Source organism: Campylobacter sp. RM9328, from assembly GCF_012978615.1.
In genome coordinates this window covers 1-57,671 of record NZ_LIWF01000013.1, presented here as the reverse complement: position 1 = coordinate 57,671, position 57,671 = coordinate 1, and the positions used below count along the sequence as shown (strand labels likewise).

General features: G+C 34.6%; 60 protein-coding genes and 1 tRNA gene. 19 read left to right on the top strand and 42 right to left on the bottom strand.

Annotated elements, in window-relative coordinates:
- Positions 1–38 precede the first annotated feature (38 nt).
- The 34 genes from CCAL9328_RS08890 to CCAL9328_RS08725 all read right to left on the bottom strand — a co-directional run bounded on the left by CCAL9328_RS08890 (position 39) and on the right by CCAL9328_RS08725 (position 31,220).
- Positions 39–129 (bottom strand) — tRNA-Ser (locus CCAL9328_RS08890).
- A gap of 43 nt (positions 130–172) precedes the next feature.
- A complete protein-coding gene (gene pyrF / locus CCAL9328_RS08885; protein ID WP_170000468.1) occupies positions 173–853 on the bottom strand; it encodes an orotidine-5'-phosphate decarboxylase in 681 nt (226 codons plus the stop codon).
- A complete protein-coding gene (nusB, locus tag CCAL9328_RS08880; protein ID WP_096019546.1) occupies positions 854–1,249 on the bottom strand; it encodes a transcription antitermination factor NusB in 396 nt (131 codons plus the stop codon). It abuts the gene before it with no gap.
- A gap of 1 nt (position 1,250) precedes the next feature.
- Positions 1,251–1,721, bottom strand: coding sequence for a 6,7-dimethyl-8-ribityllumazine synthase (gene ribH, locus CCAL9328_RS08875; protein ID WP_096015849.1), 471 nt, complete (start codon positions 1,719–1,721; stop codon positions 1,251–1,253).
- A gap of 9 nt (positions 1,722–1,730) precedes the next feature.
- A complete protein-coding gene (locus tag CCAL9328_RS08870; protein WP_096015850.1) occupies positions 1,731–2,054 on the bottom strand; it encodes a DMT family transporter in 324 nt (107 codons plus the stop codon).
- The gene (locus CCAL9328_RS08865) at positions 2,051–2,377 is read right to left on the bottom strand and encodes an SMR family transporter (RefSeq protein WP_096015123.1); all 327 of its coding nucleotides are present in this window, start codon (positions 2,375–2,377) and stop codon (positions 2,051–2,053) included. The genes CCAL9328_RS08870 and CCAL9328_RS08865 overlap by 4 nt, the downstream gene beginning before the upstream one ends.
- A complete protein-coding gene (gene kdsA, locus CCAL9328_RS08860) occupies positions 2,370–3,170 on the bottom strand; it encodes a 3-deoxy-8-phosphooctulonate synthase (protein ID WP_096023733.1) in 801 nt (266 codons plus the stop codon). The genes CCAL9328_RS08865 and kdsA overlap by 8 nt, the downstream gene beginning before the upstream one ends.
- A gap of 59 nt (positions 3,171–3,229) precedes the next feature.
- The gene (locus tag CCAL9328_RS08855; RefSeq protein ID WP_170000467.1) at positions 3,230–4,225 is read right to left on the bottom strand and encodes an asparaginase; all 996 of its coding nucleotides are present in this window, start codon (positions 4,223–4,225) and stop codon (positions 3,230–3,232) included.
- A gap of 60 nt (positions 4,226–4,285) precedes the next feature.
- On the bottom strand, positions 4,286–5,179 hold the full coding sequence (locus tag CCAL9328_RS08850) for a DMT family transporter (RefSeq protein WP_096021965.1): 894 nt from the start codon (positions 5,177–5,179) through the stop codon (positions 4,286–4,288).
- Between the two features lie 223 nt (positions 5,180–5,402).
- Positions 5,403–8,954, bottom strand: a complete 3,552-nt coding sequence (gene nifJ, locus CCAL9328_RS08845) for a pyruvate:ferredoxin (flavodoxin) oxidoreductase (protein ID WP_170000466.1) — start codon at positions 8,952–8,954, stop codon at positions 5,403–5,405.
- Between the two features lie 274 nt (positions 8,955–9,228).
- Positions 9,229–9,876: an HAD family hydrolase gene (locus CCAL9328_RS08840; protein ID WP_170000465.1), complete on the bottom strand. Its 648-nt coding sequence runs from the start codon at positions 9,874–9,876 to the stop codon at positions 9,229–9,231.
- Positions 9,866–10,705 (bottom strand): mechanosensitive ion channel family protein, encoded by an 840-nt coding sequence (locus tag CCAL9328_RS08835; RefSeq protein WP_170000464.1) that lies wholly within the window; start codon positions 10,703–10,705, stop codon positions 9,866–9,868. Before CCAL9328_RS08835 ends, CCAL9328_RS08840 begins: the two co-directional genes overlap by 11 nt.
- A gap of 2 nt (positions 10,706–10,707) precedes the next feature.
- Entirely contained in the window at positions 10,708–11,718 is a 1,011-nt protein-coding gene (locus CCAL9328_RS08830) for an OmpA family protein (RefSeq protein ID WP_086229853.1), read from the bottom strand.
- Between the two features lie 414 nt (positions 11,719–12,132).
- Entirely contained in the window at positions 12,133–12,522 is a 390-nt protein-coding gene (rpsI, locus tag CCAL9328_RS08825) for a 30S ribosomal protein S9 (protein ID WP_086225465.1), read from the bottom strand.
- 2 nt (positions 12,523–12,524) lie between these two features.
- Positions 12,525–12,950, bottom strand: a complete 426-nt coding sequence (gene rplM, locus CCAL9328_RS08820) for a 50S ribosomal protein L13 (RefSeq protein ID WP_063998780.1) — start codon at positions 12,948–12,950, stop codon at positions 12,525–12,527.
- Positions 12,951–13,035: 85 nt separating this feature from the next.
- Positions 13,036–15,795 carry a RecB-like helicase gene (locus CCAL9328_RS08815; RefSeq protein ID WP_170000463.1) on the bottom strand — a complete coding sequence of 920 codons (2,760 nt, stop codon included), beginning with the start codon at positions 15,793–15,795 and terminating at the stop codon, positions 13,036–13,038.
- Positions 15,792–18,146 (bottom strand): PD-(D/E)XK nuclease family protein, encoded by a 2,355-nt coding sequence (locus tag CCAL9328_RS08810; protein ID WP_170000462.1) that lies wholly within the window; start codon positions 18,144–18,146, stop codon positions 15,792–15,794. The genes CCAL9328_RS08815 and CCAL9328_RS08810 overlap by 4 nt, the downstream gene beginning before the upstream one ends.
- The gene (locus CCAL9328_RS08805) at positions 18,136–18,669 is read right to left on the bottom strand and encodes a hypothetical protein (protein ID WP_170000461.1); all 534 of its coding nucleotides are present in this window, start codon (positions 18,667–18,669) and stop codon (positions 18,136–18,138) included. Before CCAL9328_RS08805 ends, CCAL9328_RS08810 begins: the two co-directional genes overlap by 11 nt.
- 2 nt (positions 18,670–18,671) lie before the next feature.
- Entirely contained in the window at positions 18,672–19,229 is a 558-nt protein-coding gene (locus CCAL9328_RS08800; protein ID WP_170000460.1) for a TPM domain-containing protein, read from the bottom strand.
- 41 nt (positions 19,230–19,270) lie between these two features.
- The gene (locus CCAL9328_RS08795) at positions 19,271–19,372 is read right to left on the bottom strand and encodes a hypothetical protein (protein ID WP_096014163.1); all 102 of its coding nucleotides are present in this window, start codon (positions 19,370–19,372) and stop codon (positions 19,271–19,273) included.
- Between the two features lie 3 nt (positions 19,373–19,375).
- Positions 19,376–19,594: a DUF4006 family protein gene (locus tag CCAL9328_RS08790; RefSeq protein ID WP_096014164.1), complete on the bottom strand. Its 219-nt coding sequence runs from the start codon at positions 19,592–19,594 to the stop codon at positions 19,376–19,378.
- A 1-nt stretch (position 19,595) separates the two neighbouring features.
- The gene (locus CCAL9328_RS08785; RefSeq protein WP_096014165.1) at positions 19,596–20,468 is read right to left on the bottom strand and encodes a cbb3-type cytochrome c oxidase N-terminal domain-containing protein; all 873 of its coding nucleotides are present in this window, start codon (positions 20,466–20,468) and stop codon (positions 19,596–19,598) included.
- Positions 20,465–20,692 carry a cytochrome c oxidase, cbb3-type, CcoQ subunit gene (locus CCAL9328_RS08780; protein WP_096014166.1) on the bottom strand — a complete coding sequence of 76 codons (228 nt, stop codon included), beginning with the start codon at positions 20,690–20,692 and terminating at the stop codon, positions 20,465–20,467. Before CCAL9328_RS08780 ends, CCAL9328_RS08785 begins: the two co-directional genes overlap by 4 nt.
- 8 nt (positions 20,693–20,700) lie before the next feature.
- Complete coding sequence (gene ccoO / locus CCAL9328_RS08775; RefSeq protein WP_096017493.1) at positions 20,701–21,366, bottom strand: cytochrome-c oxidase, cbb3-type subunit II; 666 nt, start codon at positions 21,364–21,366, stop codon at positions 20,701–20,703.
- Between the two features lie 10 nt (positions 21,367–21,376).
- Positions 21,377–22,843, bottom strand: a complete 1,467-nt coding sequence (gene ccoN, locus CCAL9328_RS08770; RefSeq protein ID WP_096014168.1) for a cytochrome-c oxidase, cbb3-type subunit I — start codon at positions 22,841–22,843, stop codon at positions 21,377–21,379.
- A gap of 177 nt (positions 22,844–23,020) precedes the next feature.
- Positions 23,021–23,713, bottom strand: coding sequence for a response regulator transcription factor (locus CCAL9328_RS08765; protein ID WP_096015135.1), 693 nt, complete (start codon positions 23,711–23,713; stop codon positions 23,021–23,023).
- A gap of 233 nt (positions 23,714–23,946) precedes the next feature.
- On the bottom strand, positions 23,947–24,612 hold the full coding sequence (locus CCAL9328_RS08760; RefSeq protein ID WP_096015136.1) for a sulfite exporter TauE/SafE family protein: 666 nt from the start codon (positions 24,610–24,612) through the stop codon (positions 23,947–23,949).
- Positions 24,612–25,730 (bottom strand): glutamine-hydrolyzing carbamoyl-phosphate synthase small subunit, encoded by a 1,119-nt coding sequence (carA, locus tag CCAL9328_RS08755; RefSeq protein ID WP_096015137.1) that lies wholly within the window; start codon positions 25,728–25,730, stop codon positions 24,612–24,614. The genes CCAL9328_RS08760 and carA overlap by 1 nt, the downstream gene beginning before the upstream one ends.
- Positions 25,730–26,281 (bottom strand): DUF507 family protein, encoded by a 552-nt coding sequence (locus CCAL9328_RS08750; RefSeq protein ID WP_096014172.1) that lies wholly within the window; start codon positions 26,279–26,281, stop codon positions 25,730–25,732. The genes carA and CCAL9328_RS08750 overlap by 1 nt, the downstream gene beginning before the upstream one ends.
- Before the next feature lie 81 nt (positions 26,282–26,362).
- The gene (locus tag CCAL9328_RS08745) at positions 26,363–26,878 is read right to left on the bottom strand and encodes a MotE family protein (protein WP_096014173.1); all 516 of its coding nucleotides are present in this window, start codon (positions 26,876–26,878) and stop codon (positions 26,363–26,365) included.
- A gap of 10 nt (positions 26,879–26,888) precedes the next feature.
- Complete coding sequence (locus tag CCAL9328_RS08740) at positions 26,889–27,305, bottom strand: flagellar FliJ family protein (RefSeq protein WP_096014174.1); 417 nt, start codon at positions 27,303–27,305, stop codon at positions 26,889–26,891.
- Entirely contained in the window at positions 27,302–28,552 is a 1,251-nt protein-coding gene (locus tag CCAL9328_RS08735) for an adenylosuccinate synthase (RefSeq protein ID WP_096019536.1), read from the bottom strand. Before CCAL9328_RS08735 ends, CCAL9328_RS08740 begins: the two co-directional genes overlap by 4 nt.
- A gap of 10 nt (positions 28,553–28,562) precedes the next feature.
- Positions 28,563–29,417, bottom strand: coding sequence for an ATP phosphoribosyltransferase regulatory subunit (locus CCAL9328_RS08730; protein WP_170000459.1), 855 nt, complete (start codon positions 29,415–29,417; stop codon positions 28,563–28,565).
- Positions 29,418–29,426: 9 nt separating this feature from the next.
- Positions 29,427–31,220 carry a PAS domain S-box protein gene (locus CCAL9328_RS08725; protein ID WP_170000458.1) on the bottom strand — a complete coding sequence of 598 codons (1,794 nt, stop codon included), beginning with the start codon at positions 31,218–31,220 and terminating at the stop codon, positions 29,427–29,429.
- Between the two features lie 126 nt (positions 31,221–31,346).
- Here CCAL9328_RS08725 and CCAL9328_RS08720 point away from each other — a divergent pair, with 126 nt between their 5' ends.
- Together CCAL9328_RS08720 and CCAL9328_RS08715 are read left to right on the top strand one after the other, a co-directional pair.
- On the top strand, positions 31,347–31,922 hold the full coding sequence (locus CCAL9328_RS08720) for a BON domain-containing protein (protein ID WP_096014178.1): 576 nt from the start codon (positions 31,347–31,349) through the stop codon (positions 31,920–31,922).
- 68 nt (positions 31,923–31,990) lie between these two features.
- Entirely contained in the window at positions 31,991–32,464 is a 474-nt protein-coding gene (locus CCAL9328_RS08715) for a DUF4405 domain-containing protein (protein WP_096015141.1), read from the top strand.
- On the opposite strand, the gene CCAL9328_RS08710 is transcribed toward CCAL9328_RS08715, so the two are convergent.
- From CCAL9328_RS08710 to CCAL9328_RS08700, 3 genes are read right to left on the bottom strand one after another with little or no spacing between them, the layout of a single operon-like run.
- Entirely contained in the window at positions 32,461–34,905 is a 2,445-nt protein-coding gene (locus tag CCAL9328_RS08710) for an efflux RND transporter permease subunit (protein WP_170000457.1), read from the bottom strand. The genes CCAL9328_RS08715 and CCAL9328_RS08710 overlap by 4 nt on opposite strands.
- Positions 34,902–35,492 (bottom strand): Tgt2/MlaC family protein, encoded by a 591-nt coding sequence (locus CCAL9328_RS08705; protein ID WP_170000456.1) that lies wholly within the window; start codon positions 35,490–35,492, stop codon positions 34,902–34,904. Before CCAL9328_RS08705 ends, CCAL9328_RS08710 begins: the two co-directional genes overlap by 4 nt.
- 3 nt (positions 35,493–35,495) lie before the next feature.
- Positions 35,496–36,215 carry an MlaA family lipoprotein gene (locus tag CCAL9328_RS08700; protein ID WP_096015143.1) on the bottom strand — a complete coding sequence of 240 codons (720 nt, stop codon included), beginning with the start codon at positions 36,213–36,215 and terminating at the stop codon, positions 35,496–35,498.
- Between the two features lie 167 nt (positions 36,216–36,382).
- On the opposite strand from CCAL9328_RS08700, the gene CCAL9328_RS08695 reads away from it, so the two are divergent.
- From CCAL9328_RS08695 to CCAL9328_RS08675, 5 genes are all read left to right on the top strand, one after another.
- Positions 36,383–37,171, top strand: a complete 789-nt coding sequence (locus CCAL9328_RS08695) for a TOBE domain-containing protein (protein ID WP_096014183.1) — start codon at positions 36,383–36,385, stop codon at positions 37,169–37,171.
- Positions 37,172–37,338: 167 nt separating this feature from the next.
- Complete coding sequence (gene modA, locus CCAL9328_RS08690; RefSeq protein WP_086281058.1) at positions 37,339–38,070, top strand: molybdate ABC transporter substrate-binding protein; 732 nt, start codon at positions 37,339–37,341, stop codon at positions 38,068–38,070.
- A gap of 8 nt (positions 38,071–38,078) precedes the next feature.
- On the top strand, positions 38,079–38,903 hold the full coding sequence (locus tag CCAL9328_RS08685; RefSeq protein WP_170000455.1) for a sulfate/molybdate ABC transporter ATP-binding protein: 825 nt from the start codon (positions 38,079–38,081) through the stop codon (positions 38,901–38,903).
- Positions 38,900–39,565 carry a molybdate ABC transporter permease subunit gene (gene modB, locus CCAL9328_RS08680; RefSeq protein ID WP_096030365.1) on the top strand — a complete coding sequence of 222 codons (666 nt, stop codon included), beginning with the start codon at positions 38,900–38,902 and terminating at the stop codon, positions 39,563–39,565. The genes CCAL9328_RS08685 and modB overlap by 4 nt, the downstream gene beginning before the upstream one ends.
- A gap of 32 nt (positions 39,566–39,597) precedes the next feature.
- A complete protein-coding gene (locus CCAL9328_RS08675) occupies positions 39,598–40,140 on the top strand; it encodes a putative periplasmic lipoprotein (RefSeq protein WP_170000454.1) in 543 nt (180 codons plus the stop codon).
- A 24-nt stretch (positions 40,141–40,164) separates the two neighbouring features.
- On the opposite strand, the gene CCAL9328_RS08670 is transcribed toward CCAL9328_RS08675, so the two are convergent.
- Positions 40,165–40,947 carry a sulfite exporter TauE/SafE family protein gene (locus CCAL9328_RS08670; protein ID WP_236842729.1) on the bottom strand — a complete coding sequence of 261 codons (783 nt, stop codon included), beginning with the start codon at positions 40,945–40,947 and terminating at the stop codon, positions 40,165–40,167.
- Between the two features lie 132 nt (positions 40,948–41,079).
- Between CCAL9328_RS08670 and CCAL9328_RS10935 the strand changes: the two genes are divergently transcribed.
- The 12 genes from CCAL9328_RS10935 (at position 41,080) to thiS (ending at position 52,327) form a co-directional block, all read left to right on the top strand.
- Positions 41,080–42,336: an anthranilate synthase component I family protein gene (locus CCAL9328_RS10935; RefSeq protein WP_180381743.1), complete on the top strand. Its 1,257-nt coding sequence runs from the start codon at positions 41,080–41,082 to the stop codon at positions 42,334–42,336.
- Between the two features lie 3 nt (positions 42,337–42,339).
- Positions 42,340–43,938: an anthranilate phosphoribosyltransferase gene (trpD, locus tag CCAL9328_RS10930; RefSeq protein ID WP_211436842.1), complete on the top strand. Its 1,599-nt coding sequence runs from the start codon at positions 42,340–42,342 to the stop codon at positions 43,936–43,938.
- Positions 43,939–45,039: a DNA adenine methylase gene (locus CCAL9328_RS08660; protein WP_170000453.1), complete on the top strand. Its 1,101-nt coding sequence runs from the start codon at positions 43,939–43,941 to the stop codon at positions 45,037–45,039.
- On the top strand, positions 45,036–45,647 hold the full coding sequence (locus tag CCAL9328_RS08655) for a phosphoribosylanthranilate isomerase (protein ID WP_170000452.1): 612 nt from the start codon (positions 45,036–45,038) through the stop codon (positions 45,645–45,647). Before CCAL9328_RS08660 ends, CCAL9328_RS08655 begins: the two co-directional genes overlap by 4 nt.
- On the top strand, positions 45,644–46,825 hold the full coding sequence (gene trpB, locus CCAL9328_RS08650) for a tryptophan synthase subunit beta (protein WP_086270291.1): 1,182 nt from the start codon (positions 45,644–45,646) through the stop codon (positions 46,823–46,825). Before CCAL9328_RS08655 ends, trpB begins: the two co-directional genes overlap by 4 nt.
- On the top strand, positions 46,818–47,564 hold the full coding sequence (trpA, locus tag CCAL9328_RS08645; protein ID WP_170000451.1) for a tryptophan synthase subunit alpha: 747 nt from the start codon (positions 46,818–46,820) through the stop codon (positions 47,562–47,564). Before trpB ends, trpA begins: the two co-directional genes overlap by 8 nt.
- A 108-nt stretch (positions 47,565–47,672) precedes the next feature.
- A complete protein-coding gene (locus CCAL9328_RS08640) occupies positions 47,673–48,092 on the top strand; it encodes a chemotaxis protein CheX (protein WP_096014194.1) in 420 nt (139 codons plus the stop codon).
- Positions 48,089–48,394, top strand: coding sequence for a flagellar motor switch protein FliN (gene fliN / locus CCAL9328_RS08635; protein ID WP_096014195.1), 306 nt, complete (start codon positions 48,089–48,091; stop codon positions 48,392–48,394). The genes CCAL9328_RS08640 and fliN overlap by 4 nt, the downstream gene beginning before the upstream one ends.
- Positions 48,391–49,311, top strand: coding sequence for an ABC transporter permease (locus CCAL9328_RS08630; protein ID WP_170000450.1), 921 nt, complete (start codon positions 48,391–48,393; stop codon positions 49,309–49,311). The genes fliN and CCAL9328_RS08630 overlap by 4 nt, the downstream gene beginning before the upstream one ends.
- A gap of 26 nt (positions 49,312–49,337) precedes the next feature.
- Entirely contained in the window at positions 49,338–50,525 is a 1,188-nt protein-coding gene (locus tag CCAL9328_RS08625; protein ID WP_096015712.1) for a 2,3,4,5-tetrahydropyridine-2,6-carboxylate N-succinyltransferase, read from the top strand.
- A gap of 9 nt (positions 50,526–50,534) precedes the next feature.
- Positions 50,535–52,127 (top strand): ABC-F family ATP-binding cassette domain-containing protein, encoded by a 1,593-nt coding sequence (locus tag CCAL9328_RS08620; protein WP_170000449.1) that lies wholly within the window; start codon positions 50,535–50,537, stop codon positions 52,125–52,127.
- Positions 52,124–52,327, top strand: coding sequence for a sulfur carrier protein ThiS (gene thiS, locus CCAL9328_RS08615; RefSeq protein WP_096014199.1), 204 nt, complete (start codon positions 52,124–52,126; stop codon positions 52,325–52,327). Before CCAL9328_RS08620 ends, thiS begins: the two co-directional genes overlap by 4 nt.
- Before the next feature lie 41 nt (positions 52,328–52,368).
- On the opposite strand, the gene CCAL9328_RS08610 is transcribed toward thiS, so the two are convergent.
- The 4 genes from CCAL9328_RS08610 to CCAL9328_RS08595 all read right to left on the bottom strand — a co-directional run.
- The gene (locus tag CCAL9328_RS08610; protein WP_096030360.1) at positions 52,369–53,262 is read right to left on the bottom strand and encodes a hypothetical protein; all 894 of its coding nucleotides are present in this window, start codon (positions 53,260–53,262) and stop codon (positions 52,369–52,371) included.
- Positions 53,263–53,382: 120 nt separating this feature from the next.
- Complete coding sequence (gene purF / locus CCAL9328_RS08605) at positions 53,383–54,723, bottom strand: amidophosphoribosyltransferase (RefSeq protein WP_170000448.1); 1,341 nt, start codon at positions 54,721–54,723, stop codon at positions 53,383–53,385.
- Position 54,724: 1 nt separating this feature from the next.
- A complete protein-coding gene (gene dapB / locus CCAL9328_RS08600) occupies positions 54,725–55,486 on the bottom strand; it encodes a 4-hydroxy-tetrahydrodipicolinate reductase (protein ID WP_086243581.1) in 762 nt (253 codons plus the stop codon).
- Between the two features lie 762 nt (positions 55,487–56,248).
- Positions 56,249–57,671, bottom strand: a 1,423-nt coding sequence (locus tag CCAL9328_RS08595) for a flagellin B (protein ID WP_170000447.1), incomplete at its 5' end; no start/stop codon positions are given.

The window sequence follows — 57,671 nt, the reverse complement described above, 5'->3', positions numbered from 1 at the left end:
ATTTAAAGATGATTGATAAAAATATGATTGAAATTTAGTGGCGGACAGAGAGGGATTTGAACCCTCGAAGCCCGATTAAGACTTGCACCCTTAGCAGGGGTGTGGTTTCAGCCGCTCACCCATCTGTCCTAAAAAGAAGTGGAATTATACTAATTTTAGACTTAAAGGCTACTTAAATTTGGCTTAGTATCCTTTGGGTTATCTCTTTGGGGTTATTGGATGCGTATATAGGTCTGCCAACTACGATAAAATCGGATTTATTATCTAGGGCTGTGGTTAGGTCGGCTACTCTTTTTTGGTCGGCGTTTTCTTCGCCAAATGGGCGAATTCCTGGTGTTAGGGTGATGAAGTTATCATTAGTAACAGATTTGATAGCTAGGCTCTCATAAACAGAGCATACCATACCATCTAAGCCCGATTTGTAGGATATTTGAGCCATATTGATAACACTTTGATTGATACTAGAATTATAAATGGATTTAAACTCACTCTCATCAAAGCTAGTCAAAGCTGAAACAGCCAAAACCAATGGCCTTTTAGGGAGCGAATTTAGCCTATCCATAACCGCTTTCATAGCGATTTGGCCGGCACTTGCGTGGATATTTATCATATCTACGCCAAGTGATGAGATGACTTCACACGCATCGGCCATGGTGTTTGGGATATCATAAATTTTAAGGTCTAAAAATATCTTAAAATCGCTAATATTTTTTAGCTCTTCTATGAATTTAGCCCCATCTCTAAGGTAGGCTCTTAGCCCAACTTTAAGCCACAGATCTAGCCCTTTTAGCTCCCTAGCAAGGGCTAGGCAATCATCTTTTTTAGCCATATCTAATGCTACACAAAGCTTCATCTATTTATCCTTTGCGATTGCGTCTAAAACGCCATTTATAAGCTTGATAGAAGATTCTGATGCTAACTCATTAGCTAAGATTACGGCTTCGTTTATAGCGATGGCTAGGTCTATATCGCTATATTTCATCTCATAAGCCCCAAGGCGTAGAATCTGCCTTTCTACTATGCCGATTTGATCTAGCTTCCATTTGCCAAGGTAGTTATTAAGCAAGTTATCGATATTATCAATATTATCTAAAACGCCGTTATATAGGCTGATTGTGAAGTTTTTTTGGTCGTTTCGGATCTTTTTTTCTTCTAAGAACTCATCACTAAATTGCTCCATCTGACTACCCATCTCTTTGGCGTAGAGTAAGCTTACTACGCATTGCCTTACTTGATGTCTAGTAGCCATTTTAAGCCTTTAAATTTTCATATAAATTTATCATCTCTATTACATTTGACATAGCTTCAAAGCCTTTATTACCAGCTTTTGAGCCGGCTCTTTCGATGGCTTGGTCTAGATTATCCACGGTTAAGACGCCAAATGTTACAGGTTTAGCATATTTTAGCGTTATGTTGGCTATGCCTTTTGTGGTTTCAGCACTTACATAATCAAAATGCGGTGTAGCGCCACGAATCACGGCACCCACGCAAACTACAGCATCAAATTTGCCACTTTCTAAGGCTTTTTGAAGTGCCATCGGAATCTCAAAAGCCCCAGGAACTAAAATCAATGATAAATTCTCATCTCTACCGCCATGGCGTAAAAATGAGTCCCTAGCGCCCTCGCTTAATCTATCTGTGATTATATGATTAAATCTAGCTTGGATTATAGCTATTTTTTCATCTCCTTTTAGAGATAATCTACCTTCTAAAATATTCATAAAAACTCCTTAAATAAATTTCAACATTATTACACTAAAAATTATTAAAAATAGATAAACCGCCTTTGGAATAGTGAATTTCTCACCATTAAATACTACTCCCACAGCCACAGCACCAACAGCACCGATACCAGTCCATACAGCATACGCCACAGACATGGAAAATTCATTCATAGCAAAGCCAAGCAAGGATATAGAACCACCAAAAGCAATTATCAAAGATATAAAATAAAATATCTTAGCAATGCTCTTGCTTTTTGCCATTTGATTTAGAGCTGCCACGCCTAAAACTTCGCAAAATCCAGCAACCAAAAGAGCAAGACTATATATCACGCCTCACTCCTTTTAAGCCCTAATACACCGATAATTATAAGCAAGATAAATAGAATTCTAATAAAGCTTATACTCTCGTTATTAAAGTAGTTTGTCACAATCTCAGCCCCTACTATAAATATAGTCCCAAAGCCGATAAACATAGTATATGCCACACTCGCACTAAGGTATCTAAAACTAAGCATAAAAGATGAAAAACTACAACAGATCAAAAGAGCCGTAGCGATCCATTCAAGCGTGGTATTAGCGTGTTTAAGCCCATACGCCCATCCACACTCAAAAGTCGCCCCCAAAATCACCCAAAAAAAGCCCTTATTACTCACCTAAGGCGTCCTTGATCCTTTTGATCTCGTCTAAATTTGCTTTAAGGGCTTCAAGATTTAGCATATTTGGCCCATCGCACATAGCCTCACATGGATTAATATGCGTTTCATAGAAAAATCCATCCACACCCACAGCGGCTGCTGCCCTAGCTAGATATGGCACAAATCTGCTATCGCCACCGCTTGTAGTGCCATTTGCACTTGGCATTTGAACGCTATGAGTAGCATCGAAAACAACAGGCGCAAACTCTCTCATAATAGGCAAACTTCTCATATCCACTACTAAATTTCCATAACCAAATGTAGAGCCTCTCTCGCATAAAAATACCCCATTATCCCTAGCAACTTCATAGCCAAATTCACTCACGCCACGAGTCTCTAAGACCTTTTTAACGCTATGTTTCATCGCATCAGGGCTTAGGAATTGACCCTTTTTGATATTTACCATAGCTTTGGTTTTGGCTGCTGCTACTAGCAAATCCGTCTGGCGGCATAAAAATGCTGGTATCTGCAGGGCATCTGCTACTTGCGCTGCGGGCTGGGCTTGATAGCTTTCATGGATATCGGTTAGGATTTTAAAGCCAAATTCCCTTTTAACCTCATCTAAGATTTTTAGCCCATTTTCAAGCCCTGGGCCTCTAAAGCTACTAATGCTTGTGCGATTAGCCTTGTCAAAACTAGATTTAAAATAAAAATCTATCCAATCTAAATTCGCTATCTCTACTAAATTTTGTGCTACTTTAAAGACCAAATCCCTGCTCTCGATAACGCAAGGTCCAGCTATTAATATCATATTTATCCTTTGGAATTTAATTTTAATGGATAATTATAGCCAAATATTGCTAAAGCTATTTAATATTTCAAAAAATAGTCTTGAATTTGGCTAATATCATCTGTTTTAATCAAAGATAACATAAGCAAAACTCTAGCTTTTTGCGGATTTAGCTCTTCAGCACTGATAAAGCCAAGAGATTTTTTCTGGCTATTTAAAGCGACTCGCCCTTGCGAAATTCGTGAGCTTACAACGACTTTAAGCCCTTGGCTTATCAGCTCTTTTAGGGCTTTTTCGTGATCTTCGTGAATGCTTCCAGCGCCACTTCCAGCTATTATTAATCCCTTTGTCCCATTAGCAAAAAGCGCCCTAGCCGCTACGGCGTTGCCGTCATTTGAGTAGCTATAAAGGATATCTACCTTTGGTAAATTTGATATTTGGCTTATATCAAATGGGGTGTTTGTGGTGTGAGCTTTGGTAATGGCACTATAAAAATAGGCCTTGCCATCTACCATATAGCCCAAATCACCAAAATCAGGCGATGAAAAGGCGTCTAAATTTAGGGTATGAGTTTTTGTTACGCCTCTAGCGCTTAGGATTTTATCATTCATTGTTACCATAACGCCTTTAAATTTAGACTCTTTATTGGCTGCTAAGGCTACTGCGTTATATAGATTTTTAGCCCCATCAGAGCTTACGCTATTTGATGGCCTCATAGCACCTACTAAAATCACAGGCTTATGGCTTTTGATAGTTAAGTGTAGGAAATAGGCCGTCTCTTCCATAGTGTCAGTCCCGTGAGTTATCACAACTCCATCAAAATCACTATCTAAAAGGCTATTAATCTCTTTAGCAAGTTTAAGCCAAATTTCATCACGCATATTAGCGCTATCGATATTTGAAATTTGCTTGGTAGTTATGGTGGCTAGATCTTCAATCCCCTTAACTCCACTAATCAAATTCTCAACACTCAAACCTCCAACACTATATCCAGTAGTAGCAACGCAATCTTCAATACTACTAACAATTGTCCCGCCAGTGGCTAAAATAGCGATTTTTGGCTTTGCTTGCGCCATATCAGCTCCTATAAAATAGATATAAAAATAAACAATAGCCCTTTAAATTTCACCCATTAATCACCTTTGATAAGCGACCAAAATCCCAGCCCCAACAATCATAACAATACCCAAAAACGCCAAAGAACCAGGCAAAGAATCACCCAAAATTAACCCAAAAATCATACTAAAAACTACATCACTATAACCTACTGCTGCGACCACACCGGCTTTTTTGCTTGCTGCGTAAGCTTTGGTAAGATAAATTTGAAATGCCGTAGCCAATAATCCCATAATAACTATCATAACCCAACCATTTAAGCTAGGCATCACAAATGGACTAATCAAAAAATCCAAATTTGGCCTATAATAAAAACTCCCAACAATCATAGATAAAAGCGGCATAGCACTCCCACAAATCATAAAAGACAAAACAATCGCCCTAGTATCATAATGTTTCCTAAGTCCCCTAATGCTCGTATATGCCATCGCCGCACCAATACCGCTAATCAATCCTATATACTCATCTTTGCTAACTCCAAGAGTCGGCTCAACAATAAATAAAATTCCAATAAACCCAATAAAAATAGCAAACCAACTAAGATAGCTAAGTCTCTCTTTAAATAAAAAAGCCGCAAAAAGTGCGGTAAAAATCGGACTAGTTTTAGAAAATGTAAAAGCTGTAGCCAAATCTATATGAGCAATATTATAAAAAAACGCATATAGCCCGATAGTGCCTATAATGCCACGAAATGCCAAGAGCCAAAATTTGCCCCCAGTTTGATGAAGTGGCTTTTTATATATCATCAAGATGATGAGAAATAACCCTATGATATTACGGAAAAATACAATCTCAATAGAGTTAAGCTCACTGCTTAAAAGCTTAGATAAAGCCCCAGTCCCAGCAAAAAGCATAGAGGCAATAAGCATATAATATATACCTAAATGTCGGATTAAAAATTTATTATAACTCATTTTTTGACTTGTGAATTTGAATTTAATTTAGTTTGTAATATTAATATAATTTACTGAATTTAAAATAAATATTTAAAAAATTTATAAATTTTTAGATAAAAAATAGAGATTTTAAAATGCCACGGAAGAGCAGATCCGTGGCATAAAAAAGGAGTAAAAACAAATCAGTTAATAGTAAAATTATATAACTGATTTGGTAAATACTCAGCCAAGAGAGTTAAATTTAATTTAACTCATCGCTATAATCAGCTGCTGCTAAGCGTTTTAATTGTCTGTATCGTCGCTTAGCGTCGCTTAGGTTTTTAGCAAATAGCTCATCTGCGTGACTAGGATTGATCTTTTTAAGCGAGTTATAACGAACTTCGTTTAATAAAAACTCTTCATATCTATCCCAATTAGGCTCTTTGGATGTGATTTTAAGCGGATTTTTGCCTTGAGCTAATAGGCTTGGATCATAGATATATGTAGGCCAATATCCACAAGCTGTGGCTAACTCCGCTTGCTCTCCTGACATAGTAAGGCCACCTTTGATACCATGAGCTATACATGGAGAATAGGCTATTATAAGACTTGGGCCATCATATTCTTCGGCTGCGGTGATAGCTTTTATCACATTTGCTTGACTAGCGTTTAGATTGATTTGGGCTACAAAGATATTGCCATAAGTCATTGAAATTTGGCCTAGATCTTTCTTTTGGACTGCTTTGCCACTAGCGCTAAATTGTGCTACTGAGCCACTTCGGCTAGATTTTGAGCTTTGGCCACCTGTGTTTGAATAAACCTCTGTATCAAGGACTAAAACATTGACATTTTCACCACTTGCTAATACATGATCCAAACCGCCATATCCGATATCATAAGCCCAGCCATCACCGCCAATGATCCATTGTGATTTTTTGGCTATGTATTGTTTAAGGCTTAAAAGCTCTTTTGCCCCTTCGAAATTTGAATTTGCTTCAAGTAGTGGGACTAAGGTATCTCTAATATTTTGGGTAGCTATTCTATCATTTTTATTAGCTAACCAGTCATTATATAGCGCTGCTATAGCATTTGGGGCTTTGTCTTTGGTATTTAGCATTATGCTCTCTACTCTATTGCGGATAGTTTGCATAGCTATCTCCATACCCATACCAAACTCAGCATTATCTTCAAATAGCGAATTCGCCCATGCTACGCCATTACCTGTTTTATTAGATTTTCTATATGGTGATGATGGTGCTGATCCGCCATAAATAGAGCTACAACCAGTCGCATTAGCTATCATTAATTGCTCGCCAAATAGCCTTGTAACTAGCGTGATATATGGCGTTTCACCACATCCTGGACATGCGCCGTGGAATTCAAATAAAGGTTGAGCAAAGCCAGAGCCTTTGACGCTTTGTTTGTTCATTAAATCATCTTTATAGACAACTTTTTTAAATAGATAATCTGCGTTTTCTTGTTCGCCTTTTTCTATTTCGCCATTTAGCGGCACCATTACTAGGGATTTTTCTTTGCTTGGGCACTCATGAGCACATAGCTCACAACCGGTACAATCTAATGGGCTTACTTGAATTTTGTATTTTAATCCTGTTAGCTCTTTGCCTTTAGCGTTGATCGCTCTATCTTTGACACCTTGTGGGGCATTTGCCATCTCATTTTCATCTATCAAAAACGGCCTAATAACAGCATGCGGGCATACAAAAGCACATTGATTACACTGGATACAATTCTCCTCTATCCATTTTGGTACCATCACGCCTACGCCACGCTTTTCAAATTCAGTAGTCCCAGACTCAAAGGAGCCATCTTCATACCCTACAAAGGCTGAGACAGGCAAATAATCCCCACGAGCAGCATTCATAGGCTTAGCGATATTTTCTACAAAATCACTACCTTTATATTTATCCTCTTTTATATCATCGCTTAAATTTATCCAGCTTGGATCAATATCTATTTTGACTAACTCGCTAGCACCCTCATCGATGGCTTTGTAATTCATCTCTACAATTTTATCACCTTTTTTGTGATAGGTTTTGTAGGCGTATTCTTTCATATATTTTCGCGCTTCTTCGTAGTCGATTATACCTGAAAGCTTGAAAAATGCCGATTGCATAATGGTATTTGTGCGATTTCCTAGGCCTATTTCATAGGCTAATTTTGTAGCATTTAGTATATAGAAATTCGCATTTTTTTGCGCTAAAATGCGTTTTACTCTATTTGGGATTTTCTCTATCGTTTTTTTAGCGTCCCAGATGGAATTTAATAAAAATGTCCCCCCATCTCTTAACCCATCTACCACATCATAAATATCCAAATACGCCGCCACAGAACAGGCTATAAAATGCGGATTTGATACTAGATATGTAGAGCGGATAGGGTTTTTGCCAAATCTTAGATGGCTTCTAGTATAGCCGCCTGATTTTTTGCTATCGTAAGCAAAATATGCTTGAGCATATAGATCTGTTTTATCGCCAATAATTTTGATTGAGTTTTTGTTTGCTCCAACCGTACCATCAGCTCCAAGCCCATAAAATAAACACTCTATACAATCTTCATCACTTAGTGAAATTTTATCTCCTACTGCTAGTGAAGTAAATGAGACATCATCTACTATACCAACTGTAAATCCATCTTTAGGCGTAGGTGAATTTAAATTTTCATATACTGCTAACATTTGAGCTGGATCGACATCTTTTGAGCTTAAGCCATATCTTCCGCCTACGATAATTGGGGTATTTTCTTTGCCATAATATGCAGCTTTGATATCTAAATATAGTGGCTCACCTAAACTGCCTGGCTCTTTAGTGCGGTCTAATACTGCTATTTTTTCTACTGAAGTAGGCATCACATCAAACATATGCTTAATACTAAATGGTCTATATAGATGGACTTTTAGCACGCCTACCTTTTCGCCTTTTGAATTTAGATAATCCACCACTTCTTCAAGAGTTTGAGTTACTGAACCCATCGCTACAATCACTCTAGTGGCATCTTTAGCGCCATAATATACAAATGGTGCGTAATTTCTATCTGTAACCTTAGATATCTCACTCATATAATCAGCCACAATATCAGGGATAGCATCGTAGAATTTGTTGGTTAGCTCCCTAGTTTGAAAGTATATATCATCATTTTGAGCCGTTCCTCTGATTTTTGGATTTTCGGGATTCATAGATGTTCGTCTAAACTCTTCAACCGCCTCTTTATCAAGCAATCTATCAAATACACTATAATCCATCACTTCGATTTTTTGAATTTCATGGCTAGTTCTAAATCCATCAAAAAAGTGTAAAAATGGCACCCTACCTTTAATCGCACTAAGGTGAGCTACCCCCGCTAGATCCATAACTTCTTGGACTGATCCAGTAGCAAGCATAGCAAATCCAGTCTGCCTACAAGCGTATATATCTTGATGATCGCCAAAAATTGATAAGGCTTGAGCCGCCAAAGATCTAGCTGCGACATGGATCACGCCTGGTAGCATTTGGCCTGCGATTTTATACATATTTGGAATTTTAAGCAATAGCCCTTGAGCTGCTGTAAATGTAGTAGTCAATGCTCCAGCTTGAAGGCTACCATGTACCGTACCGGCCGCACCGGCTTCGCTTTGCATCTCGACTACTTTAACAGGCATTCCAAAGAGATTTTTCTTGCCTTCACTTGCCCATATATCCACATAGTCTGCCATAGGTGAGCTAGGCGTAATAGGATATATCCCAGCAACTTCTGTAAAAGCATAAGAGGCGTAAGCTGCTGCTTCGTTGCCATCCATGGTTTTCATAATTTTGCTCATATTTTTCCTTTCTAAGCTTAAATTCTATTTATAAAATAAAATTTAAAAACTCATATTGGTTTGATTATTTTCTTTAACTTAAAGTTAGTAATTATATTATAAAAATCTAAAAACTAAGTAAATTATAAATTTTTTTTTATATAAATTATCAGTTCTATAAATAATACATAGCTCAAAATATGATTTTTCCATAAAATTAATATATAATTAATTAGAAAAAATTAGCCAAATTTTTTTAGCTAATTTATAAGTTTAAACAAAAAATCAATAAATTTTATGAATTAGATATCTTGATATACTCTACAGCGCTTAAAGTATCTAAGCAGACATAATCACAGATTGACTCTAAATTCTCTCTACTCTCATATCCACAAGTTACGCCAATACTGAAAATACCAGCACTCTTAGCCGCTTTAGCATCCATTGGGGTATCGCCTATCATATAGCTTTTTGGGCTTTTACCAATCACTTCTAAAGCCTTTAGAATCGGCTCAGGATTTGGCTTTGGATGGGTTACATCATCTCGCCCTATAACAACGCTAAAATATTTTAAAATTCCTAAGTTTTCAAGCAAATTTTTAGAATATAAAGAGGTTTTTGTGGTTACTACTCCTAAATTCGCAAATTCACTAGCCTTGCTAACTGCTTCAAATCCACCGGGTAAAAGAGTGGTTTGTGCTAGGTAGTTTTGTCTATAATCATCTTTGTAAATAGCGATAAAATCAGCTATCAAATGCTCTTTAACTCCAAGTGAGCCAAACATATACTCCAAAGGATGTCCCACTAATGAGCAAATTTGAGCCTTTGTAGGCTCGGTGAGATTATAACTCCTAAAAGCCTTATAAAATCCATTTACGATAGCTTCAGTAGAGTCAATAAGTGTCCCATCAAGATCAAATAAAATAGTAGGCTTATTTATCATCTTCGCTCTCTTTCTCATATATATGATGCGTTACAAGTTGCGGATATGGGATACTAATCCCAGCTTCGTCAAATGCCATTTTAACGCCTTCTAGCATAGTTGACTGCGTGGCGCTATAATTTTCATTAAGCACCCAAAATCTAACTAATATATCAATGCTGTGAGCCCCAAGAGCACTTACTAATACGCTAGGTGCGGGCTCTTTTAGGATTAATTCATTTTGATTTGCGATATTTAAGATTATATCCTTAGCTAATCTTAAATCATCTTTATAATCCACACTAAAAAGTAGCTCAACTCGCCTTGTTGGTGTTAGTGAGAAATTTATAATTTTGCTATTTATGACCTGTTTATTTGGGATAATGACGCTTTTGCCATCGCCAGTTATTAGACATATACTAAATAAATTTAACTCACTCGCTACGCCGTTATATCCGCCAATATCGATATTATCCCCTATCCTAAATGGCCTAAAAAATAGAATCAAAATCCCAGCTCCGATATTGCCAAATGAATCTTTAAAAGCCATACCGATACCAAGCCCTATGGCGCCAAGCATCGCTACAAATGAGGTCGTATCGATACCAAGATTTGCTAATGCTGCTACAATGACAATTATTAAAAATATTGTTTTGGATGAATTTACAATAAAACTAGCTATTAATTTATCTAATTTGGCTTTTTGTATAACTCTTTCTATAACAAGGCAAATTCGCCAAACAATCCACTTGCCAATAAAAAATATAAGTAGTGAAAATATAACTCTAAGGCTATATTTAGCACAAAGTGCCAATATAGCCGTATAATCAAAATCGGTGATTATCTGCATAATTAATTACTAAATTTAGCATCAACACGGCGATTTTGTGCTCTACCCTCTTTGGTTTTGTTTGTAGCAATTGGAGATAACTCACCATAGCCTATTGTTTGGATTCTATCTTTGCTTACACCCATATTTATAAGCACATCTGCTACTGCTTTGGCTCTTTTTTCTGATAAAATTTGGTTATATTTTTCTGAACCTGTAGAATCTGTGTGGCCTTCTAATACAACTTTATACTCGCTATTCATATTTAAAACTTTAGCAACTTCTTCTATTTTAGCTACAAATTTTGGGCTTAAAGTTGCGCTATCACTTGCGAAATTAGCATGTAAATTTAATCTAATTAATTTTTGACAGCCATTTTCATCCACCACGGCACCTGCTGGGGTATTAGGGCATCTATCTTTGCTATTTAACACTCCATCATTATCATCATCGCCATCAACTACTTGTGAAGCGATAGGGGCTTCTTGGGTTATGGTAGGCTCGGATTTTTTGGTAGCACCGAAGCTACTAGCAAAACCTAAAGTATATAAAAATGTGCTATCTCCTTCTTTGAAGTTAATAGCATCTCTTGCTTCTAATTTGATAGCAAAATTATCCACTACTTTAAATTTAACCCCCAAACCAGCTTGACCAAATCCATCATCATTAGCATCATTTGCCTCTTTACTTAGATCTTGATATCCAGCACCGGCCAAGGCATAAACAGAAAATCTATCAGTTAAGGCGAAATCTTTTACTAAATTTAAATAGTATCTAGCAATTCTTGTATCATAGCCAATTTCTTTACCATTTTTGTCTTCAAATGTAGCCTTAGGAGTGTAATCAAAGCCAAGCTCAATTTGACTAAGCCAAGATAGATCTAAATTTCTACCTAATCTTAGACCAATTAGCTTTTGATCATCAATACCTTGAGTGCCCTCTGGGTGAGCATATCCACCAACTATGGTTAGTTCATATCTATCACTTGCAAATATCGCTGACGCCGCACATAATGCTAAAATGATTTTTTTCATTTTAATTCCTTAAAAAGTGTGATTAAATGTAATGATTAATTTAAGAATAATACATTAAATCGCTTTAAAACAATATAAATTTTGCGATTTTGAATGTTTGAGATTTATAAAGATTTGGCTACTCTTTTGGGTGAAAATAACCAAAATGAAATGATCAAAAAACTTAATTTATTTTGTAATGCGATTTATGGCTTTTTCGTGATTTATGAAAGTTTAAGAAAAGTAATAAAATGTGGTATCGGAGTTGGATTACAACTCCGAAACTATTACAAAAAGGAGGTTTATCTGTTGGACATCGGAATTATATGTAATCAATCTTAACTTAATAAAAATTTATTATAAATTTTTGCTAAATAAACAAGATTAAATTTAAAAAAGTTCCAAAAGCCAAAAGGCCTTTGGAAATATGAAATATTATCTTTTTGAGAATTGCGGACTTCTTCTTGCTTTTCTGCGGCCATATTTTTTACGCTCTACAACACGACTATCACGAGTTAGAAGGCCTTGTGGTTTAAGAGCTGCTCTAAATGTTGCGTCGATAGAAGCTAAAGCTCTTGAAATTCCGTGTCTTAAAGCCTCTGCTTGAGCTGAATACCCACCACCTAAAGTCGTAGCTGTGATATCCATAGAAGTTTCTTGTTTTGTTACTAATAATGGTTGAACTACTTTAAGCTTTATAGCTTCGTGTCCGCCAAGCCAAGTATTTAGATCCATACCATTTACTGTGATTTTGCCGCTACCTGGTTTTACCCAAACTTTAGCAACTGCTGTTTTTCTCTTACCTGTTGCATATGTTGTTGCCATTATTATTTTCCTTCTTTAGCTATTTGTGCAGTGTGCGGATGCTCACTACCAGCATAGATTTTTAATTTTTTAAGCATCTCTTTGCCTAATTTTGTCTTAGGTAGCATACCACGGACTGCTAATTTATAAAGTTTTTCAGGTTTATTAGCTAGTAAATCACCAAATTTTTCGCTTTTTACGCTACCAAAATAGCCTGAATGTCTGTGATAAAGTTTCTCTTCAGCTTTATTCGCACCTGTGAATTCTGCCTTGCTAGCATTGATGATGATTACATAATCTCCGCAATCAACATTTGGGCTAAATCCTGGCTTATGTTTGCCACGAAGTAGTGTAGCAGCTTCAGTTAGCAATCTACCAAATCTCTTTCCAGAAGCATCAAGAACGATCCAATCACGCTTTACTTCATTTGGCTTTGTTATCTTTGTCATAATCTTGCCTTTTATATAATTAATTTAAGAGTGAAATTATAGCGAGACTAGTTTAAAAATAGCTGAATTTAAGAAAATTTTTATATTAGAGCTTTGAAATTTGAATTTTGTCATGTAGTATATAAACTATACTAGCTTTTAGCCTTTTTTGTGGATAAATTTGAGATAAAATATCTAGATATTCTCTAACTTGCTCTTTATGCTCATCGCTATTTTTAAGAGAGCTTTTATAGTCTATTATCTCGATTTCATCGTTATTTACGCATAATAAATCAATGCGTTTTAACACCCCATTAAATCCGATATCTTGCTCTTGATATAATCTTTTATCTTTTATGATTTCTAAAAATTGCGGGTTATTTAAAAGCCTATCAACCCTATCTTTAATATCCTTTAGGCCATCTTGGTCGATAAATGCTCCAAATTTATTATACAAGCAATTTTGAGCGATTTTAAGTGAGTTAAAATCAGCAAAATCAATGCTCTCAAGATAATAATGCAGCGCCTTGCCAAAGTAGATAGAATCTAAATTTAAGCTCTCTTTTGGCTTATCACTAGTTAAAATCTCTTGTGGTGCAATCTTTTCAAATGGTTTAAGATCGGTTATTTGCGGCTTGGACTCTTGCTTTTTGTCGCTATTTGGTTTGATAATTCCTGATTTGTATTCTTTTAAATTTAGATATTCTACCGTTTTGCCATTTGATTCATACTCAGTAAAATATGAGATATTGTTGCCATTTGGATTATCTTTGGCTAAGATTATTAAGCTATGTTTAGCCCTGGTTAATGCTACATAAATTTTATTTATAACCTCTTTTCTATCAAGCTCTTTTTGTCTATCTTGAAGCTGGGTATAATCCTTATCGCCCAAATACTCAAACACCTTATTAGCTAACCTTATATCCCAGCTATCTGTCTCTAGATTATACTCCATTAAAAATTTATCTTTTTGACTATTTTCTTTTCCTATATAATCAAGCACGATGACATGCTCAAACTGTAGCCCTTTGCTCTTATGAACGGTCATTATCGTTATGCCTTTTTGGCTATTTTTAGCGCTAGTTGTCTGGTCATTATCGATATTAAAAGCAAAGTCATATATATCGCTATACTTGCTACTAATCTCATATAGTTTCAATAGATCAACATCGCAAGGCTCAAGCTCAAGGTATTTAGCGATGAATTTCAAAGTTTGAGCTACGCTAGCATCGCTTTTTAACTCTAGTTTGGCTTTTTTGGTTTTGGTTATCTCATATTGAGTGTTTAGATATATCTCATCACCAAAAATAGAGTATTTCAAAAATGCCACCACCGCCGCTACATTAGCACTTTTGATAAGATTATTTGTAGTTTGGGTAGATACTTCTAAGCCTTTAGCTTCTAAATAGTCTTTGATATTATAAATATCACTATTTTTCCAACAAAGTATCGCCATATCTTTATGCTCTATGCGGTTATCTTCGAGTTTTTTTATGCTATCATAAATCGCCTCTAAATATTTTTCTCTATCAAATTTAACAACCCCTACATAGCCATCATCTTTGCTATTTGGAATTTGATCTATGTAGTGTGGATATTTCTTTTGAAATATCTCATTTACATATTTTACTATCTCTTTATCACTGCGATAATTTTTATCTAGGCTTTGAGCTTTTATCTGTGAAAAATCCTGTTTGAGCTTATTAAACAGCTCACTTTGACCCCCACGAAATCTATAAATACTCTGCTTTATATCACCAACATAAAAAAAGCTCCCAACGCCACTTTGACCTATGCCAGAGAGACTTTCAGCTATGAGTGGTTCTAATATCTCATATTGCTTGATATCAGTATCTTGAAACTCATCGATCAAAATATGCCTAATCTTAGCATCAAGGCGAAAATATAGCATATCGATATTTTGCTTGTTTTTGTTAGTTAGAAGCTCATTGACCCAATTTGTGATATCGGCAAAACTTAGGCTATTTTCACGGCGATTTACATTAGCAATTGCCTTTTTATAGAGATCCACAAAATATGAAATTTGAGATATTTCATATTTCTCAAGAGCTAGATAATACTCTTTTAGAGCACTTATAAACTCATCTCTAGCGGCGTTAAATTCGGCGTTGTCTCTTACTTTATTAAAATATTTTTTATCTATATCTTTTACGACGGCTTTTTCAACTATCTCGTTTAAGCTTAAATTTTTATTAAAATTAGCCACATAATACTTATCGCTACTCAATTTCAATGCCACATCACATAACTCATTATATCTATCCATTGCGTTTTCAGGGCATGGGAGTGTGGCGTCGAATTTCTCAAATTTAGCTTGTGAGAGTAGAGAAAGCTTTTCAAAAAGGGTATTTTCTTTGCTATTTGTATAATATAGATATTTTGCTACTTTACTCATCATTGAATTTGAGCTTAAGAGCCTTTTAAACTCATTTTTAACCTCAATGCTATTATCATTAAGAGAGCTAAAATCTGGCATAAGACCTAAATTTAAGCTAAACTGCCTAAGAATCGTAGCAAAAAAGGAGTCAAATGTAGATATCTTTAACTCACTGGCCAAAAAATCAGCCATAAATTTATCTCTAAGCGCCAAAACTTCTTCTTTTGATTTACCCAAAAGCTCGCAAATAGCATTTCGCTCGCCATCGCACTTGCTTAAATGTAGATTACAAAATGTATCTGTGATCCTGTGCTTCATCTCGTTTGCGGCTTTGTTTGTGAATGTTAGGGCTAGGATTTTTCTTGGGTGATTGCCTTTTAATAATAGAGCGATATAGCGAACTGATAGAGCAAATGTCTTGCCACTTCCCGCACTCGCTTCTAAGCATAAATAATTTTCAAATTTCATCTTAATCCCCTTAAACACAGAGATTCATACGGGCATATATCGCAATGTTTTGTATTTTGAGTAAAGCTAATTTGGGTATTATTGATCTCTGTTAGCTCATCTAAAACTTCGATTAATTTATCAATGTCGGCTTTGCTATTAGTAAATTTATTATCATCAAATGAGTAGAAATGGCCACTAGCTGTTTTATTATATTTCGCTTGATATAAAAGCTCATAAAATGCTAGCTGCAAGGACTTTTCATCTGCTTTTCCGCTCTTATAATCAATAAGCCAAATATCATTACCATTGATATCAACTCTATCAATCTTGCCTTTGATAAAAATCCCATTAAACTTAGCTTCAATCTTTTTCTCACATTCGCTAACGCTAAATCCATCTTTGAAATGGCTATTTTGACTAGATGTGAACTCATCAAGTTTTAGCTTGAAAATCTCGCTTTTTAGCGTGGTATCTTTTTGATATTTGCTATATATCTGTAAAAACTCGCTTTTATCAAATTTATCGTTTGATTGCTTGAAATACTCTTCTAAGGCTTCATGTATCAAATTACCAAAATCTAGCGCATCTCTATCATCAAATCTAGACTCTTCAATATTTTTAATATATTTATAATAATACCGCCTTTTACATTTAAGACAGGTATCTAAGCGAGTAAATGAGAGAGGCCAAGCAAAAAAATCGTGAGTTTCTACGATCTCCCTAGGCGTCAAATCAATGGCGATTCCGCCTTGACGCAAGGCGTTTTCATATGAAATTTGCGAAATTTCAATCTTCTTAACGCCCTCAAAATCCTTAATAAATCTAGATACGATATTCTCATCATTTTCAACATAACTGATAGATACTCTTTTGGCTCTATTTATCAAGCTTTCATAGTAAAATCTCTGTAAATTCTCCCTATCGCTATGACTGATTAGACCGGCATTTTTTCTCACTACTGAGCTTAGGAACATCTCTTTTTGGCTTCTTTTAGGCACTAAAGAGTCATTAAAATCAACTATAATCACGCCATCATAACTCTTAAATCTACTCTCCAAAATCCCAATCACGCTTACTAGACCCCCGCCGGCCATGCTTTGAGTTTTGCTAGAGAAATTTATCAAAAATAGCTCCAAAATATCGCTAAATTTAAGCTCTATTTGGCGTAAAAGAGTTTTGATATAAAATAGCTCATTTTCTATAATCTCATCTATCTCATCAACCCTTTTGATATCATTTAATAGCGATTTTATCAAATCTTCAAAGCGATTAAACTCCACTTTAGAATAGAATATATCTTGGATATCTTGATATATTTTCGTTGGGATTTTAAAGCTATTTAGTGTTGCTATTAACTGATTTAGTTCTTTGGAATTTTGTATATAATTCTCATTAAATTCATATTCTAACTCTTGAGATATAGCCTCTTTAATCGTATGTAAAAGCGTGTAAATTGGGCTATTTTTCAAGCTTTTTCCCATAGCGTAATTTAGCATATTATTCTCATCTAAATTTTGTAACACATCTGCAAAGCTCTCATCAGGTAGTATCACGGCGATATTTTGCGGTTTTATCCCATCTCTTATCATATTTGATATCTCATCAAAGACAAAGGCCGCTTGTAAGCTACGAAGAGAAAATCCCATAATATTTATATTTGGGTTTTGGTTTAGTCTAGTCTCGCTCTCTATGGACTTATCACTTAAATTTAGCTTATAGTTATGGCTGAGTTTGAAATTTAAATTTGTGAAATTTTTTATCTTTTCTATCGTTTTTTGGTTAAATTTACTACAATCAAAATTTAAAATTAGTGGAATTTTTTCGCTTATTTTAATCAAAATTTCCCACTCCAAAAGCGTCAAAATCCCATCAATTCGTATCTCAATCCTATCAAAATTGCTAATAAAATTTGGATTTATCTCATAGTAATCGCTTATCGTAATATCATCATATAGGCCACGCTCATCCAAACTCTGCTTATAAATCCGCCCTAGATTATCCAAAATAGCTAGATGCTCATCATAATTAGCATATGTATCAGCTATACTTAAATCTGCGACTCTCTTTTTCTCTTTGCTTAGCTCTTTAAAGAATGAAAATATATAGTTGGAGTTTTTCAAAAAGACTAAAAATTCATCTTTTATATTTAATATCGAAGAGATATTCTCCACCCTATTAATAGCATTTCGCATGTATAACAAAGACTCCATATCAGTAGCACGGCGTCTATCTGGGACATATATAACCTCACCAAAAAACTCTGATATATTCATTATCTTTGGCAAGAGCGAATTTGAGCTTAGATTATTAGAATAAAAATCCCGTACATTTCTAGAAGTACTAAAGACAAAAAGTGATCTATTTTGCATATAACTCTACTTGATAAAATCCGGTTTTATTCTCATCGATGATAATCTTAGCTTTTATCTGCCATCTGCCAGCTTTGGTTAGATTAAGGTCATTTATAGTCATCTTGCCACTTTGATTTTGAGATATTAGCTCTTTGTCAAACTCACTGCTATCTGGGCGAGTTAGCAATATCTTAGTAGAATAGTTAGTGGCATTTGTATCGAATTTGAGATTGAAATTTTGATTTAATGGCACTATTGTGGCACTCTTGCCTCTGCGAAGTCTTTGGGTTTGGTTAGGCAAGATTATAGAATTTAGCTCAATTTGCGGAGTTGTATTAAAACTAAATTCACGACTAAAATTTGATTGAGCCACTTGGATTTCATTAAATTTACTATCAACTTTTTGATACTTATCAAAGTAATAATCATCCATATAGACAGGATAATCCAAAGAGTAATATATAGTATAAGCACAAGCACAAACTATAGCAAATATGGAGAGCAAAATTCCATACGGCCAAAGCGTTTTACGATTTTGCATTATTAGCCTTTTTTAAATTTACGGATAAATAAAACAATCAACACAAGTATAATTGTCCCATATATTAGATATCTAAAGATATTTATAGTATCTCTATTTTGTGAGCCTATTGAAGTTTCTAGGGTTATATTTTTGCTATTTGCGACTCTATCAGCGATATCGGCATATCCATTTAGCATAGAGGAATTATAGATATCTTTGCCTTTATTTTGCGTTAGAAGTGGGATTATAGAGCCAGTTTGCGGAAATGGGCTAAGCACTGCTTCTTTGTCAAAAAGCTCTAAAGCGTCATTTGACGCAAATATATCTAGCTTACCAGCCTTACTAGAAAAATCCTTAGGCAATATAGCTAAAACTATATATGGTGGCTTTAAATTTGATATATGCGAGCTAGCTGCATTTTCCAAAGTAGAGCCATTGAGATCAGATATAGTAAGAAGATCTAGACTAACGCCCGTTTTACTCTTTAACTCTTCACCAATTAAATTTAGTTTTATCTCTACAGCCTCGCTAATGATATTAGCATTGTCAATTACTACGCCATATGCTCCCAAACTCAAAAGAGCAGCTATAAAGCCGCTCTTAAAAATCTTAAATAATATCATCCGATATAAAGACTATTTGGTGTAAGCACTGACCAAGCAGTAATAGCCGCTGCTATAATAAGTCCGATAACAATTAATGATTCTAATAATTTAGACATATTTTACTCCTTAATTACCATAACTTCAGCAGCTTTTTGGACGCTACTTTTCATCTCTACAGATGAAGGATCTACTAATTTATATGGTTTTTGCATTACATTTTGTTGTGCCGATATACCAAGATATGTAAGCACAACCAATATAGATAGCAAAAGAGCAGTAGCGATCAGCATTCCAGTAACGCCATTTAATGCAAAAACAGATCTATTTGTATTATCCATATTATTCTCCTTTTGAAAGTGAGATTATATATTCACCAACGGCTTTCTCTTGAGTTGGATTAATCAAGCCTGTGTCTCTGAATTTAGGCATATGACCGATATTGCCTGTTTTTCCACGAACTAATACATCTACTACAAAATCACTTGATCCATATTTGCTAAGATCTGGCGCCATACCATCCATACCTTTGCCATCTTCACCATGGCAAGCCGCACAAGTAGCCCACGCTGCACGACCAGCTTCTACTAGATCTTCATTTATAGTAGATTTGATAGCTGATATCTCTTTAGCTGTAAATGCTGCTATAGCCTTAGCCGTAGCCTCATCAATGCCATTATCAATAGCATTTGGCATATCGCCTAATGGATATCCTAGGCCTTTTGAGCCTTTGATAATAGCATCATAAATACCCTTTTCGCTACCCCACTCTACTAAATTTGCCGCCTTACCATTAATGCCATCACCTGTGATTCCATGGCAAGCTGCACATTGAACCAAAAATACTTGCTCGCCAATTGCTTTTAACTCATCTTGAGTGGCATTTTGGAATTTGGCTTGGAAGCTTGCGTTATATTTTTTGACCTCTTCATTATATTCGCCGATTTGAGAGTATGAATTCAAAGGATACCCAACCAAAAAGTACCATATAGCCCAAACTATAGCTAAAACAAACACCACAGCCCAGCCGATCGGCACAGGATTTTTATACTCACCGATTCCATCCCAGCTATGCTCACTTAACTCTCCGCCCTCTTTTTTCACTTTCATTAGTTTAAATAGCCTACCTACGACAATCAATGTCAATAAAACGATAGCTATAGCACCAAGAATAGAAAGCGAATTTACATTGTCTTCTAGATTAAACCATTTCATTTTTTAACGCTCCTATTGTCATCTTTGTCTGAAGTGAAACTCTCAAGAACATTATCTTTTAAATCATCATTTAAGGCTAAATTTGAGTATTTTTCATAATCTCTTCTACCTATTTTTTCTGATCTTTTTAGATGAAACCAGTAGCTATATAGTATCACTACCATCGCTACTAGCATTATATAAAAGCCATAAGCTTGTAGTTCTCTCATAGTCTCTATACTCATAACAAACCCTATTTTAAGCTATTTAAATATGCAATCAATGCTACTATTTGGCGGATTTCACCTCTAGCAAATGCATCTTTTACATCTTGATCTTTCATTTGGCTTACGATAGCCTCCGCTTCTGCTTTTATCTCTGCTTGAGCTTCATCCCAACTGCCTAATTTTGGCATATTTTCTGTATCATAAGGGACATTAAATACCTTTTTAACTGTTAGGGCTTCAGCATAAGCTGTTTCTATATCAGCATTTTTATTAAACATATGTTTATATGCTGGCATAATAGATCCTGGCACTACGCTTACTGGATCTTTCATGTGATTTTCATGCCAATCAACGCTTCTATAGTTGCCGATTCTAGCTAGATCCGGGCCTGTTCTTTTAGATCCCCATAAAAATGGCCTATCATAAGCAAATTCACCACTTACAGAATACATGCCATATCTATCGGTTTCTGATTTAAATGGGCGAATTAATTGAGAGTGGCAAGCATTACAGCTATCAGCTATATAGACATTGCGACCAGCTAGTTGTAAAACTGTGTATGGTTTTTTATGCTCGACAGGTCTAGCACGATCAGCAAAATCAGGCAAAATCTCGACAATACCAGCATAAGCTATAAATATAAAGACAAATACCGCAAAAAAGAATGGATTTTTCTCTAACCAACTAAACATTCACTCCTCCTTACGCAGCCATTGGTGAAGCACTTACTGGCTCACGATCTATAGGCTTACTTGATGAGATAGATTTCATAATATTGTAAGCAAACATAAAGAATCCAATTAGATACAATAAACCACCAATAGCTCTAATCCAATAATAAGGCATTAAAACTGTAACTGTATCTATAAATGAGTAAGCAAGATTACCATACTCATCAGTAGCTCTCCACATCATACCTTGAGTGATACCAGCGATCCACATAGACGCAAAGTATAGCACGATACCTGTAGTTTGGATCCAAAATTGCGCTTCCATTAAAGATTTGCTATATAATTCACGCTTAAAGACGCGTGGAGTCATATGATATAGTGCAGCCATAGTCATAAATCCAACCCAACCAAGAGTCCCATCATGGACATGTCCAGGGATCCAATCAGTAAAGTGCGCTAGAGCATTTACAGATTTTATCGATAGAATCGGTCCTTCAAGAGTAGAGAACATATAAAATGTAGAGGCTAATACCATGAATTTAATTAGTGGATTTTCTCTTAATTGTCCCCATTCACCCTTCATAGTAAGCAAGATATTGATCGCTGAACCCCAGCTAGGTAAGATAAGAACTATAGAGAATATAGATCCCATAGTTTGCATCCAGTCTGGCACAGTAGAATAAATAAGATGGTGACCACCAGCCCAAAGATAGACAAACATTAAGCCCCAAAATGAGAATAGTGAGAGTTTGTAGCTAAAAATTGGTTGGCCACTCTCTTTTGGCAAGAAGTAGTAAATTTGAGCAATTATCGCCACGGTAAATACAAACGCAACCGCATTGTGTCCAAACCACCATTGAACTAGCGCATCATTTGTACCTGCATACATAGATACAGAGTGGATCCAACTACCCATACCTGTAACTAGACGAGTAGGAACTTCCATATTGTTAAATAGATATAGCATAGCTACGCCAAGGAATGTAGCAATGTAATACCATAAAGAGATATATAGAGTTTTTTCACGGCGAATTCCAATAAGCCCAAATATAGAAATTCCCCATAAAACCCACACAACAACGACTATTATATCAATTGGCCACTCAAGCTCTGCATACTCTTTAGATGTAGAAACACCAGCAAAAAGAGTAATAACCGCCAAAGCTATAACTAGCACATATAGCCAAAAATGTAGCTTGCCTATGAACATTAGAAATTTAGATTCGCTCATAGAGACCTTAAGCACTCTTTGTCCTATGTAATACCAGGTAGCAAATATACCTGATAACATAAACCCGTAGATCACGCCATTTGTATGAAGCGGTCTAAGACGGCTAAATGTTCCATATTCACCAGCTATATAGTTAAGGTCAGGGTAAGCTAACTGAAAAGCTATCAAAGTACCGATACCCATACCAACTATACCAAAGATAATAGTGGTAAACATGAAGTACTTAGCGACTGTATAGTCGTAGTTCAATGCATTACTTGGCTGCATTAAAAAGTTCCTCCTGTAAAGTTATTATTGAAAAGCACTTCTAATTATATGGTAAATAAAATATAAATTAACTTAAAAGATCAAAAATATACAAAAATAAATTTAAAATGTTTAGAATTTAAACAATAAATTTTAAATTTATCTCATTTGAAATATATTTTTTAGTATAAATTTGATTTATATTTCATCATCTTTTGAGCTAATTTTATATCCAAGGCCAGATATATTTTTAATCAAATTTACCCCAACTTTATCACGAATTCTCTTAACAAAAGTCCTAATAGCCGCATCGCTAACCCTCTCATCTGTCCAGACATTTTGCTTAATCTCTTCGTGCAAAACCAAAGTATCCATCCTTTGGGCTAAAATTGTCAAAAATGCCAACTCTTTTTTGGTTAATCCTATTTGAGTTCCATCATCTTTTATAAGCACTCTTTTAGTTTTGTCAAATTTAATTCCACGGCCAATATCGATTTGTGAAGTAAGGTCTATTCTATCTTTAGCGATCTTGGATATCGCTTCACACAACTCATCATCGCTAAGTGGCTTTATAAGATATTTATCCACTCTAGCATCAATCGCACCAAGCAATCTATCTCTATCGCTAAAAGCACTAAATACAATCACAGGCGTGGATTGTGATATCTGTTTGATCTCTTTAGTCATCTCTAGACCATCCATTATAGGCATTACTATATCTGTAAGCACTAAATCTGGGTTGTATTTTTTAAATTTTTTTAGCCCTTCATCGCCATTTTTAGCCAAGATAACACTTTTAAAAAGCCCTTCTAAGGCTCTAGCTATTGAGCTTTTTATCTTATTGTCATCTTCTACTATTAAAATGGTTAAATTTTTTAAATTTTCTTCCATTACTCTCTCCGCCTAATATATTTAATCTACAAAACTAATTTTACTAATTATTGGTTCGTTAATTATAGCATATTTAATTTGCTAATTAATATCATTTTAGATATTGAGTTTATATTTAAGTGGATTTTTGCTATATTATAATCAAAAAAGGCTATTTTATAATTTTAAAAAAAGAGAAAATATAGTGAATTTAAACTAAAAAATAGATATTGAATATCAAAATTTTATAATTTTTATTTAAGTAACATAAATCCTAAATATAAAAAATAAATTCCATACCCAAGCATAATTATAAAAGAGATTAAATTTAAATAATTTTTAAATTTAGCACTCAAAGCAGACAAAATACCACCGACTCCCATCATCACAGGAATTGTGCTAAGACCAAAAATAGCCATAATCATCGCACCATTTATCAAAGAGCCACTCCCAAGCGAAACAGCCAAAAAATAATATACAACTCCGCAAGGCAAAAGCCCATTTAAAAATCCTAAAATCAAAAACGATATAAGGCTATTTTTTTGTCTGAATTTGCTAAATAAAGGGATAATTAAATAGCTTAATTTCTGATTTTCGATATAAGATAGCAGCTTGCCTCTTTTAAAAAGCCCAAAAGCCAAAATAATCAAAATCACCCCAGCAAAAAAGATAACCAACCCCCTATTAGCACCGCTCAAAAGAGCAGCCGAGCCAAAAAGCCCAAATAAAATACCTAAAATCATATATGCCAAAACTCTGCTAAGATGATAACTAAGTAGTAAGATGAATTGAGTTGATTTTGATTTTTGATTAAGTTTGATATTACAAGCTACCACAAATCCACCACACATACCGATACAATGCGACAAGCTAAAGCTAATCGCAAGTGCAATAGTAGTAAGGATCGTGGCTAAATCCATTATAAAATTTCTATAAATTTCTTAAAGATATATTTACTCTCATTTGGTCCGCTACTCGCTTCTGGATGGTGCTGGACTGAAAATACTCTTCCACCATTATAGCAAACCCCTTCAATAGTGTTATCAAAGAGATTTCTATGTGTAATTGTGGCTACTTCGCATATACTTTCTGGGACATTATAATTGTGATTTTGTGCTGTTATCTCTATGCTTTTTGTATCTAGATTTTGGACTGGGTGATTAGATCCGTGTTGGCCAAATTTGAGTTTATAAGTCTCATAACCATAGGCATTTGATAACAACTGATGACCAAGACAGATACCAAACATAGGAATATTTGCTGCGATTAACTTTTTGATCTGTGCTATCTCATTTACTAGCATTTTAGGCTCGCCTGGGCCGTTGCTTAGGAATACTCCATGAATTTGGCCTTTATTAAATTTATCTATCAAAACTTCAGCCTTTACATCATGCGGATAAACCTCAAGCTCAAGGCCAACGCTACAAAGCTCATTTAATATATTTCTCTTAACACCATAATCAATCACCGCAACTCTTTTTCCAATTGATTTTACACTACCATAAGATTGGTTTTTATGATCCCATCTGCTTAAAAGATGAGTATATGGCTCTTTAGTACTAACAATGCTTACATAGTTGATCTCATCGATTCTAGCGCTATTTTCTAAGGCTTTTTTAAGCTCATCTTTATCGCTAATTTCAGTAGATACATATACTCTTAAATTTCCGCTATCTCTTAGCATTTTAGTAAGATATCTAGTATCTATATCATATACTCCGAATTTGCCTTGTTCGTAAAAGAATTTGTCAATACTCTCTTTGGATCTAAAATTACTAGGCTTAGCATTAAAATTACGCATAAAGACCCCACTAGCGTGAATTTTATTACTCTCTTTATCATCATCATTGATCCCTACAATTCCGATTTCTGGCATAGTAAATACTATGAATTGACCAGCATAACTAGGGTCTGTAATGATCTCTTCATATCCAGTTAGCGAGGTATTAAAAACTAATTCACCAAAGGCACTTCCGCCCTTGCCAAATGCCTTAGCTTCCATATAAATGCCATTTTCTAAATAAATATACGCTTTCATTATATCATCCCTCTTTTACTAAGCTCTTCTTCATATAATCTTTCAAATATCAAATCATACTCATCTGTGCCTGGAATCAACTTTTTCTTATAATTATCCAAGCGATCAGCCACAATATCTTCTATTGATTCATACTGCTTTAAGTAACTCTCTATCGCACTATATATGAGATTTTTAACCCTATTTTCTGATACGCTATAATCTATTAAATTCTCTTTCCATAATCTTTGTAAAATTTCGTGAGATAAGCTACTATAACGATCATCATAAGCAAGCATCACACCAAAATCTTTAGCCAATTTTTTCTTGATTAACCAAAACATACTCTTGCGATCAACTTGCATAAAATCAATCTCATTTTCATTTTGCTCTAAAAGCTCTTTTACACGCTCTTCTAAGGCCCTTTCTTTGTTTATATCAGCATACAAAATATCTTGAGCTACAGCCACTATAGGCTCGGTTCCGCTTTTGAATTTGATAAAACCAGATTTAAATAGATCGTTTGCAATTTTTCTTGCTATGTATGGAGCATGAGGAAGTTTAATACGCATTTAAATGACCTTTGTAAATTTTTAGCTAATTTTATCAAAAAAATATATAAAATCAGCTAAAAATAGCAAGATAAATTAAATTTATTTAGTTGAATTTAAATCCTTAAAAAGCTCATCATTTTTCAAAATTTGCGTAAGTTCAGCTGCTATTTGCGGATCCATTTTAGCTAAAATTGATGATATCTTTTTAGCTTCAAGTGAGTGTAAAACCTTCGCCGCTTCATCTCTTGGGAGTTCTGATATTATAGTAGCGGCTGGGGCGTCTTTCATCTTAGCATATACCTCTAATACCTTATCGCTTGTAATGCTTTTTAGCTCGGATAAAATTTTTTCATTTTTATCAAGCATATTTTTTATATTTTCTTCTTTTTGAGATATGGTCTGTAATGTCGCATTAAGCTCTTTTTCTTTGGCTAGAATTTGAGCTTCACGCTGGTTAAATAAAGTAGTAGTAGCAGCTCTATAAGCTTCTAGCTCCTGGCGTGAGCTGTCTATTAGCTCTAAATTTTTAGCGATATTTGCCTCTCTATCAGCTAAAATTTCATCACTATTAGCATATAAAAATATACTTAAAAAAAGTGTAAAATATAACTTCAAACCAACATCCTTAACGCATAGATGAGCGACGCATATTTCCTAATTCATCTAGCTCTTTACTCTCTTTTTTCTTGAGATTTTTTAGCTCTTTTTGAATCTCTTCTTTTTCCATATATTTTACTTTTTCTAGCTCTACATATGCCTTTTTATACTTAAATTCAAAATGCACAATCTCTTTTTGGATAAGTAGCATTTTCTCTTTTATCTTATCTTTTTGACTTCTTAAGAGCTTTTGTTGTTCTATGGTGGATTTGATCTTAGATGATGAGCCGCTCTTTGGGAATTGACTCATATTTAACTCAGCATTAATAGCATCCATAGAGCGACTAAGCTCACGAAATGTCGCTTTGGATTTAGCTAAACTCATCTCAATTTTATTTAACTCTTCTTCTTTTACCTTGACTATTTGTGAAAATTTATTATTCATCTTAGTATTGTATCGCTCCTTTCTGGACTTGTTGATATAATGCTAACTCTAACTCCTGTTAGCTCTTCAATTCGTTTTATATATATCTTAGCATTTTGTGGAAGATCATCATAATTTCTAATCCCGCTAATACTATCCCAACCATCTAACTCTTCATAAATAGGTGTAACCTCATCTAAATTTGATGGCATATAATCTATAATCTCCCCTTTATATCTGTATGCTTTACAAATTTTAACACTCTTAAATCCATCAAGCACATCTAACTTCATCAACGCATAGCTATCTACACCATTCAATCTTGATGCATATCGCACAGCTACGGCATCTAGCCATCCACATCTTCTTCTTCTACCCGTTGTAGTGCCATACTCTTTGCCTACTTCGCACATTGTATCGCCATCTTTGCCACTATCTTGTGTTGGAAAAGCGCCATTACCAACTCTTGTGGTATAGGCTTTTAAAATTCCAATCACATTACCGATGCTTTTTGGGCTTAAACCTAGCCCAGTACAAGCTCCAGCTGAGATGGTATTTGAACTAGTAACATACGGATATGTGCCGTGATCTATATCAAGTAAGGTGCCTTGAGCTCCTTCTAGAAGGATTTTTTTATTCTCATCCATAGCACTCCATAATATTTGAGTAGTATCAGCAATATATGGCTCAAGTGCCTCTTTAAAGCTACTAAGCTTTTGATATAGCTCATCTTTGCTAGGGATTTTCACGCCAAGGGCGTCCAAATAGGCTCTATTTGATTCAAAATCACTTATTAAATTCTCGCTAAGCTCTTTTGGGTTAAGCAACTCACCAACCCTATGCCCTGTGCGACTGATCTTATCGGCGTATGCTGGGCCTATACCCTTGCCTGTGGTGCCTATAGCTTTATCGCCTTTTAATCTTTCTTTGGCTTGATCAATTAAAGAGTGGTGAGTTAAATTCAAATGCGCCCTATCGCTGATATAAAATCTCCCTTGTAAATTCTCAAATTGCGACATCTCTTCTATAAGCGCTTCTGGATTTACCACAACGCCATTACCGATAATATTTATAATATTTGGATGCAAAATTCCACTTGGGATTAGGTGAAGAGCGTATTTAACGCCATTAACCCATATAGTATGGCCTGCGTTATGCCCGCCGCCACTTCTACATACTAAATCATAATTTTGTGAGAGCATATCAACTATCTTACCCTTGCCCTCATCGCCCCACTGAATTCCAACTATTAAATCCGCTTTTGTCATATCAATCCTTTTATCTGCTTCTTAAATTCTCTATCACAGCATCGCTAAATATAGCAAACCCAGCTGAAATATTACCATCTATTTCATAGCTTCCACCGCTACTTAAAACACTATTATCGCATAAAAACCTAAAAAATAGCTTATCATAATATCGCATTTTAGAGTAGTATAAAGGTGCGTATATGCGTTTTTCGTAGTTATTAGCTAGGCCTTTCATAGAGCTTAATGGCTCTTTTAACTCACTTGGGGCTATAGCAATTACTGAGTCTATGTCGCTATCACTTTTTATATTTGCCAAAAGATTTAACCACGGCAGATCAAGTCCTAATATCACTTCTAATCTGCCATTTTCAAATACGCTAATTGGTAAATTCAGAAGTTGGCATATTATCTTTGGAATTTGTATATTGCTAATTTGCAAATGCGCTTCAATGCCAAATTCTTTAAAAATTTGCCCAACTATATCTATACAAGGTATAACGCTACTATCACCTAATATTTCGGCACCGATTTGATAAATTTCACTATTTGGGTATTTAAATACCGGCTGGATATAAAACCATCTTTTGGTGTTGCTGTCTTTTAGCCTTTTTGTGGCTATTCTAACCACATCTATCGTGCTATCACTGCGAAGAGCTATCTCTGAATTTTGCTTATCACTAAATCGTATTAAATTTTCAGCTTTAACGCTTTGGCGTTGATGATGGCTAAAATATGGAGTAATGATTTCGCTAAAGCCGTTATCTTCTAAGATATCGGCTGCTTTGGACTCTATACGCCTTTTTAGCTTCGCACTAGAGCCAAAATATAGCTTTGAGCCATCAGGGATATCGTGTTCGTAAATTTTTTGTGTGGATAAATTCAAATTCTCTCCTTACTCCATAATCTTATAAAATGACGCTATATATCGCTGGATGATATCGTGTTCATCTTTAATAGCTGTGATAACTAAATGCTCTAGATATACTTCACCGGCTCTATTTTTGTTATAAATTTTACCACTCCAACTACCAAAATGCTTGATATCAGACCACATTTTGGCATAAAATACATTATCATGCTTATCTGATCGTAAGACTTTTGGTTTTTTGCCGATTACATCTTCTTTGCTATATCCTGTAATTTTAGTAAAGCTATCATTAACATCAAGTATATCACCATTGACATCGCATACCAAAATACCATTAATTGAGCTTGACATTATAGCATTTGTTAAAGCGTTTTGGACTACATATCTTTGATGATCGCTAATATCTATAGCTGTGCCTATGATCTCATCAGAATCATTTAGAGTATCTAGGGCTTTAGCCTTGATCTTGGCATAAATTTGCTTTCCATCTTTTTTAAGTAGTCTTACATTGCACTCAACAAGCCTTGAGCTGCCATCTATATATCTATCTAACTCATCTATAAATATATCGATATCATCTCTATATACGATTTTATAGATATCTTCTATAGATCCAACTCCCATATCAATGCTATTTTTATATCCCAAATACTCGACAAAATCAACACTAAATTTCAAAACCCCACTACTAGCAAAATACTCAAATCCCAATAAATTACTACTTAGAATTCTGCTCTCGTGTCGTTTGAGTTTGCTGATTAGAATCTCTCTTAATATCTCTTGATTGGTATTATCTAGCAAAAACATAGTAACTTCTATCTCGCCATTTATATTTTTGCTACTTGATACAAATATCCTAAACCACCCATACTCGCCACTAACTAACTTAAACCTATAAGAGCGATCAAGCTCTTTTTTGGTATCATATATGCTATTTTCTAGTTTAATTTTGCGTTCGATCTCTAAGCTTAAAGGCCCTATATCATCGCTATGACAAATGGATTTAAGATCTAGATTTTTATCATTATTTTGGATTAGTAAATTTATATTTGAGCTAAGCCCAGTAACGATCCATTCATCAGCATATACAAATTTAAGCACGATAGCTGGGTTGTTTTCTATCATTGAAATTTCGCTATTTAGACCTTCAATCTTCTCTTGCGCTTTTGTGGCATCTAGTATAATCATAAAGTATGAATCATTGAAATACAAACTAACAGGCGTGCTAATCACCTCAACAAATTTAATATCGCCATTAGATAATTTATGCTTTTTATATGATGATTTATCATCTATTTGGATATCAAATATACTCATGGTTAAAAGCTCACCCTTAGAGTATCCATAAAAATCCACCGCACATCTGCTAGCATCCATTATACTGCCATCTTTGGCATCTATAAATAATATCTTGATATCACTTTTGTCAAACAATAAACTATAATATTCTATATAATATTTTAAGCTATTTTCAGCACAAACCCACGATGTAAAAAACTCATAAATACTATTATTGATATAGTAAAAATCCAAATTCGAAACAGGAGCAATAATCTCCTTGGCTGCAAGTTTATCTATAAATATTTTGGTATTTGCGATGGGTAAAATAATATTATTTTTGATATACAAAAATATATCTAAAAATAGAGCCAAAAGTACTATAATAAATGTAGAAAAATATAGATACATAATGCTATTTACGCTATCATTAGAGAATATAAAATATAGGCTAAAAATACTCATAGCAATAAATATTACTAATATAGCTATAGCTCGTCTAAGTAGCCCAGAAGCGAGAAAAACTCTGCCTTGTCGCATACACCTAACCTTTGGCATAAGTAAATTTATGTGATATAGGCTCAAATTCTACCTAAATTTTAATAAATTCAAGCTAAATATAAATTTTTAAGAAAGCTTTGGTAGAAATTTGGATAAAATTGCGCCATGAGACTTACTATATCGGCTATTTTTATCTCTATTATCATTAGTGGTTGCTCCTTTAAATCACCGCTTTTAAATCTAAATTCCATCTACGATACCTACACAATTAGCAAAGATGAAAGAGGGATTTACACCATAATCAAAGACAATATAATCCAAAAAAAGATCCAAACCAAAATCCTAGCAACGCCAAATTTGAGTAATTTTCATATCGATGTCGTATCTCAATGGGGCGAAGTGTTATTAATCGGTGAAGTAGCAAATATGGATGATAAAATGAAGCTAATCAACCTAGCCAAAAATACAATGGGAGTAAATCATATTAAGACTTATATAAATTTAAAAACCCCAAATTCATGCCACTTCATAGATGAATTAACCATGCTAACTAAGATCAAAACTGATCTAATCAGCGATCCGCACATAGATAGCACAAATATCAATATACACATTGTTCAATGTGATATCGTATTTAGCGGTGCGGTCGCTACGATAGAACAAGAAAAGCGTGCCCTTTGGTATGCTTTTCACACAGATGGAGTTAGTAATGCTTACTCATTTTTACATATTTTAAAATAATTATAATTTAACATATTTTTAACATAATATTATAATAATACTTCAAATTTTTTATAAAAGGATAGAGGATGAAGGTCTCAAAACCGATCGCTACAACTGCGACCATAGCTACTTTTTTCATTGTTGGCGCTACTGGTGTTTTTATGTTTTTTGATCTTAAAAATTATGGGATCAAAACCATACACGAATATGTCGGTATAGCAATGGTATTAGCGTGTGTGCTACATATATTTGCTAATCTTGCGCCGTTTAAGAAATATTTCAGTGGCAAAAAGCTTGGATTTATCAGTGGTGCTATCGTGCTTTGCGTGATATTTATGCTATTTGCTCCAAATTCAAAATCAGCACAAAAAGAGCTTTATTCTAGCTTTATGGCCGTTAATTTAAATAACGCAATAATAGCTTTTAATAGCGATAAAACTGCAATTGAAAACTATCTAAATAGTAAAAATATCAAATTTGAAGATATAAATCTTAAAGAGTTTATCGCTAAGAATAATTTAAATGAAGCTGAATTTATAAAAATCCTTATAAAACGCTAATCCAAGAGCCTTTTTGGCTCTTTTTTATAAAATGAGCCAATCATAGCTGGTAGCAAAATCAAAGCCCCTAAAAGCATCATAATCATAACCAAATCAGTCAAAATCCCAAAGTATATAGTCGGCCAAAAATTCGATAAACTCATCACACTAAAGCCCAAAAATATCGCAAATGAAGTATAATACATCGCATATCCGATGCTTAAATGAGAGTTTATAATAGAGCGATTTGTAGAGTAAATTCGATTTTCGTTTTTAAATCTATGGATATAGTGGATTATATCATCCACGCCGATCCCAAGGCTGATTGCTGCGATGGTGATACTCATTATATCAAGCGAAATTCCAGCGATTCCCATCACGCCAAAGACAAAACAAAGTGGCACTAAATTAGCGATAATTGCGATAATTGATAGTTTAAGACTTCTAAAAATAACCAAAAATACCAAAAATAGAGCCAAAAGCACAAAGATAATCGTATCAGCTTGAGAGCTAAATAGAGCTTGAAGCATATTGTTATAAAGCACCATAACTCCAGCCACTTCTACTTTGAGTGGCTCATCTTTGAGCAGATTTTCTAAATCTGCTTTTAATGATTTTATAAACTCATCTCGCTTTAAATTTGGGTCGCTATCAAGTGTTCTAATGCTAAATCTAGCTTCGTTATTTTCTATATTTAGATATGGGGTTAAAATCAACTCTTTATACTCATTTGGTAGATTGCTATATATGAGTGAGAGAGCTAGTGGATCAAGTTCTTTGCCGCTATTTATACTCTTGCCAACTTCTAATAAGGTTGCTAAGGAGCCGACATTACCGATAAATTCACGCTCTTGTAGGAATTTATCAACTTTTTTTATGATATCAAGCTTATAAGAGTTAAACCAATACTCCGGCGAATTATCACTAAATTCATCTTCAAACTCACCCAAATCTTCATCGCTATAATCCATCTTTGCTGGAGTAAATTTGATAATCACATCAAGTGGAATTGTCCCACCTAGTTCTGTATCAATGACCTTCATACCTTGATAAATTTCGGTATTTGATTTAAAATACCCTATAAAGCTATTTTCGACTCTTAACTTACTAATACCATAAATCCCAATTATAACTATAATAAAACTGATAAAATATATATTTTTTGGTCTATTAATCGCTATCTTAGCACACCAATGTGTGAATTTGAAATTATTTTCAAAGCTCATTTTTGGCTCTTTTTTCTTAAGCAACACAAGCAAACTGCCAAAGACAAAAAACGCCACCAAAAGCGATATAGAGATACTCACGCTCATCATCATCCCAAGCATAATAATAGGCTTAATATCGCTTAAGCAAAGTGATGAAAATCCAATCACAGTGGTAAAAATCGCAAAAAAACAAGGCTTGAATTTAGATCTTAAAGTCAGATAAACTAGCTGAATATTTGTATAATCCCTATGCTTTAAATATAACTCACGATACGCCACTATCAAATGTATAACCACAGAGATAGTGATAATCAACTGAAGTGCTATATAATTAGAGCTAATAACCGTAATCTCATATCCCAATAGCCCAAATAGCCCACTAGCCAAAATCACACTCAAAAAGCAGACAATAATAGGCAACACCACAAATCTCATCTGCTTAAAAAAGAGCCACAAACAAAGCCCAAGCAAAAATAAAACGCTACTTCCATATATTACCAAATCATTTTTGACAAAGCTTATCATATCATCAGCGATCATATTAATCCCGCCTAGAAATATCCTCTCATCGCCCTTATGACGCTCTATAATCTCTCTTATTTTGACGATGCTTTCATGCTCAAAAATGCGTATAGAATCTCTATATTTTTTAAACTCAATCTCTAATTTCGCCAACTCTTCTTTGGCTTTTGGGCTATTTTCTGCTTTTAAAGCGGCCCTTTGGTTAAGAAAATTAGCATAAATCTCATCATTTTTTAAATTCACAACAATCGAAGTAGTCTTAAAATCAGCACTCACAAGCGAATTTTTGTATAATGGGCTGGTTGTTAGCTCCTTTTGGGCTGCGTTAAGATCGATATTTGGTTTGCTTAGATTTGGGACATTTTCTATAAGTTCGCTAATAGTTAAATTTGGATTATTAGTTAGAAGTGGTGCTTTTAAGATAGAAAACACAGAATCTACTATTGGTAAATTTTCTAAATCCTTTGATATAGCCGCAATCTTATCTAAGCTACTTTGGCTTAGTAAATTTGAATTTGGCCTATAAGCAATTATAAGGAAATTTTTGCTCTCGTATCGCTTTGTAATCTCTCTATAAATTGCTAGATCTTTGTCATTTTCTAAAAGCAGAGTTTGCGTTGAGGCATCAATTTCTAATTTATATGAAAATATCCCTATTATAATAGATATTGCTAGGCTTAACACCAAGGTTAATTTAGGAAATAAGACTATAAATTTAAATATTTTTTTCATTTAGTTGAGTTATTATCTAAATTTACACTTTGTAATCTCTTTATAATCTCGCTAAAATCAGCATTTTGACTCAAATCACTAAATTGACTTCTATAACTTTGTATGATACTCACACCCAAAATATCAATATCATAAATTATATAATCCTGCCCATTAGCCGGATGAAATTTCAACACCAAAGAGTAATCTTCGTTCTTACTTTTTATCACCGCATAGGCGTTATATCTATTTTTGTTTGTTAGCTCACCTTTGACAAACTCAATCTCTTGGTCGCTATAATATCCAAGCTTTTGAGAAAATGAGAGCTTTAAATTTGATATAAATAGCTTTGTAAATTCATCTTGCTTAGCCTTATCTAAGCTTTTATATAGCTTAGAAAGCGACAATCTCGCCATCAAAGAGTAATCAAAATAACCATCAAAAATCTCAAAAATCTTAAGTGGCTTGCGCTCTTTATCAATGCTATTATCGCTCATTATATTAAGAGCTTTTTTGAAATCACTCTTTAAGGTTTCATCAATATTTTTAAGCTCTATACCAAAAGCAATTGAGCATACCAAAAATAACAAAAATATAATTTTTCTCATATTTTACTCCTGAATTTGTGCGTTTCTGCGTTGTTCATATCCATCTTTTAAAAATAGATATAGATCTATAGCACCACTTGTAAGTCTATTATAAAGCTCTGGGTCTTTGGAGCCTTCATTGATTACATTCCATGATTTAGGAATTAAATTTAAATGAAAATATTTGTTAGCATCATCAGTAAATATCTCATTGGTATAACTCAATGGATTAATGAAAAAGTCCCCACTCATACCTATTAAATCACGCAAATTTGATTGCCCAAGTATCGGCAATACAATAGGAAATCCACTACCCACGCCCCAATATCCAAGAGTCTGCCCTAAATCTTCGTCTCGCTTTTTAAGTCCATATACATTAGTTGCTACATCGCTAATGCCACCAAAACCAACAATAGTATTAGCTATAAATCTTAGGCTCTCTTCGCCGGCATTTGTAAATTTCAATTGTAAAATATTGTTTATAAATCTAATAGGAAACATTAAATTATCAAAAAAATTGCTTATAGCATCTTTGGCTGGGTCAGGCATCACATAGTCATAACCCTTAAAAGTCGGTATCAAAAGATTTTGATATATTATATGGTTAAATTCAGTCATAACTCTATTATACCCACTAAGCGGATCAAAGCTATCTTGCGGGGCATACTCATCTTCAAATGAGTCAATATCGCTAGCAAAAGAGCTAATAATAAAGACAAAACTAACCACAAAAATCCTAAGCATCTATCAACTCCGAAAATAAAAAGGCTGGTATTATATTAAATAATAGCTTAAGTTTAATATAAATAATAAATTTATTACATTTTATCTATAATTATTTTAATTTTTGCCAAATTGTTAATAAAAAATATTATAATAACCTAAAAAATAAATTTTAAAAAGAGGTTTTTATGAAAGCCCAAATAAAACTTGAACTATTTTTAAATGACGAAGTGGCACTTTTGCCAAAACATATCAAACTTTTAAAAGCACTAGATGAGACTAGAAGCATTACCAAAGCCGCAACCGCAGTAGATATCTCATACAAAAATGCTTGGGATTGCTTAGATCTACTTAATTCCAAAGCCAAAGAGCCGCTAATTTTAAGAGTTGATGGAAAGAGAAAAAACAGCGGTAGCGAATTAAGTCAATACGCAAAAGATATGATAGATAGATATGATGCGATATTAAAGGCTCAAAATGAATTTTTAAATGAAATTTGCACCTACTCAGACAACAATATAATAAGCAATCTAAAAAGGATAAACATGAAATTAAGTGCCAAAAATCAGCTTCAAGCTACAATCACAGATATCGAAACGGGTGCTGTAAATAGCCAAATCACTGCTAAATTAAGCGATGGAGTGTTACTAAAATCCATAATCACCATCGATAGTCAAAAAGAGTTAAATTTAGAAGTTGGTAAAGAGGTAATATTTGTCTTTAAAGCATCAAGCGTGATTTTAGCCAAAACCGATGATAAAGAGCTTAAAATCTCTGCTTCTAACAAACTAAAAGGCAATGTAACCCAAGCAACTTTAGGTGCAGTAAATGCCAAAATCGCCGTAAATATAGGCGATAATCAGACAATACACGCTATCATCACTAACGAATCTGCCCAAGATATGAGAATCAATGTCGGTGATGAAGTTGAGTTATTTATCAAAGCTAGCCATATTATAATCGCTACACAAGCTTAGAATATTTTCTTTTGTTGGCTTAATCAAAATAGCTAAATTTAAGCCAACAAAGCTATTTTTAAAATATAAATATATAATTTATATTAATATAAAAATTTATATTTATCCATTATTTACATTTTTTTCATATAATTTTCAAATATAAATTTACAATATAAAGGATAGATATGAGATCATTTCTACTACTTTTAGCCTTTGTGGTTTGCTCTTTTGCTTCAACACTCAATGTAGCCGCAGCGGCAAATACGGCCTATGTCTTAGAAGAGATAAAAAGCGAATTTATCAAACTTCACCCAGATGCTAAAATCAACATAACATTAGGCTCAAGCGGTAAATTAGTAGCCCAAATCAAAAATGGTGCCCCTTTTGATCTATTTTTAAGCGCAAATATAGATTTCGCTGATACACTCTATAAAGATGGTTTTGCCCTTAATAAACCTGTTATTTATACTAGCGGAAGCGTGGCTATTTTGAGCGTTAGAGGCTATGAACCAAGCCTAAACTCATTAAAAAACAAAGATATAAAAACAATAATAATAGCCAACCCAAAAACTGCCCCATACGGTGCTGCCACGATAGAAGCATTTAAAAATGCTGGAATTTATGATGAGATTAAAGATAAAATCATTGAAGCAAACAGCATAGGCGATGCTCTAAATCAAACTATAAAAGCTGGCGATATCGGTTTTGTCGCAGCTAGTGCTTTGAAGGCTGAACAGATGCTACAATATACAAATTATGCTATTTTAGATGGCTCACTTCATACTAGTATAGACCAAGCAATGGTAATTCTAAATCATGGTAAAGAAAATAAATTAGCTAAAGATTTTTATGATTACTTGCTTAGCAAGCCGGCTCAAGATATATTTGTTAAATTTGGATATAAAGCGATTAATTAGGCGAATTTATGATCCATTTCCACTGCCAAAAGTCCTTTGATGGATTTAAGCTTGATCTTGAATTTAAGATAAATAATGGCGAATTTATCGCATTATATGGCAAAAGTGGCAGTGGTAAAAGCACGATATTAAGGCTACTTGCTGGATTTGATAAGCCTGATAGCGGAGTTATTAGCAGTGATGGGGTGATATATTATAACAAAGATATATTTTTGCCCCCACAAAAGCGAAATATCGGATATCTTTTTCAAGATTATGCTCTATTTCCTAATATGAGTGTGATACAAAATCTACTATTTGCCAAAAATGATATTAAATTTGCTACTGAATTACTAGAATTAGCCGAGCTTTTAGAGTTTCAAAACGCCTATCCGCACACACTCTCTGGCGGTCAAAAGCAACGCACAGCCCTAGCAAGGGCTTTGATGAGGCGACCTAAAATCTTGCTTTTAGATGAGCCTTTATCTGCTTTAGATGCGAAATTACGCATTAAACTCCAAGACTACTTAAGCCAAATTCACAAAAAATATAATATGAGTATAATCTTAGTTAGCCACGATAAACACGAAATTTACAGACTAGCTAACCATATTTATGAGATTGACAATGGCAAAATCATCCAAAGTGGCACCCCAAAAGAGCTATTTTTAAGCTCAAATTTGGATCAAAATATCAATCTATTAGCTACAATTTTAGAGATAAATAGCCAAAGCATAACCTGCGAATACGCAAATCAAATTTACAAAATTCCAACTACAAATATCAATAAATTTAAAATCGGAGATACCATCACTCTAAGCACACAAATATCAAATTTAAAGGTGGATATATGATAGATTGGACGCCACTATTATTGTCATTTAAACTAGCTATTATATCTACGATTATACTCTTTATCATATCTATATTTTTCGCTTATATCGTTGCTAGATGTGAGTTTAAATTTAAGCCTGTTTTAGAAAGCGTGATATCCTTGCCACTTGTATTGCCGCCTTCGGTGCTTGGATTTTATATCTTGATACTCTTATCGCCATACTCATTTTTGGGCGAATTTATGGAAAAATATTTTGATATTAGGCTTGTTTTTAATTTCAGCGGTCTTGTGATTGCTAGTTGTATTTACTCATTGCCCTTTATGTTTTCGCCGATTTTATCAGGTTTTAAATCCCTGCCAAATTCGCTTATAGAAGCTAGTTATAGCCTTGGCAAAGGCAAGCTTACTACCTTGTTTCGTGTCGCTATGCCAAATATCAAGCCATCACTTTTGAGCGCTATTATCATTAGTTTTGCTCACACTTTGGGCGAATTTGGAGTGATTTTAATGATAGGCGGAAGCATAGAAGGCAAGACTAAGGTAGCTAGTATCGCTATTTATGACGCTGTTGAGATATTGGATTATAAACTTGCGCATATATATTCAGCAATTATGCTTATCATTAGCTTTAGTGTTTTGTTTTTAGTCTATTTCATAAACCAAAAAATAGAGAAAAAATAGTATAATACCTAAATTTATTTTAGGGGATTTTGATGAAAAATATATTTTTTTGCCTTATAATTAGCTTGGTATTTTTAGGTTGTAGTAGCCCTGCTTTTACTAGTTATCTCTCAACTTCTAATCCGATTTTTATCACTGAAAATATAAAAGGCAAGAGCTTTAGTATATCTTCACAAAATTTCAGCGAAAACTTTGAAAATAATCTAAGCTCTGCCCTAATCCAAAATGGCTATAAAAAAGCTACCAAAAATCCAGATATCGCAATCAAAATTACGCTAAATTACCTACGCCAAAATAGCGATATTAAGAATAATAATTTTATGGAATTTGGCTTTGGTAGTGGCGGATTTAGGCATGTTGGCTTTGGTAGTGGCTTTGGGAATGGATACGAAAATGAGTATTTTTACGATGCTCAAGCCTCGCTTTTCATCGCTCTTAAAGATAGCAATAATTATCAAACGAATTTAAATCTCCAAAGCCAAAAATCTAGCTTTGAGCACTCTCAAACTCAAGCTATGGATAGCTTTGAGCTTAAAATAATATCTAAAATTATTGAAATTTTAAATGGATTTTAGCCCGAATTTAGCCACAAAAGTTGATTAAAATAGTATATTTTTAACCATTAAAATAAACATAATTATATATAGGCCAAGCGCCAATCTTTTTTGAATATTTTTATCAACTTTATGGCCAAATTTTACACCAAAATATACCCCAATTATAGACCCAATCCCAATTGTAAGTCCACTTTTATAATCCACAAGTCCGGCATTTGCTAAGCTTATAAGCCCAGAAAATGAGCTAAATATAACAAAAAATAGCCCAATTGATATGGCTTTTTTGATATCCATTTTCAAAAATCCAACAAATATCGGTGTTAAAAATAACGCCCCGCCAATCCCAGCCGATATCGCCACAGCACCTACTAAAACCCCCACACCAAACATTATAAATTTAGATATCTCTTTAGGATTATCATTTTTCACATCTGCTTGAAAAAATTTAATTATCGCCACCATTAACATAAATAACACCACAAATTTCAAAGCGATACTAGGCATAATCGATACTATAAATCCACTAAAACTAGCCCCCACAAGTCCGCCGATACCAACCACAATCCCATCATTTAAAACCAATTTTTTATTTTTATAATTCACATAGCTACCAAATAGCGCCCCCATAAACATCTGAAGCACACTAATACCAATCGCACTTTTAATATCAAAACCCAAATTTAAAAGTATCGGCACCAAAATTGTCCCACCACCAATGCCAAAAAACCCACTAATACACCCCACACCAACACCGATAGCGACAAAAATGGCAACCGCCCATAAAAGGCTCATATCACCTAAAATCACACTAAATCCATCAACCATTTTTCTACCTTAAATTTGATTTGAAATTATATTAATCCTAAGATAAAATCTAGCTTTGAAATACTAAATTTTAAGATTGATAAAGAAAATTTTTTGTATAATATTTTTTTAAAAAAACTTTTTGGAGATAAGATGCTTTTACTCTATGATCCAACCATATATTTTAAAGAAATTTTACGCCAATATCCAAAATCCTATCTAGCCGAAGATGAGACTCAAGCAATCATCGGAATTGATTGTGAGTATATCAGCGGAGATGACTTTGGCAAATTAAACGATATAATCAAAAATGGCAAAAAAATCTCAAATTTCGCCGGGCTTTTTGGCGTTTTAAGCTATGAAGCAGTATATAAATTTGAAAAAATCGGCGAGCTTAAACCCGCATTATATGAGTTTCCATTATATCATTATAGCGACGCTAAAGCCTATCTTCACTATGACAAACAAAGTAAAATTTATAGCTTTTATGGCGATAGCAACTACTTTAATAATCTTAAAGATATTAAGCCACTTAAATCAGATAAAAGCTATTTTTACACCATTAAAAGCGACTTAAATAGCCAAAAAGCCGACTATTTAAAGATGATTGAAACGGCTAAAAATTATATAAAAAATGGCGATATTTTCCAAGTAGTCTTATCCAAAACTTTAGAGCTTCAAAGCGATTTTGATCCGCTTGAATTTTATGAAATTTTAAAATCACAAAATCCTAGCCCATATATGTTTTACTACCCAAGTGAATTTGGAACCATCGTAGGTAGTAGCCCAGAGCTAGTAGTAGAGATCAAAAAGGGCATAATCCACACAAGCCCAATTGCTGGAACAAGAAAACGAGGGATTGATGCTAATGAAGATGAAATTATAAAAAATGAGCTTTTAAATGATGAAAAAGAGCTTAGTGAGCATAGAATGTTAATTGATTTAGCTAGAAATGATATAGGCAAATTCGCACTTCCAAGTAGCGTAAAAGTGATAAATCCTATACATATTAAGCTTTATGAAAGCGTAATGCATATCGTAAGCGATATATACGCAGAGCTTAAAAGCTCATCATCAGCGATGGATGCGATCACTACGATATTTCCTGCTGGCACACTTAGCGGTAGCCCAAAGATAAGAGCGATGCAAATTATAAATGAGCTTGAAGAGCATAGCCGTGGAATTTATGGTGGTGGGATTGGATTTTGGCATTTTAATGGTGATATGCAAATGGCGATTTTGATTCGTTCAGCTATATTTGTGCCAAATTCAGATTCCAATCGTGTATTTATCGGTGCTGGAGCTGGAATCGTATGGGATAGCATAGCTCAAAATGAGTATGAAGAGATCTGTAACAAACGCAAAAGCTGTCTAAAAATCTTCGAACAATACGCAACCAAAAAGGGATAAATAATGATTTTAATGATTGATAATTATGATAGTTTTGTCTATAATATCTATCAATATATCTTAGACACAACTAATGAGCCTATAAAATGCGTTAGAAATGATGAGATCACAATTGATGAAATCAAAGCCTTAAATCCATCTAAAATCATCCTAAGCCCAGGGCCAAAACACCCTAAAGATAGTGGCGTTTGCTTAGATATTTTAAGGGCGAATTTAGGCATTCCTATACTTGGAATTTGCCTTGGGCATCAAGCTATCGGGCTAGTTTATGGTGCTGATATCAAGGTACTTGACACCCCGGTACATGGCAAAATATCCCAAATTCATATCCAACAAAATAGCCTTATATTTAATGGCTTACCAACTGAATTTAGCGTGATGAGATACCACTCTTTATATGTAGATAATCTACCACCAAACTTACAAGCCACAGCTTATAGCAGCGATGGGGTTTTGATGGCGTTAGAAGATAGTAAAAATCAAATTTTTGGGATACAATTTCACCCTGAAAGTTTCTTTAGCCAATATGGCAAACAGATAATAGCGAACTTCGTCTCACTAAATAAAAAAGATAATGAAGAGCCTAAAAAAGCCAATTTCGCACCATTTCTTACCAAGCTCCAAAAGGGCTTTGCCCTTGATAGCAAGGATTATGAGGTAATATGCAAAGAGATTTATAACAAAAATTATGATGAAGTCCAGCTTGGGGCTTTGCTAGTTTTAATAAGCGAAAAATCCCTATATCCAGATAGTTTAGCAGCACTTGTGAAAAATATACTAAAATACTCAACTACATATAGTGATAACTCCAAAATGATGGATATAGTAGGCACAGGTGGTGATGGTTTAAAAACGATAAATATCTCCACAACAACAGCCTTCATACTAGCATCTTTGGGTATCAAAGTAGCCAAACACGGCAACAAAGCCATAACCTCCAAAAGCGGTAGTAGCGATGTTTTAGGTCAAATAGGCATAAATCCTGGTAGTGATATCGAGCATTTGAAATTTAAACTCAATAACCAAAATTTAGCCTTTTTTCATGCTCCATATTTTCACCCTATTACAGCTAGCGTGCGTGATGTGAGATTAAGGCTTGGTGTGGGAACCGTCTTTAATATCCTTGGCCCACTTCTAAATCCAAATTTAAGCCTTAGCAATCAAGTAGTAGGCAACTACCTTGAAGAGGTAAATGAGTTAATCGCAGCTACTTTGCTAAATTTAGGTCGCAAACACGCTATAGTAGTCCATGGAATGGACTCTATGGATGAGATAACACTTTGCGATGAGACTCTAATCCACGAAGTCAAAGATGGCAAAATACTAGAATACAAGATCACGCCAGAGCAATTTGGCTTTAAAAGGGCATTCCACTCTGATATTGCCGGCGGCGATGCTAGTTACAATGCCGAAATTTTAAAAGCCACGCTAAAAGGCGAGCTTAGTGGGCCAAAATTTGATATAGTGCTTTTAAATGCGATGTTTGCTCTATATACAGTAGATGGTGCTAGCTCTCCACTAGAAGCTAAGGAGATAATCTTAAATGCGATTAAATCTGGCAAGGTTTGGGAGTTTTATCAAAGCTATATTAAAAGGCAGTAAATGAGCGAGAATAAAGAGTATCTAAGTGAGCAATTAATCAGCTATCTAGGCAATAAACGCTCACTCCTATCAAATATCACCAAAGTGATAACTGATATCAAAAATAATCTTGCCAAAAGCAAGATATCATTTGCTGATGTTTTTAGTGGTAGCGGCATAGTCGCAAGAGCTGCTAAATCCCATTCTAGCATAATCTTTGCCAATGATTTAGAGAGATACTCATACATTATAAACTCATGTTATCTATCAAATTCAAATCCAAATTTGATAGATAATCTATCTAAATATTTTACTCAAATTCAAAATAATTTCACCCCAAAAGAGAGCTTTATAAGCGAACTTTACGCACCAAAAAATGATGAAAATATCCAAAAAAATGAAAGAGTTTTTTACTCTAGGCAAAATGCGTTAATTTTAGGCGGTTTAAGAGATGAAATATCTAAAATTCCAACTGAATTTCAAAAATATTTTATCGCTCCACTGCTTAGCCAAGCCTCCATTCATTCTAATACCGGTGGGGTTTTCAAAGGATTTTATAAAGACAAAGATGGTGTTGGTAAATTTGGCGGACAGGGCGAAAATGCATTGAGGCGAATTCTAGGTAAAATAGAGCTAAAGATGCCGATTTTTTCAAATTTTCAAAGTGAATTTGAGGTTTTCCAAAATGACGCTTTGGAATTCGCCAAATCCATATCAAAAGTTGATATAGCCTATTTTGACCCACCTTATAATCAACATCCTTATGGCTCAAACTACTTTATGTTAAATTTAATTAGCGATTTTAAAGCTCCAAATATAGAGCAAATTAGCAGAGTTAGCGGCATACCAAACGACTGGAACCGCTCAAAATATAATAAAAAAGCTAAAGCGAGCGATGAATTTTTCAACCTTTTAAGCGAATTTAAAGCCAAATATCTAATCATCTCATTTAACTCAGATGGCTTTATCAGTATGAATGATTTTTTGATAAATTTAGCAAAAATTGGCGAGGTTAATAAGGTAGAGATCAAATACCCAACTTACAGAGCTAGTAGAAATTTAAACTCAAGAGATTTATATGTCACAGAGTATCTTTATATCATCAAAAAGGATATGAGATGAAGCCATTAATCAAAATTTGCGGTATCAAAAATTTAAACGAAGCCAAAAATGTATGCGAGTGCGAATTTGACGGTCAAAGAGTGGATTTCATCGGTGTGATTTTTGCTCAGAGTAAAAGGCAAGTTAGTTTAGAAATGGCTAAAAATATTGCTGATTTGGCTCATAAATTTGGTATAAAAGTTGTTGGAGTATTTGCTGGGATTGAGTTTGATAAGATAGCTAAGATAGTGAATTTAGCGAATTTAGACGCTGCTCAAATCTATGAAAAAGTAGATGATAAAGCCAAATTTGATTGCGAAGTGTGGCAAGTTTTTAGCGTGGATGAATCGTTGCCTGAGCTTAATGGGAGTTATGATAAAGTATTATTTGATACAAAAGGTGAAAAAAGGGGTGGAAATGGGGTTAAATTTAATTGGGATTTACTAAAAAATTTAGATATCAAATTTGGTTTAGCCGGCGGAATCGGTGTAGAAAATTTAAAAGAAGCTATGAAGCTTAAACCAAATTTAATTGATATAAATAGCAAAATAGAAGATGAGTTTGGGTTTAAAGATAGCAAAAAGGTATATGAAATTTTAAAAATAGTTAATTTAGGAGATTTAAGATGAATGCAAAAGCCTATTTTGGTAAATATGGTGGCCAATTTGTCCCTGAAACCGTGATGAGCGCATTAAATGAGCTGGAAGTTGCTTATGAAAAGATAGCTAGTAGCGATGAGTTTAAGGCTGAGTTAAATGAGCTTTTAAGAGATTATGTAGGCAGACCAAGCCCATTGTATCACGCCAAAAGGCTAAGTGAGCATTATGGGCATGATATCTATCTAAAAAGAGAAGATCTCAATCACACAGGAGCTCACAAGATCAATAACGCCCTAGCCCAAGCTTTGCTTGCCAAAAAAATGGGTAAAAAAAAGGTCTTAGCCGAAACAGGTGCTGGCCAACACGGCGTGGCTACTGCGACTGCAGCGGCGCTTTTGGGTTTGGAGTGTGATGTTTATATGGGTGAATGCGATACCAAAAGACAGGCTCTAAATGTCTATAAAATGCAGCTTTTAGGGGCTAATGTAGTTCCTATTAGCGATGGACTTGGCACGCTTAAAGAGGCCACCACGGCAGCTATTCAAGCGTGGGTAAATGAGATAGAAACAAGATTTTATGTGATCGGTTCAGCTGTTGGACCTCATCCATACCCAAAAATCGTTAGAGATTTCCAAAGCATAATTGGCACTGAAGCCAAAGCACAATTAGATGAAAAAGGCGTAAAAGCTGATTATATCATCGCTTGCGTTGGCGGTGGGAGTAATGCTATTGGGATATTTTCAGCTTTTTTAGATGATCCAAGTGTAAATATAATAGGCGTAGAAGCCGCTGGGCTTGGTATAGAGACTAAATACCACGCAGCGACTCTAACTAAGGGTGCTGATGGCATAATCCATGGGATGAAAACCATCGTTTTACAAGATGAATTTGGAATGATTTTGCCCGTTCATAGCATAAGTGCGGGGCTTGATTATCCAGGTGTTGGGCCCGAGCATGCGCATTTACAAGATATAGGTAGAGTGAGCTACTACGCTGTTAGTGATGATGAGTGTATAAATGCCCTAAGACTTCTATCAAAATTAGAAGGGATAATACCAGCTATTGAGAGCTCTCACGCCCTAGCCTATTTAGATAAGCTCTGCCCAACCTTAGATAAACGATCAAATATCGTAGTCAATGTAAGTGGTAGGGGTGATAAGGATATGCATACTATAATGGAGTATAAAAAAGGAACAATCTATGGATAAAATATCAGCTGCTTTTAATGGTAAAAAGGCAAATATCGGATATATTTTAGCTGGATATCCAAGCTTAGAATATACAAAAGAGTTTTTGAATTTATTAGATGATAGTATCTTGGATTTAGTAGAAGTGGGAATACCATATTCTGATCCATTGGCCGATGGAAAAGTGATCGCAAATGCCGCTTTTAAAGCGTGTGAAAATGGGGTAAATACAACAAAGGTATTTAATATGCTAAAAGAGGTAAAAACCAAAAAAGCCTTAGTATTTTTAGTCTATTATAATATCATCTTAACTTATGGCGAAGATAGATTTTTACAAGATAGCAAAGATTGTGGAATTAGCGGAATTTTAGTCCCTGATATGCCTTTTGAAGAGAGTAGCAAATTCGCCAAAAAATGCGAAGAATACGGCATCTCACTCATAAGATTAATCGCTCCTACAAGCACCAAAAGGTCAAAAGAGATATTAAGCAAAGCTAATGGTTTTATCTATGCTGTAGGCTCTTTAGGCGTAACTGGCGGGGAACAAAGCTCAATTGATAGATTAAAAGATATGATTAAAACTATAAAAGACAATACCACTTTGCCTGTCGCCATAGGCTTTGGGGTTAAAAATGCTGGCGATGTCAAAAAGGTAAAAGAGTATGCTGATGGAGCAATCATAGGCACTAAGATTATAGAAATCACAAGTGAATTTGACCCACAAACCGCTCACAAAAAGATAAAAGAGCTATTTGAATAGATATAAATTTGGCTAAATTTGCGATAATAATTTAGCCAAAAAATCTATAAATATTCTCTTTTAAAGTTAAATTTTGTATAATACCATCCAAAACTCGAGGAGATTATAATGCTAAATGCTATTAACTACGCTACTAAGCACTTTTGCAGTGATATTTTTGGATACAAACTAGAAGAGGGAAAGAGCCTAGGCAAAGATCTATATGGTGCTAGCATTCCGATATATAAAGATGGCGAAGAGATCCAATTTTATCTATACTTCAAAAAAGAGACATTAGAGCTATTTGTAGATAAATTATTTAATAAAGAAGAAGGCAAAAAGACAGATCTAGGCGATTTAAGCAGAGAAGTAGCCAATCAAATCGTAGGATACGCCAAAAATCTCTTAAATGACAATAACAATGGAAATTACAAACTTGGCACACCTGAATTTTTAGGTAAAGTTGAGAGATTTCCAGTTAGACTTGAAAAATCACAAATATTTAAAATGAAAAACAAAACATTTAAAATAGGCTACAAAAGAGCATGAACGATACAGATCTAAGCCCAAATGGCTTATTTCACGGCTATGATGAGCTACTTGATATAGGGGTGGAGTTTATCAGCGATCTTGGTATGACTACAATTAGCGTTAGAGAGCTTTTAAAACTAGAAATCGGCTCTGTTATAGACCTAGAAAAGCCAGCCGGAGAGAGTGTAGAGTTATATATAAATAACAGAATATTTGGCAAAGGCGAGGTAATGGTATATGAGAAAAATCTCGCAATCCGTATAAATGAGATATTAGACTCTAAATCTGTAATCCAATATTTCAAAAGAGAGCAGTTATGAAAATTTTGCTTTTAATGATAATATCCTTGCCACTTTGGGCTGTGAATTTGCTCACTCATAATATCTATGAAAGAGATGAGAGAGTTGATATTATGCTAAGCTTTGACGCTCCATATAGTGGCACTATAAAGCAACAAAACAACAATCAAACAACCAATATAATCTTAGATAGCGTATCAACCAAAGACAAAATCAATAAAGCTATAAAATCCAATATCTTACAAAACATACAGATCGCCTCTGCTAATAACACAACTATATTAGAGCTAAAATCATCAAAGCCAATCTCTATAATAGCATCTAAAACAAGCGATAAATTTGGCCTTAGAATTCGCATAACACCACAAACAAAGCCAAATCAAACCGCCACAACCAAACCCACACCAAAAGAGCTATCACTACCCAATATCCCAACCAAAAAAGATAGTCAAGATGATATCTATACGAACTATGTTATCGTAATTTTAGTGCTATTTACACTATTTGTATTTTCTATGTATCTTAAAACCAAATACGCTAAGAAAAATTTAAAATCCAAAGCCCCTAACCCCAAAGATCAAACCCCAAAGATCAATCCAAACCCAAAACCATTTGAAATATCTACGCAAAATATCTCAAATTCAGCCAAACCAAATAGTAATCTAAGCTGGAATTTAGATAATGAAAGCGTAGATATAATCTATGAAAAACCACTAGATGAACAAAATAAAGTAATCTTGCTAAACTACGAAAACCAAAAATATCTAGTTTTAGTAGGTAGTTCAAATGTGCTTTTGGATAAGTTTGGCGAAGAGAAGATAAAAAATAAAGATGATTTTGAGCTATTTTTTCAAGAGAACAAGCAAAAGCTTGGAAACTACCTTCAAGAGCGTAAAAATGCCTTAAATAGCTACAAAGATATGATGGATAAAGAGTAAATTTAATCTTAAAATAAAGGAAAAAAATGAGTATCAAAAATTTAGATGATTTAAAAAATTTTACCGATGAGATACGCTCCAAAGCTGGATATAAAGACCCAATCGCCTTTGCCATAGGCAGAAGCATCAAGGGCAAATCAGGCAAGACAATAAGCGTAAATTACGCAGTGGTAAATATGAATGAAAATTATGGAAGCGCCGCTGTATTAAGCTGGGCAATTGAGAAAAATGGGATAAAAATCGATAATAGCACAAGCGAATTTATAGCACCTATTAATTCAAGCATTGTTAGCGACGCTTTGGATATTTTCGATTTTTTAGTTGATGAGTGCGAAGGCGATAAACACAAAAATATCCAAAATTTACTAATCTTAGATGAGATTTTAAGTGAAGACGAATTAGAATCCGACGCTCAATTTGTAGTTACATTTTTATATAGCGATGAAGCGCCAAAAAGCGTTGAAGCCGTATATCTAAAACTATATCTACTATCATTAAACAAAGCTGAAATTAGAAGCTTGAATTTAAATGGCGCCTTTGGGATACTCCCAAATTTAGCTTGGGATAGCGATGGAAATCCGCACGAGCTAGATCACCTAAGAGAGAATGAAATTTGGCTAAAAATGAAAGGCTGGTATCCAAATATCGTAAGCGTAGACAAATTCCCACGCTACCTAAATCACATAATCCCAAGTGACAATACTAGAATTCTAGATAGCGCTAAGGTCAGAATGGGCGCAGTATTAGCCCCAGGCACCACCATAATGCCTGGCGCTGCGTATGTCAATTTCAACTCAGGCACCACCGGCGCTGTGATGGTAGAAGGTAGAGTATCAAGCTCGGTCAAAGTAGGCGATGGTAGCGATATAGGTGGCGGTGCTAGTATCTTAGGGGTACTTAGCGGCACAAATGGCAACCCAATTAGCATAGGCAAAAGATGCTTATTAGGCGCAAATTCAGTCACAGGTGTCCCGCTCGGCGATGATTGTATCGTAGATGCAGGTATTGCTATCTTAGAGGGTACAAAGGTATTTATAAATGACAAAGAAGCCCTTCAAAAGCTAAATCCTACATTTGAATTTAACCAAGACATCTATAAGGCTTCTCAACTAGCGAATTTAAATGGAATTCACTATCGCCAAAATAGCCAAACAGGTCAAATCACAGCCAACATCAGCAAAAGAGCGATCAAACTAAATGCCGATTTACACTAAGGATACAAAATGGTTGAAATCAAAGGCCTAACTCATCGTTTTGGCTCGCAACTGCTCTTTGAAGATGTAAATTTGAAGCTAAATTCACACAATCGCTATGGCCTAATTGGCGCAAACGGTGCTGGAAAATCTACATTTTTAAAGATTTTAAGCGGCCAAATAGAACACACTAGCGGCGATATAATTATAGAATCTAATAAAAAAATCGGCGTCTTAGGCCAAGATCAATTCGCTTTTGAAAACTTCAGCTTAAAAGAGGCTGTTTTATGGGGAAACAAAAGACTATATGATGCGATAAAAGAGAAAGAAAAATTATATCTAAGCGAAGAATTCACAGATGAAATTAATGAGCGTTTAAGCGAACTTGAGATTATCACTGCTGAAGAGGATCCAACATATGAGTATGAGACAAGAATAGAAAAAATCCTAAGCTCACTTGGCTTACATGAGTATGATAAATTAATGAGCCAAATCGAAAGCAGCGATAAGGTAAAAGTCTTGCTCGCTCAAGTGCTATTTCCTAAGCCTGATATTTTATTTCTTGATGAGCCGACAAACAACCTTGATATCGATGCTATCGCTTGGCTAGAAAGAGAGTTAATCAACCATGAAGGCACGCTAGTAGTAATCAGCCACGATAGGCACTTTTTAAATAGAGTTTGTACGCATATTTTGGATGTGGATTTTAAACAAATTAGAGAATTTAGCGGCAACTATGACGATTGGTATATCGCAGCAAATTTAGTATCCAAACAAGCTGAAATGGAGCGTGATAAGAAGTTAAAAGAGCGTGAAGAGCTTGAGAAATTTATAGCTAGATTTAGTGCTAATGCCAGCAAAGCCAAACAAGCCACAAGTAGAGCCAAACAGCTTGAAAAACTCCAAATCAATGAGATCAAAACATCTAGCCGCCGTGATCCTAGCATATTATTTAGGATTAATCGTGAGATCGGAAATGAGCTAATCGAGCTAAAATCAGTAAGCAAAAAATTTGATAATAATGTAATTTTGGATAATTTCAATTTTAAGATGAATAAAGGCGATAAAATCGCAATCATCGGCACAAACGGCGTTGGCAAAACCACTTTGTGTAAAATTCTCACAAGTGAATTGTCAGCAGATAGCGGAGATATTCATATCGGCGCTACAATCGAGCTAGGCTACTTCGCTCAAGATAGCTCAAACAAAATCACAGGCAACCATAAATTATACGAGTGGCTTCAAGACTCTAAAAACAAAGATCTAGATGAGATACGCAAATGCCTTGGTAGAATGCTATTTAGCGGCGCTGAACAAGAAAAAGAAGTTGGCAGTCTAAGCGGTGGCGAAAAACATAGATTAATGCTATCTAAGCTTATGCTACAAAGGGCGAATTTGCTTATCTTAGATGAGCCAAATAACCATCTTGATCTTGAAGCTATCATCGCTTTAGGCGAGGCGCTTTATAATTTTAGTGGTAGTTGTATCTGCGTAAGCCACGATAGAGAGCTTATAGATGCTTTTGCTAATAGAATTTTACACCTTAAAGGTAATGGCCAAATCGTGGATTTTAAAGGTAGTTATGAAGAGTATAGAGTCGCTTATGGATTGGATGAAAAATGATACAAATTTGGCTTAACTCAAATTCCATCACCATAAAAGCCAATTCCACCCTTGCCGAGCTAATAAAATCACAAGGCTATGATGGTGCCAGAGTCGCCGCTGAAATAGATATGCAAATCATCCCAAAAGTCAAATGGGGTGAGTTTATCATAAAAGATGGTATGAAAATTGAAATTGTAGAATTCGTAGGTGGTGGATAAGGTTATATTTAGATCCATTATATAATGGATCTAAATCTTGACTATTTTGCTTGATTATCTTGCTTGATATCTCTAAATTTCAGTGTTGCTACTATAAATATCACAAAGGATAAAATAGATAAAATCATTGAGATATCGCCCATAAATGTGCCACCGCTAACAGGAAATCTTCTAACATTACTAACCATAATATTTATAACAATAATAAGCTCAATAATTCCAGTAATTACTGCTAAAATCCCAAGATACAAGCTATATATAAAGTATTTTTCATTTGTTACATAAGCTAAGGTTTTATACCATTTAAAAAGCATATAAATACAAACAACTAAAAAAATTAAACCAAATATAAGGCTAAAATATGGAAAACCATTATTATAAAAAGTAGGAATTAAATTTTCTACAAATGCTTTAGTACAGATAAAGACCATGACACACGATATAAGCATATAGGCATAATATTTTATAAGTGCTAAAGAGTTAGCAAGTTTAGACAAACAAAAGCTCACCCAACCCATCAAAACAACAGATAAAACAGTAAAGAAATAGTAAAAAAACCCGCTAAATTCCGGATAAGCCGCATAAGAATTAATAGCATTTATCAAAATAGCAATAATGATAAAAATCTTTACAGGATGGATATTAATAGCCAAAATATTGTTTTTTGCTTCATTTAGATCCAAAAAGGCATATTTAGAATCTATCTTTGGTAAATTTGTATTTTGTAAGCTACCACCAATAGAGCCGAAATTTGGCGAAAAGCTTTTGCTAATAATATAAATTTCAACAGCTTTTCCATCTTTTATATCAAAATCAACCTCCAAACCCTCTATCTTACTATTTTCATTAAGATTTTTTATGGCATCTTCATCATAATAATATCTATTGCCATCTTCGCCGCTAATGGCACCGGCACCTAAAATTTTCCCCTTCATTAAACACTCCTTAAATTAAAATTTAATCAATATCACAATTATATCAAATTACAAAGCCATTTAGACAAAATTTAAATTCAATCAAACAAAAAGTGGCTTAAATAAAGCCACAAGCCAAATTTAACTTATAAAATAATCCCCATCAAAGCTAACAAGCGAATATTTACGCTCACTTCCTAGCCCTGTAGTTAGCTCATCAATACTTAAAAACTCCAAGCTATCCGCACCAATAAATTTACACACCTCTCTAGCATCCATCCTAGCGCTGATTAACTCTTCATAACTTGGCGTATCGATACCATATCTACAAGGATGTTTGATCTCAGGAGCGGCAATTTTCATATGAATTTCCCTGGCACCAGCATTGCGAAGCAGCTCTACAATCTTCTTGCTAGTTGTCCCTCGCACTATGCTATCATCGATTACTACAATGCTTTTGCCTTTTAAGACACTACTCATAGGATTTAATTTTAATTTAACCTTAAGGTTTCTCATCTCTTGGGTTGGCTCTATAAAAGTCCTACCCACATAGTGATTTCTCACAATCGCCATCTCAAATGGGATTTTACTCCTAGCAGCATACCCCAAAGCCGCAGGCACACCAGAGTCCGGCACCGGCACGACAAAATCAGCCTTACAAGTGGATTTATCAGCTAGAATTTCACCAAGCTTTTTTCTAATCTCATATACATTTTTACCATCTATCACACTATCAGGTCTAGCAAAATATATATACTCAAAAGCACAAATTCTAGGGTCTTTAGTCTCAAATAGATCTATACTTTTAAATAAGCTTTTGCCCTCTTCAAATATAATCATCTCGCCAGGCGCTACATCACGCACAAATGTAGCCCCCACCAGATCAAAAGCACAGCTCTCACTAGCTACGATATATCCACCATCTTTTAATCTACCTATGCTAAGAGGCCTAACGCCGTATGGATCACGCACCACAAACATCTTAGAGCGACTCAAAATCAACAAACAATACGCCCCAACGATCTGCCCCAAAGCCTCTATAATGCGATCTTGTAAATTCTCTTTTTTGCTTTTAGCTATTAAATGTAAGATATTTTCTGTATCCATATTGGATTGAAATATCGCACCATCTTCGATTAATCGCTCCCTAACTTCATATTTATTAATCAAATTTCCATTATGAACGATACTAATCTCACCCAAAGAGTATTTCGCACTCACTGGCTGAGCATCTAGCACACTATCGCTTCCAGCGGTTGAATATCTATTATGCCCTATAGCCATCTGCCCTTGTAATATCTCAAAGCTAGCGCTATTAAAAACCTCAGTTACTAAGCCTCTATTTTTAATAGTTTTAATCTGATGATTATAACTAGAGCTAATCCCGCTTGCCTCTTGCCCTCTATGCTGCATAGAAAATAGCCCATAATACGCCGTTTTAGCCGCATCTTTTGAATTTATTACCCCTACTATCGCACACATTTTATATCCCTAAAGCATCATATATTGTATATAATTTTGGCTCTTTATTAGCTAGCCAAATTCCTGCTTTTATCGCACCTTTAGCAAATGTAGCCCTACTTGTAGCTGTGTGATTGAGCTCTATATACTCACCATCGTTATAAAATCCAACCGTATGCCTACCCACGATATCACCACCACGAAGCGACATTACGGCTATTTCATTTTTACTTCTGGGACCCATCATCCCATCACGACCACTAATCCTAACATTTGATAAATTCAAATTCCTACCCCTAGCAGCATGCTCCCCAAGAGTCAAAGCAGTGCCACTTGGTGCGTCAATTTTATTGCGATGATGCATCTCAATAATCTCAATATCAAATTCACTTAGCACCCTACTAGCTATCTCAGTTAAGCGATTTAGCACCGCTACACCTAGACTCATATTTGTAGCTTGAAGTATCGGCATAGTAGCACTTGCTAGTTTGATTAGTTCGCCTCCTTCATCGCCTAGCCCAGTTGTGCCTATAACTAGTGGCTTTGGATTTGTCCTAGCGTAATTAATCAAATTTATAGATGCCTTTGCGATACTAAAATCAATCACCACATCGCTATTATCAAACAAAACATCATATTTATCAGTAACTATCACACCATCATCCACGCTCATAGGCTCTATAGTGTATGCTACTGATAATTTAGCGTTATTAAGCCCTTTTAAATTTGCGATTATCTCGCTTCCCATCTTGCCACTTGCCCCATGCAAACCTATACGAATCATCATCGCCCTTTTTGGATAAATTAAAACTTTATTCTAGCTAAAAAAAGATAAAAAATAGCAAATTTACAAATATGATTTAAGTCTATACCTTCCGCAAAATCATTTTTAATAAATCTTAAAGAGTTTTAATAAAATTTTAAATTTACTAAAAAAGATTTGGGGCGGATAACTGGGAAAGCTCATTTAAGACTTCAAATTTTTACTAAAATTTTTAGTTTTAGCAAATTTAAATTTTGAATTTATTTTTCTTTTTTGTAGATTTAGAATATTATATAAATTTATTATTATAAGTTTATTTTATTTTTTAAGTGGGAAGGGGAGCGCTTTTTTGGCAGACGCTACCCCTTCCCCCTTAACAACCCCTAACCCCCTGTAAAAGCCTTCTATTTCTAACTTCGCAGGTCAGCAAAGCCGACCTTTGCGATGAAGGGCTACGCCCTTTCAAAACCCCTAAAGCCCCGCAAGCGGGGTACCCCATTGCTGTGCTTCGCACAGATTTAACTAATTTTATTAAAAACTCTTTTGAGCTTTTAATAAAATTTTAAACTTGCTAAAAAAGATTTGGGGTGGATAACTGGGGTACCCCACGAAGTGGGGCTTTAGGTGAGTCAAGGGCGAATGAGTTACATTCCAAATTTTCGCCACAAAACAACCATTTAAGGTTGTTTTGCTATTGCGAAAATTTTATCGCAAAGACTAGCTTTGCTAGTCTGCGAAGTAAAGAAATAAAAATAATTTAAACCTGTGCGAAGACAGATTAAATTATTGTAACAATCTTAAAATATTTTGTTGGACAGCGTTGGCTTGGCTCATGGCGTAGCTACCACTTTGAGCTAGGATATTGAATTTAGAGAAATTTGCACTCTCACTAGCAAAATCCACATCCCTTATCTGACTTTCAGCTGATTTGACATTGACTTGGGTAACTGTGATGTTATTGATAGTTGCTACTAATTGATTTTGGACTGAGCCTAGATCTGCTCTTAATTTATCTAATGTTTTTCTAGCTGATTCTGCTACATCTACCATAGCTTGAGCTCCGCCGTAAGTATTTACCCCACCGGCTTGGTCGCCCCAGCCAATTCCAGCTGTTGAAGCACCACCATCAAAGTAACCCATTGCTTTAGCTAAGGTTGCGCTTACCGTACCCGAGTTCATATATTTTAAATTTACACTAGCTTGATTATATGAAGTAGAAGCTATACTTGCCTGACTAATTGTAGCACCCATATTTGTAAAATTAGATACTACAGACAATCCATTAATACCTATTTTAATATCTCTAGCATCTTGGCGAACAAAGGTTAATTGACCTAAAAATATCGCACCGCCACCATCGCTACCATTAGATGCCCCTGTTGTATCGCCACCCATATATTTAGCAGTATCAGAGAAAGCCCCAACTCTAATAGCTCTACCATCTTTAGCGGCTAGGACTAATTTGCCATTATTCAAGCTAGCCTCTACACCGGTTTCATCTTTTTTAGCGTTGATTGCTGCGATTAAGGTATTATCGCTATCATTTGCTTTTACAGTTACATTACCTATAGTTACGCCATTGATAGTTAAATTTTGGATTGTTCCAGTAGAAATTGCATCGCTAAAAATTTGAGTGTTATTTACATTTGCTTTAATGCCAGTTTTATCGCTTACGCCATTAATCATTTCAGCGATTGCTTTAAATCCATCTGTTTGCATTGTTCCAGAAGCTATTTTTTGAAATTCATAACCGCTAGGATAGCCATCTATACCACTGAGTTTTATAGTAAATCCACTAATAGCAGAATAATTAGAATGTACAACATTACAGATTGTCTCAAACCTAGTATGCCCAATTGTATTTGAGTTTGTAGCACCTATGCTTACTTTGGCTGTTTCATTGCTATAAGCACCTATTTGGAAGTTTTTATTTGAAAAATTTCCATTTAAGAGTTGTTGGCCATTAAAGCTTGTAGTAGTAGCTATCATATCTAGCTCTTCAAGAAGTCTTGAGATATCATTTTGAAGAGCTCTTCTAGAATCACTATTTTGACCATCTTGAGCTGCTTGGATAGCTTTGGTTTTAATAGTATCAAGTATTTTAATCTGTTCATCCATAGCTTTATCAGCTGTTTGAACTATACCTATTGCGTCATTACCATTAGATATAGCTTGACCTAATGAGTTAGCTTGGCTTTTTAATGAG

What these genes read in the sequence shown, in the direction of transcription:
- pyrF (WP_170000468.1), bottom strand. Translation starts at nt 853, where the DNA reads ATGAAGCTTTGTGTAGCATTAGATATGGCTAAAAAAGATGATTGCCTA.
- nusB (WP_096019546.1), bottom strand. Translation starts at nt 1,249, where the DNA reads ATGGCTACTAGACATCAAGTAAGGCAATGCGTAGTAAGCTTACTCTAC.
- ribH (WP_096015849.1), bottom strand. Translation starts at nt 1,721, where the DNA reads ATGAATATTTTAGAAGGTAGATTATCTCTAAAAGGAGATGAAAAAATA.
- kdsA (WP_096023733.1), bottom strand. Translation starts at nt 3,170, where the DNA reads ATGATATTAATAGCTGGACCTTGCGTTATCGAGAGCAGGGATTTGGTC.
- CCAL9328_RS08855 (WP_170000467.1), bottom strand. Translation starts at nt 4,225, where the DNA reads ATGGCGCAAGCAAAGCCAAAAATCGCTATTTTAGCCACTGGCGGGACA.
- CCAL9328_RS08850 (WP_096021965.1), bottom strand. Translation starts at nt 5,179, where the DNA reads ATGAGTTATAATAAATTTTTAATCCGACATTTAGGTATATATTATATG.
- nifJ (WP_170000466.1), bottom strand. Translation starts at nt 8,954, where the DNA reads ATGAGCAAAATTATGAAAACCATGGATGGCAACGAAGCAGCAGCTTAC.
- CCAL9328_RS08840 (WP_170000465.1), bottom strand. Translation starts at nt 9,876, where the DNA reads ATGATAAATAAGCCTACTATTTTATTTGATCTTGATGGGACACTTATT.
- CCAL9328_RS08835 (WP_170000464.1), bottom strand. Translation starts at nt 10,705, where the DNA reads ATGCAGATAATCACCGATTTTGATTATACGGCTATATTGGCACTTTGT.
- CCAL9328_RS08830 (WP_086229853.1), bottom strand. Translation starts at nt 11,718, where the DNA reads ATGAAAAAAATCATTTTAGCATTATGTGCGGCGTCAGCGATATTTGCA.
- rpsI (WP_086225465.1), bottom strand. Translation starts at nt 12,522, where the DNA reads ATGGCAACAACATATGCAACAGGTAAGAGAAAAACAGCAGTTGCTAAA.
- rplM (WP_063998780.1), bottom strand. Translation starts at nt 12,950, where the DNA reads ATGACAAAGATAACAAAGCCAAATGAAGTAAAGCGTGATTGGATCGTT.
- CCAL9328_RS08815 (WP_170000463.1), bottom strand. Translation starts at nt 15,795, where the DNA reads ATGAAATTTGAAAATTATTTATGCTTAGAAGCGAGTGCGGGAAGTGGC.
- CCAL9328_RS08810 (WP_170000462.1), bottom strand. Translation starts at nt 18,146, where the DNA reads ATGCAAAATAGATCACTTTTTGTCTTTAGTACTTCTAGAAATGTACGG.
- CCAL9328_RS08805 (WP_170000461.1), bottom strand. Translation starts at nt 18,669, where the DNA reads ATGCAAAATCGTAAAACGCTTTGGCCGTATGGAATTTTGCTCTCCATA.
- CCAL9328_RS08795 (WP_096014163.1), bottom strand. Translation starts at nt 19,372, where the DNA reads ATGTCTAAATTATTAGAATCATTAATTGTTATCGGACTTATTATAGCA.
- CCAL9328_RS08790 (WP_096014164.1), bottom strand. Translation starts at nt 19,594, where the DNA reads ATGGATAATACAAATAGATCTGTTTTTGCATTAAATGGCGTTACTGGA.
- CCAL9328_RS08785 (WP_096014165.1), bottom strand. Translation starts at nt 20,468, where the DNA reads ATGAAATGGTTTAATCTAGAAGACAATGTAAATTCGCTTTCTATTCTT.
- CCAL9328_RS08780 (WP_096014166.1), bottom strand. Translation starts at nt 20,692, where the DNA reads ATGAGTATAGAGACTATGAGAGAACTACAAGCTTATGGCTTTTATATA.
- ccoO (WP_096017493.1), bottom strand. Translation starts at nt 21,366, where the DNA reads ATGTTTAGTTGGTTAGAGAAAAATCCATTCTTTTTTGCGGTATTTGTC.
- ccoN (WP_096014168.1), bottom strand. Translation starts at nt 22,843, where the DNA reads ATGCAGCCAAGTAATGCATTGAACTACGACTATACAGTCGCTAAGTAC.
- CCAL9328_RS08765 (WP_096015135.1), bottom strand. Translation starts at nt 23,713, where the DNA reads ATGGAAGAAAATTTAAAAAATTTAACCATTTTAATAGTAGAAGATGAC.
- CCAL9328_RS08760 (WP_096015136.1), bottom strand. Translation starts at nt 24,612, where the DNA reads ATGGATTTAGCCACGATCCTTACTACTATTGCACTTGCGATTAGCTTT.
- carA (WP_096015137.1), bottom strand. Translation starts at nt 25,730, where the DNA reads ATGAAAGCGTATATTTATTTAGAAAATGGCATTTATATGGAAGCTAAG.
- CCAL9328_RS08750 (WP_096014172.1), bottom strand. Translation starts at nt 26,281, where the DNA reads ATGCGTATTAAACTTCCTCATGCTCCATACATAGCAAGAAAAATTGCA.
- CCAL9328_RS08740 (WP_096014174.1), bottom strand. Translation starts at nt 27,305, where the DNA reads ATGAATAATAAATTTTCACAAATAGTCAAGGTAAAAGAAGAAGAGTTA.
- CCAL9328_RS08735 (WP_096019536.1), bottom strand. Translation starts at nt 28,552, where the DNA reads ATGACAAAAGCGGATTTAATAGTTGGAATTCAGTGGGGCGATGAGGGC.
- CCAL9328_RS08725 (WP_170000458.1), bottom strand. Translation starts at nt 31,220, where the DNA reads ATGCGACAAGGCAGAGTTTTTCTCGCTTCTGGGCTACTTAGACGAGCT.
- CCAL9328_RS08720 (WP_096014178.1), top strand. Translation starts at nt 31,347, where the DNA reads ATGAGACTTACTATATCGGCTATTTTTATCTCTATTATCATTAGTGGT.
- CCAL9328_RS08715 (WP_096015141.1), top strand. Translation starts at nt 31,991, where the DNA reads ATGAAGGTCTCAAAACCGATCGCTACAACTGCGACCATAGCTACTTTT.
- CCAL9328_RS08710 (WP_170000457.1), bottom strand. Translation starts at nt 34,905, where the DNA reads ATGAAAAAAATATTTAAATTTATAGTCTTATTTCCTAAATTAACCTTG.
- CCAL9328_RS08705 (WP_170000456.1), bottom strand. Translation starts at nt 35,492, where the DNA reads ATGAGAAAAATTATATTTTTGTTATTTTTGGTATGCTCAATTGCTTTT.
- CCAL9328_RS08700 (WP_096015143.1), bottom strand. Translation starts at nt 36,215, where the DNA reads ATGCTTAGGATTTTTGTGGTTAGTTTTGTCTTTATTATTAGCTCTTTT.
- CCAL9328_RS08695 (WP_096014183.1), top strand. Translation starts at nt 36,383, where the DNA reads ATGAAAGCCCAAATAAAACTTGAACTATTTTTAAATGACGAAGTGGCA.
- modA (WP_086281058.1), top strand. Translation starts at nt 37,339, where the DNA reads ATGAGATCATTTCTACTACTTTTAGCCTTTGTGGTTTGCTCTTTTGCT.
- CCAL9328_RS08685 (WP_170000455.1), top strand. Translation starts at nt 38,079, where the DNA reads ATGATCCATTTCCACTGCCAAAAGTCCTTTGATGGATTTAAGCTTGAT.
- modB (WP_096030365.1), top strand. Translation starts at nt 38,900, where the DNA reads ATGATAGATTGGACGCCACTATTATTGTCATTTAAACTAGCTATTATA.
- CCAL9328_RS08675 (WP_170000454.1), top strand. Translation starts at nt 39,598, where the DNA reads ATGAAAAATATATTTTTTTGCCTTATAATTAGCTTGGTATTTTTAGGT.
- CCAL9328_RS08670 (WP_236842729.1), bottom strand. Translation starts at nt 40,947, where the DNA reads ATGGTTGATGGATTTAGTGTGATTTTAGGTGATATGAGCCTTTTATGG.
- CCAL9328_RS10935 (WP_180381743.1), top strand. Translation starts at nt 41,080, where the DNA reads ATGCTTTTACTCTATGATCCAACCATATATTTTAAAGAAATTTTACGC.
- trpD (WP_211436842.1), top strand. Translation starts at nt 42,340, where the DNA reads ATGATTTTAATGATTGATAATTATGATAGTTTTGTCTATAATATCTAT.
- CCAL9328_RS08660 (WP_170000453.1), top strand. Translation starts at nt 43,939, where the DNA reads ATGAGCGAGAATAAAGAGTATCTAAGTGAGCAATTAATCAGCTATCTA.
- CCAL9328_RS08655 (WP_170000452.1), top strand. Translation starts at nt 45,036, where the DNA reads ATGAAGCCATTAATCAAAATTTGCGGTATCAAAAATTTAAACGAAGCC.
- trpB (WP_086270291.1), top strand. Translation starts at nt 45,644, where the DNA reads ATGAATGCAAAAGCCTATTTTGGTAAATATGGTGGCCAATTTGTCCCT.
- trpA (WP_170000451.1), top strand. Translation starts at nt 46,818, where the DNA reads ATGGATAAAATATCAGCTGCTTTTAATGGTAAAAAGGCAAATATCGGA.
- CCAL9328_RS08640 (WP_096014194.1), top strand. Translation starts at nt 47,673, where the DNA reads ATGCTAAATGCTATTAACTACGCTACTAAGCACTTTTGCAGTGATATT.
- fliN (WP_096014195.1), top strand. Translation starts at nt 48,089, where the DNA reads ATGAACGATACAGATCTAAGCCCAAATGGCTTATTTCACGGCTATGAT.
- CCAL9328_RS08630 (WP_170000450.1), top strand. Translation starts at nt 48,391, where the DNA reads ATGAAAATTTTGCTTTTAATGATAATATCCTTGCCACTTTGGGCTGTG.
- CCAL9328_RS08625 (WP_096015712.1), top strand. Translation starts at nt 49,338, where the DNA reads ATGAGTATCAAAAATTTAGATGATTTAAAAAATTTTACCGATGAGATA.
- CCAL9328_RS08620 (WP_170000449.1), top strand. Translation starts at nt 50,535, where the DNA reads ATGGTTGAAATCAAAGGCCTAACTCATCGTTTTGGCTCGCAACTGCTC.
- thiS (WP_096014199.1), top strand. Translation starts at nt 52,124, where the DNA reads ATGATACAAATTTGGCTTAACTCAAATTCCATCACCATAAAAGCCAAT.
- CCAL9328_RS08610 (WP_096030360.1), bottom strand. Translation starts at nt 53,262, where the DNA reads ATGAAGGGGAAAATTTTAGGTGCCGGTGCCATTAGCGGCGAAGATGGC.
- purF (WP_170000448.1), bottom strand. Translation starts at nt 54,723, where the DNA reads ATGTGTGCGATAGTAGGGGTAATAAATTCAAAAGATGCGGCTAAAACG.
- dapB (WP_086243581.1), bottom strand. Translation starts at nt 55,486, where the DNA reads ATGATTCGTATAGGTTTGCATGGGGCAAGTGGCAAGATGGGAAGCGAG.